The sequence below is a fragment of the Pseudorhodoplanes sp. genome (assembly GCF_059499825.1).
The window spans coordinates 55,984-112,593 of record NZ_JCABZI010000001.1; the positions used below are offsets into that span (position 1 = coordinate 55,984).

At 64.3% G+C, this 56,610-nt stretch carries 54 protein-coding genes, 2 tRNA genes and 1 pseudogene (2 of these 57 cut by a window edge); 24 read left to right on the plus strand and 33 right to left on the minus strand.

Annotated features, from left to right (window positions below):
• A protein-coding gene (locus AC5I5I_RS00275; protein WP_495969126.1) for a glucose 1-dehydrogenase crosses the window boundary here: on the minus strand, positions 1-656 show its 5' portion. Its footprint begins 391 nt before the window's first position; 656 of the gene's 1,047 nt are visible here — the first part of the coding sequence; the start codon lies at positions 654-656; the stop codon falls past the left edge of the window.
• Positions 657-954: 298 nt separating this feature from the next.
• Between AC5I5I_RS00275 and AC5I5I_RS00280 the strand changes: the two genes are divergently transcribed.
• Positions 955-1,113 (plus strand): DUF3309 family protein, encoded by a 159-nt coding sequence (locus AC5I5I_RS00280; protein ID WP_495969127.1) that lies wholly within the window; start codon positions 955-957, stop codon positions 1,111-1,113.
• A 105-nt stretch (positions 1,114-1,218) separates the two neighbouring features.
• Here the strand turns inward: AC5I5I_RS00280 and AC5I5I_RS00285 are convergent, their stop codons facing one another.
• From AC5I5I_RS00285 to AC5I5I_RS00295, 3 genes and pseudogenes are all read right to left on the minus strand, one after another.
• Complete coding sequence (locus AC5I5I_RS00285) at positions 1,219-1,641, minus strand: hypothetical protein (protein WP_495969128.1); 423 nt, start codon at positions 1,639-1,641, stop codon at positions 1,219-1,221.
• 83 nt (positions 1,642-1,724) lie between these two features.
• Positions 1,725-3,284: a sensor histidine kinase gene (locus AC5I5I_RS00290; protein ID WP_495969130.1), complete on the minus strand. Its 1,560-nt coding sequence runs from the start codon at positions 3,282-3,284 to the stop codon at positions 1,725-1,727.
• A 420-nt stretch (positions 3,285-3,704) separates the two neighbouring features.
• Positions 3,705-4,504 (minus strand): annotated as a pseudogene (locus AC5I5I_RS00295) (response regulator).
• Between the two features lie 170 nt (positions 4,505-4,674).
• Here AC5I5I_RS00295 and AC5I5I_RS00300 point away from each other — a divergent pair.
• The 3 genes from AC5I5I_RS00300 (at position 4,675) to AC5I5I_RS00310 (ending at position 6,036) form a co-directional block, all read left to right on the plus strand.
• Positions 4,675-4,854, plus strand: coding sequence for a NepR family anti-sigma factor (locus AC5I5I_RS00300; protein WP_495969805.1), 180 nt, complete (start codon positions 4,675-4,677; stop codon positions 4,852-4,854).
• Positions 4,851-5,399: a sigma-70 family RNA polymerase sigma factor gene (locus AC5I5I_RS00305; protein ID WP_495969132.1), complete on the plus strand. Its 549-nt coding sequence runs from the start codon at positions 4,851-4,853 to the stop codon at positions 5,397-5,399. Before AC5I5I_RS00300 ends, AC5I5I_RS00305 begins: the two co-directional genes overlap by 4 nt.
• Positions 5,400-5,514: 115 nt before the next feature.
• Positions 5,515-6,036, plus strand: coding sequence for a low affinity iron permease family protein (locus AC5I5I_RS00310; RefSeq protein WP_495969133.1), 522 nt, complete (start codon positions 5,515-5,517; stop codon positions 6,034-6,036).
• 21 nt (positions 6,037-6,057) lie between these two features.
• Here the strand turns inward: AC5I5I_RS00310 and mutM are convergent, their stop codons facing one another.
• Together mutM and AC5I5I_RS00320 are read right to left on the minus strand one after the other, a co-directional pair.
• Entirely contained in the window at positions 6,058-6,939 is an 882-nt protein-coding gene (gene mutM, locus AC5I5I_RS00315) for a bifunctional DNA-formamidopyrimidine glycosylase/DNA-(apurinic or apyrimidinic site) lyase (RefSeq protein WP_495969134.1), read from the minus strand.
• Between the two features lie 4 nt (positions 6,940-6,943).
• The gene (locus AC5I5I_RS00320; protein WP_495969135.1) at positions 6,944-7,324 is read right to left on the minus strand and encodes a glyoxalase superfamily protein; all 381 of its coding nucleotides are present in this window, start codon (positions 7,322-7,324) and stop codon (positions 6,944-6,946) included.
• 100 nt (positions 7,325-7,424) lie between these two features.
• Here AC5I5I_RS00320 and ubiE point away from each other — a divergent pair, with 100 nt between their 5' ends.
• The 11 genes from ubiE (at position 7,425) to trxA (ending at position 24,172) form a co-directional block, all read left to right on the plus strand.
• Positions 7,425-8,189, plus strand: coding sequence for a bifunctional demethylmenaquinone methyltransferase/2-methoxy-6-polyprenyl-1,4-benzoquinol methylase UbiE (gene ubiE, locus AC5I5I_RS00325; RefSeq protein ID WP_495969137.1), 765 nt, complete (start codon positions 7,425-7,427; stop codon positions 8,187-8,189).
• A 28-nt stretch (positions 8,190-8,217) separates the two neighbouring features.
• Positions 8,218-9,789, plus strand: a complete 1,572-nt coding sequence (gene ubiB / locus AC5I5I_RS00330; RefSeq protein WP_495969138.1) for a 2-polyprenylphenol 6-hydroxylase — start codon at positions 8,218-8,220, stop codon at positions 9,787-9,789.
• A 94-nt stretch (positions 9,790-9,883) separates the two neighbouring features.
• Positions 9,884-11,098 (plus strand): bifunctional phosphopantothenoylcysteine decarboxylase/phosphopantothenate--cysteine ligase CoaBC, encoded by a 1,215-nt coding sequence (gene coaBC / locus AC5I5I_RS00335; protein ID WP_495969139.1) that lies wholly within the window; start codon positions 9,884-9,886, stop codon positions 11,096-11,098.
• Positions 11,095-11,562, plus strand: coding sequence for a dUTP diphosphatase (gene dut, locus AC5I5I_RS00340; RefSeq protein ID WP_495969141.1), 468 nt, complete (start codon positions 11,095-11,097; stop codon positions 11,560-11,562). Before coaBC ends, dut begins: the two co-directional genes overlap by 4 nt.
• Positions 11,563-11,640: 78 nt before the next feature.
• Positions 11,641-12,054, plus strand: coding sequence for an RrF2 family transcriptional regulator (locus AC5I5I_RS00345; protein WP_495969142.1), 414 nt, complete (start codon positions 11,641-11,643; stop codon positions 12,052-12,054).
• A gap of 173 nt (positions 12,055-12,227) precedes the next feature.
• Complete coding sequence (locus AC5I5I_RS00350; protein WP_495969143.1) at positions 12,228-14,735, plus strand: ATP-binding protein; 2,508 nt, start codon at positions 12,228-12,230, stop codon at positions 14,733-14,735.
• Positions 14,736-14,768: 33 nt separating this feature from the next.
• Positions 14,769-16,283: a tRNA (adenosine(37)-N6)-threonylcarbamoyltransferase complex ATPase subunit type 1 TsaE gene (tsaE, locus tag AC5I5I_RS00355; protein ID WP_495969144.1), complete on the plus strand. Its 1,515-nt coding sequence runs from the start codon at positions 14,769-14,771 to the stop codon at positions 16,281-16,283.
• 42 nt (positions 16,284-16,325) lie between these two features.
• Positions 16,326-17,051, plus strand: a complete 726-nt coding sequence (locus AC5I5I_RS00360; RefSeq protein ID WP_495969145.1) for a nucleotidyltransferase family protein — start codon at positions 16,326-16,328, stop codon at positions 17,049-17,051.
• A gap of 56 nt (positions 17,052-17,107) precedes the next feature.
• Positions 17,108-20,212 carry a double-strand break repair protein AddB gene (gene addB / locus AC5I5I_RS00365; RefSeq protein WP_495969146.1) on the plus strand — a complete coding sequence of 1,035 codons (3,105 nt, stop codon included), beginning with the start codon at positions 17,108-17,110 and terminating at the stop codon, positions 20,210-20,212.
• On the plus strand, positions 20,209-23,658 hold the full coding sequence (gene addA / locus AC5I5I_RS00370) for a double-strand break repair helicase AddA (protein ID WP_495969147.1): 3,450 nt from the start codon (positions 20,209-20,211) through the stop codon (positions 23,656-23,658). The genes addB and addA overlap by 4 nt, the downstream gene beginning before the upstream one ends.
• A 193-nt stretch (positions 23,659-23,851) precedes the next feature.
• Entirely contained in the window at positions 23,852-24,172 is a 321-nt protein-coding gene (gene trxA, locus AC5I5I_RS00375; RefSeq protein WP_495969148.1) for a thioredoxin, read from the plus strand.
• A gap of 80 nt (positions 24,173-24,252) precedes the next feature.
• Here trxA and AC5I5I_RS00380 read toward each other — a convergent pair whose 3' ends face one another.
• From AC5I5I_RS00380 to aroA, 16 genes are all read right to left on the minus strand, one after another.
• On the minus strand, positions 24,253-25,221 hold the full coding sequence (locus AC5I5I_RS00380; RefSeq protein ID WP_495969150.1) for a Bug family tripartite tricarboxylate transporter substrate binding protein: 969 nt from the start codon (positions 25,219-25,221) through the stop codon (positions 24,253-24,255).
• Complete coding sequence (locus AC5I5I_RS00385; RefSeq protein ID WP_495969151.1) at positions 25,218-26,015, minus strand: alpha/beta fold hydrolase; 798 nt, start codon at positions 26,013-26,015, stop codon at positions 25,218-25,220. The genes AC5I5I_RS00380 and AC5I5I_RS00385 overlap by 4 nt, the downstream gene beginning before the upstream one ends.
• A 2-nt stretch (positions 26,016-26,017) precedes the next feature.
• The gene (gene rutC / locus AC5I5I_RS00390; RefSeq protein WP_495969152.1) at positions 26,018-26,404 is read right to left on the minus strand and encodes a pyrimidine utilization protein C; all 387 of its coding nucleotides are present in this window, start codon (positions 26,402-26,404) and stop codon (positions 26,018-26,020) included.
• Positions 26,405-26,474: 70 nt separating this feature from the next.
• Positions 26,475-27,791, minus strand: coding sequence for a bifunctional folylpolyglutamate synthase/dihydrofolate synthase (locus AC5I5I_RS00395; protein WP_495969154.1), 1,317 nt, complete (start codon positions 27,789-27,791; stop codon positions 26,475-26,477).
• Positions 27,792-27,874: 83 nt separating this feature from the next.
• Entirely contained in the window at positions 27,875-28,783 is a 909-nt protein-coding gene (gene accD / locus AC5I5I_RS00400; RefSeq protein WP_495969155.1) for an acetyl-CoA carboxylase, carboxyltransferase subunit beta, read from the minus strand.
• Positions 28,784-28,827: 44 nt separating this feature from the next.
• A complete protein-coding gene (locus AC5I5I_RS00405; RefSeq protein WP_495969156.1) occupies positions 28,828-29,814 on the minus strand; it encodes a tripartite tricarboxylate transporter substrate-binding protein in 987 nt (328 codons plus the stop codon).
• Between the two features lie 40 nt (positions 29,815-29,854).
• Complete coding sequence (trpA, locus tag AC5I5I_RS00410; protein WP_495969157.1) at positions 29,855-30,694, minus strand: tryptophan synthase subunit alpha; 840 nt, start codon at positions 30,692-30,694, stop codon at positions 29,855-29,857.
• On the minus strand, positions 30,691-31,911 hold the full coding sequence (gene trpB, locus AC5I5I_RS00415; RefSeq protein WP_495969158.1) for a tryptophan synthase subunit beta: 1,221 nt from the start codon (positions 31,909-31,911) through the stop codon (positions 30,691-30,693). Before trpB ends, trpA begins: the two co-directional genes overlap by 4 nt.
• On the minus strand, positions 31,908-32,582 hold the full coding sequence (locus tag AC5I5I_RS00420) for a phosphoribosylanthranilate isomerase (protein WP_495969159.1): 675 nt from the start codon (positions 32,580-32,582) through the stop codon (positions 31,908-31,910). The genes trpB and AC5I5I_RS00420 overlap by 4 nt, the downstream gene beginning before the upstream one ends.
• Before the next feature lie 42 nt (positions 32,583-32,624).
• Complete coding sequence (lhpI, locus tag AC5I5I_RS00425; protein WP_495969161.1) at positions 32,625-33,569, minus strand: bifunctional Delta(1)-pyrroline-2-carboxylate/Delta(1)-piperideine-2-carboxylate reductase; 945 nt, start codon at positions 33,567-33,569, stop codon at positions 32,625-32,627.
• Between the two features lie 12 nt (positions 33,570-33,581).
• Positions 33,582-33,965 carry a LapA family protein gene (locus AC5I5I_RS00430; RefSeq protein ID WP_495969163.1) on the minus strand — a complete coding sequence of 128 codons (384 nt, stop codon included), beginning with the start codon at positions 33,963-33,965 and terminating at the stop codon, positions 33,582-33,584.
• 155 nt (positions 33,966-34,120) lie between these two features.
• Complete coding sequence (locus AC5I5I_RS00435; RefSeq protein ID WP_495969807.1) at positions 34,121-34,441, minus strand: integration host factor subunit beta; 321 nt, start codon at positions 34,439-34,441, stop codon at positions 34,121-34,123.
• Between the two features lie 27 nt (positions 34,442-34,468).
• Positions 34,469-35,461 (minus strand): signal peptide peptidase SppA, encoded by a 993-nt coding sequence (gene sppA, locus AC5I5I_RS00440; RefSeq protein ID WP_495969164.1) that lies wholly within the window; start codon positions 35,459-35,461, stop codon positions 34,469-34,471.
• A 263-nt stretch (positions 35,462-35,724) separates the two neighbouring features.
• On the minus strand, positions 35,725-37,443 hold the full coding sequence (rpsA, locus tag AC5I5I_RS00445) for a 30S ribosomal protein S1 (RefSeq protein WP_495969165.1): 1,719 nt from the start codon (positions 37,441-37,443) through the stop codon (positions 35,725-35,727).
• Positions 37,444-37,653: 210 nt separating this feature from the next.
• A complete protein-coding gene (locus AC5I5I_RS00450; RefSeq protein ID WP_495969166.1) occupies positions 37,654-38,289 on the minus strand; it encodes a (d)CMP kinase in 636 nt (211 codons plus the stop codon).
• Positions 38,286-39,614, minus strand: a complete 1,329-nt coding sequence (gene aroA / locus AC5I5I_RS00455) for a 3-phosphoshikimate 1-carboxyvinyltransferase (protein ID WP_495969167.1) — start codon at positions 39,612-39,614, stop codon at positions 38,286-38,288. Before aroA ends, AC5I5I_RS00450 begins: the two co-directional genes overlap by 4 nt.
• 190 nt (positions 39,615-39,804) lie before the next feature.
• On the opposite strand from aroA, the gene AC5I5I_RS00460 reads away from it, so the two are divergent.
• From AC5I5I_RS00460 to AC5I5I_RS00480, 5 genes are all read left to right on the plus strand, one after another.
• Entirely contained in the window at positions 39,805-40,203 is a 399-nt protein-coding gene (locus tag AC5I5I_RS00460) for a TIGR02300 family protein (RefSeq protein WP_495969169.1), read from the plus strand.
• A 57-nt stretch (positions 40,204-40,260) separates the two neighbouring features.
• Positions 40,261-40,336: transfer RNA gene (locus tag AC5I5I_RS00465), tRNA-Ala, on the plus strand.
• 295 nt (positions 40,337-40,631) lie between these two features.
• Positions 40,632-41,057, plus strand: a complete 426-nt coding sequence (locus AC5I5I_RS00470; protein ID WP_495969171.1) for an Hsp20 family protein — start codon at positions 40,632-40,634, stop codon at positions 41,055-41,057.
• A gap of 90 nt (positions 41,058-41,147) precedes the next feature.
• Positions 41,148-41,408, plus strand: coding sequence for a BQ00720 family protein (locus AC5I5I_RS00475; RefSeq protein WP_495969172.1), 261 nt, complete (start codon positions 41,148-41,150; stop codon positions 41,406-41,408).
• Between the two features lie 120 nt (positions 41,409-41,528).
• Entirely contained in the window at positions 41,529-41,798 is a 270-nt protein-coding gene (locus AC5I5I_RS00480) for a DUF1150 family protein (protein ID WP_495969173.1), read from the plus strand.
• A gap of 71 nt (positions 41,799-41,869) precedes the next feature.
• On the opposite strand, the gene ptsN is transcribed toward AC5I5I_RS00480, so the two are convergent.
• The 8 genes from ptsN to AC5I5I_RS00520 form a co-directional block, all read right to left on the minus strand.
• Complete coding sequence (gene ptsN / locus AC5I5I_RS00485) at positions 41,870-42,331, minus strand: PTS IIA-like nitrogen regulatory protein PtsN (RefSeq protein ID WP_495969174.1); 462 nt, start codon at positions 42,329-42,331, stop codon at positions 41,870-41,872.
• 263 nt (positions 42,332-42,594) lie between these two features.
• Positions 42,595-44,133, minus strand: a complete 1,539-nt coding sequence (gene rpoN / locus AC5I5I_RS00490; RefSeq protein ID WP_495969175.1) for an RNA polymerase factor sigma-54 — start codon at positions 44,131-44,133, stop codon at positions 42,595-42,597.
• A 137-nt stretch (positions 44,134-44,270) separates the two neighbouring features.
• Positions 44,271-45,443, minus strand: a complete 1,173-nt coding sequence (lptB, locus tag AC5I5I_RS00495; protein WP_495969177.1) for an LPS export ABC transporter ATP-binding protein — start codon at positions 45,441-45,443, stop codon at positions 44,271-44,273.
• Positions 45,444-45,702: 259 nt separating this feature from the next.
• Positions 45,703-46,416 carry an LptA/OstA family protein gene (locus tag AC5I5I_RS00500; protein WP_495969178.1) on the minus strand — a complete coding sequence of 238 codons (714 nt, stop codon included), beginning with the start codon at positions 46,414-46,416 and terminating at the stop codon, positions 45,703-45,705.
• Positions 46,413-47,129: an LPS export ABC transporter periplasmic protein LptC gene (gene lptC / locus AC5I5I_RS00505; protein WP_495969180.1), complete on the minus strand. Its 717-nt coding sequence runs from the start codon at positions 47,127-47,129 to the stop codon at positions 46,413-46,415. Before lptC ends, AC5I5I_RS00500 begins: the two co-directional genes overlap by 4 nt.
• 102 nt (positions 47,130-47,231) lie before the next feature.
• Complete coding sequence (locus AC5I5I_RS00510; protein ID WP_495969181.1) at positions 47,232-47,846, minus strand: ribonuclease D; 615 nt, start codon at positions 47,844-47,846, stop codon at positions 47,232-47,234.
• 126 nt (positions 47,847-47,972) lie between these two features.
• A complete protein-coding gene (locus tag AC5I5I_RS00515) occupies positions 47,973-50,447 on the minus strand; it encodes a matrixin family metalloprotease (protein WP_495969182.1) in 2,475 nt (824 codons plus the stop codon).
• Positions 50,448-50,613: 166 nt separating this feature from the next.
• A tRNA-Leu gene (locus tag AC5I5I_RS00520) sits at positions 50,614-50,700 on the minus strand.
• A 131-nt stretch (positions 50,701-50,831) separates the two neighbouring features.
• On the opposite strand from AC5I5I_RS00520, the gene AC5I5I_RS00525 reads away from it, so the two are divergent.
• Positions 50,832-51,806 carry a complex I NDUFA9 subunit family protein gene (locus AC5I5I_RS00525; protein ID WP_495969183.1) on the plus strand — a complete coding sequence of 325 codons (975 nt, stop codon included), beginning with the start codon at positions 50,832-50,834 and terminating at the stop codon, positions 51,804-51,806.
• A 9-nt stretch (positions 51,807-51,815) separates the two neighbouring features.
• Here the strand turns inward: AC5I5I_RS00525 and AC5I5I_RS00530 are convergent, their stop codons facing one another.
• Entirely contained in the window at positions 51,816-52,619 is an 804-nt protein-coding gene (locus tag AC5I5I_RS00530) for an undecaprenyl-diphosphate phosphatase (protein ID WP_495969184.1), read from the minus strand.
• A 321-nt stretch (positions 52,620-52,940) separates the two neighbouring features.
• On the opposite strand from AC5I5I_RS00530, the gene AC5I5I_RS00535 reads away from it, so the two are divergent.
• Complete coding sequence (locus tag AC5I5I_RS00535) at positions 52,941-53,642, plus strand: glutathione S-transferase family protein (protein WP_495969185.1); 702 nt, start codon at positions 52,941-52,943, stop codon at positions 53,640-53,642.
• Positions 53,643-53,648: 6 nt separating this feature from the next.
• Here AC5I5I_RS00535 and AC5I5I_RS00540 read toward each other — a convergent pair whose 3' ends face one another.
• Positions 53,649-54,455, minus strand: a complete 807-nt coding sequence (locus AC5I5I_RS00540; RefSeq protein WP_495969186.1) for a helix-turn-helix domain-containing protein — start codon at positions 54,453-54,455, stop codon at positions 53,649-53,651.
• Between the two features lie 160 nt (positions 54,456-54,615).
• Between AC5I5I_RS00540 and AC5I5I_RS00545 the strand changes: the two genes are divergently transcribed.
• Together AC5I5I_RS00545 and AC5I5I_RS00550 are read left to right on the plus strand one after the other, a co-directional pair.
• Positions 54,616-55,608 carry a Bug family tripartite tricarboxylate transporter substrate binding protein gene (locus tag AC5I5I_RS00545; protein ID WP_495969187.1) on the plus strand — a complete coding sequence of 331 codons (993 nt, stop codon included), beginning with the start codon at positions 54,616-54,618 and terminating at the stop codon, positions 55,606-55,608.
• Positions 55,605-56,531 carry an MBL fold metallo-hydrolase gene (locus AC5I5I_RS00550; RefSeq protein WP_495969188.1) on the plus strand — a complete coding sequence of 309 codons (927 nt, stop codon included), beginning with the start codon at positions 55,605-55,607 and terminating at the stop codon, positions 56,529-56,531. Before AC5I5I_RS00545 ends, AC5I5I_RS00550 begins: the two co-directional genes overlap by 4 nt.
• A gap of 8 nt (positions 56,532-56,539) precedes the next feature.
• Here AC5I5I_RS00550 and AC5I5I_RS00555 read toward each other — a convergent pair whose 3' ends face one another.
• A protein-coding gene (locus tag AC5I5I_RS00555; protein WP_495969189.1) for a hypothetical protein crosses the window boundary here: on the minus strand, positions 56,540-56,610 show its 3' portion. 70 nt of this gene lie beyond the right edge of the window; only the last 71 of its 141 coding nucleotides appear in the window; its start codon lies off the right edge, out of view; it ends in the stop codon at positions 56,540-56,542.

Genomic DNA, 56,610 nt, shown 5'->3' on the forward strand with positions numbered 1-56,610 from the left:
AGATCGCGGATCAGCCCGGGCTTCGGACCATCCGTGTTGCGGTCGAGCACATGAACGTCGAGGTCGCGCTGCCGGCCCATCAGCGCCGCCAGCAAGCCGATCGGCCCCGCTCCGGTGACGAGGAGCGTACCGGCGGACCATGCCTGCGACCGGCGGCCCACCCGCTCGACATGGTCCCAGGCCTTGGCGACGATGCTCGCGGGCTCCATCAGCACGCCGGTCAGGCCGAGATCGCGGTCGACCGCGACGGCGAAATCGGGCTCGACGCGAAATCGCTCCGAGCCGAAGCCGTGCCGCTCCTTGATGCCACGTTCGGTAAAGCCGCCATTGCGGCACATGTCCCATTCGCCTGCCGCGCAGGACGGACATGGCAGCGGATCGGGGCGGCGCACGATCCCCACGATCGGATCGCCGACGGAGAACCCGCTACCGGGGGGCGCCTCCTGCACGATACCGAATGACTCATGACCGAGCACAAGCCGCTCCGCGCCCTCCGGCGCCGATCCGTAAAGGCCGTCCAGAATTTCATGATCGGTGCCGCATATTCCGAGCGCGCGTGAGCGAACCAGAATCGCGCCGTCCGAAAGCGGCGGCTCGGCAATGTCGTCCAGCCGGATAGACCCTTTGACTCCAGGCAGCACAGTTACCGCGCGCATGGACCATCGTTACTGGCTCGGGGTGATCTCTGACGTCGGTGAAGCACTCGCGAATATCCTGCAGAGTTTTATTGGCGGATCGTCGCAATACGTTTTCGCATCGCCAGTGGGAATGAACGTATCCCGGCAAATCCGGTTCCAACATAACGATGCGATGTGCCGCTTCGCGCCGGGAACCGAATGGAACCTGCGGCGTTTGATCGCTGATGTCTTACGCGCCTCGACAGCACCCCCGAGGCCGGCGCATCGACCGACGCGTGTTCGCGCGCACGCATGATATCAACAGCGGAGTCTGGCTATGACGCTTGGCACTATCCTCGTGATTATCCTCATCCTCATTCTGATCGGTGCGATTCCCAATTGGGGATATAGCCGCGGCTGGGGTTACGGTCCGTCCGGCATCGTTGGCGTGGTGCTTGTCGTGGTGCTGGTGCTGCTTTTGATGGGCCGGATTTAAGGCCGGCAAATCATCAATACGAAAAAGGGGCCGGTTTAGAACCGGCCCCTTTGTTTATGTCCGACGTGTCGAAAAGTTTCGATTGCTGCGTTTAGCCCGCCGCGATCAAGAATCGCAGCGAACGCCGATATGCGCGAAATCCGGATTGGTAACGGGACTGAAGGCCGGCTCGCAGCCCGTCGGAAGCTTTTCCTTCTTCACCTCGGGACCGTTCGGCAGTTCGCGCACCGGGTGCATAGGGATGGTGCGAACCGAGGTCGGCCGGGGCGCCTGAACAGCGCTCTCGACCGTCCGATCGGCAGGCACGCGCGTGACGATGGTCATGCTTTGCGACGACAGGTCGAACGACATCACCGTACTCTTGTCCGCAGGAGCCGCGACACTGAGACGGTCCGCCTTCTTGGACATATCTAGCCAGCGGAGATCGAGATTCGTGAGCGCCTCGGATTGGGCGGCCACCGATAGAGATAAAGCTGTCGCACAGGCGAGAGCGACACCAGCGACAGCGCAAGTTGTCTTGCGCAGCATGATCCATATTCTCCGATATGGGCTGAAGCCGCGTCAGGCTGCCTCGCCCCGGCTTACAACGTCTTACGGCCTGCCCCGTTCCGTTATCGGGCCGATGCCACGAGCTGATTTTGTGGAACCGCGACCCTGCAGGTCACGCCCTCCGTGGCAAAATCGAGGTCGACATCGGCATCGAGCGCCCGCGCGAGATTATGCTCGATGACCATGCTGCCAAACCCGCGTTGCTTGGGGGCGCTCACCTTTGGCCCCTGGGTCTCCCGCCAGACCAGCAGGATCCCCGCATCCCCGAGCGGCTGCCAGCTGATTTCGACGCGCCCTCCCTTTTGCGACAGGGCGCCGAATTTTGCAGCGTTGGAGGCGAGTTCATGCAGCGCGAGGCCAAGACTTTGCGCGGCTTCCGGTTTCAGGCGGATATCGGGGCCTTCGATCGAGACCTGATCGGGTTCGCGCTCGAGATAATATGCGAGTTGCGAGCGCGCAAGTTCCTTCAGCGATGCGCCATGCCAGCTCTCCTGGACGAGGATATCGTGCGAGCGCGCCAAAGCCTGCACCCGAGCGCTGAAACGCTCCAAAAACGTCTGCACGCTGCCGGTATGCTTGGCAGTCTGCCGCGCCATGGCCTGGATGACAGCGAGCAGGTTCTTGGAGCGATGCGTGAGCTCCCGCATCAGCAGCCGCAGATGCGCCTCGCCCTCTTTCCGCTCGGTAATATCGACGGCGGCGCCCGTGATGCCCATCACAACGCCAGATCCATCGCGGATCGGCTCGATATGAAAATCGTACCAGCGAGCGCCGGCAGCGCTCTCGATTCGCAACTCGGCATCGCATGGCGCGCCGGTTTGCAGAACCTCGCTCTTGAGCGCTGAAATCTCCGCGGCGCGCCCCCCGTCGAGCAACTCGATATCGGTCTGGTCCAGCATCGCATCCGGGTCGACGCCGAACAGCGACTTGCTGACCGCCCTGTAACGCAGGTCGAGGTCCTGGGTGAATACCGCCACGTTGGAGCCGCGTAAGGCAAATTCATAACGCTGCGCAGCGGCAGCCAGGTCCTCCATCAAGCGGCGCTGTTCGCTTTCCAGAGAGCGCATGCGGCTGATGTCGACAGCCGTGCATAAAATCCCCTCCACCTTTCCGTCAGCTGCCGACAGCGGATCGATATGGAGGGCATATTGCGCCCGGCGATCAGGCGCGATGCTGGAGACTTCGCAATCCTGGGGCTTTCCAGTTTCGATCACCTGCCGCTTGCGAGCGATAACGGATTGCTGTTCGAACGACATCCAGATTTCGTCGTCAGTTCGGCCAAGCATTCGGTCTGTAACGTCGTCGGCGCGCGGGCCGGCGATCCATGTGTATCTAAGCTCGCGATCCTGGATGAAGGCATGAATATTGGCGCCGCGGAAAGCCATCTCGAAGCGCGCGTTGATTTCGTCACATTCGTCCGACTTGCGCCGCGATTCTGTGCGGACCCGCTCCAGCTCCGCCCGGGTCTCCGCATGACGTTGGATTTCCTGCTGCAGCCGCACCTCCGCATCTGCGCTGTCGGCACGGGTGACTTGCTCGCGTTCAGGGGTGCCGGTTGGTGCGTTTTCTGAGAGCGCGTCCGGCGCCCCGCCCTCGCTCCCGCTCCCCCTTGTTTTTTTCACCACATTCTCACTCGCATTCGCGGTTTTCGACGGCCGCAACTTCAAATGGTTCCTTCCGGACCGGGGGGCCGTTGTGTGAGCATCCACCGATGATCTTGCTTGTTGGCTCTAACGCGCTGGAAGCGTCGCGTTTCCAATTGTTAGGGTCACGTCATCGTTTTTTTACATACAAAACGTCAACGGTGCCCATCCGGCATTTTCTGCGGAACGATTTGCTTTCCGGCGTATTTACGGAGGTGCCGGCCGTCATCCCCTCCCCCTCGTGCTCGGTCGGCTCTGTTAAGGCGTGGCTTGCATTAGCGGCCACGCCTTTTTTCTTTTCGGGCCTCGGTTAGGAAAGCACGCGGAGATACGTTGGCTCCAAAAAACTACGGCCGGGACAGGTCCCGGCCGTTGGTATTTGATTAGCCGGCCGACGGATCAGCTGGCCCGGCGCTCGCGTCGCCGCGCGTTACGCTCAAAGAACAGAGCCTGGCTGATAACGGCCGAAACCGTCGCCGGCTGGAACGGCTTGGCAATCAGGAATGCCGGCTCCGGCCGTTCGCCGGTCAGGAAGCGCTCCGGATAGGCGGTGATGAAAATCACCGGCACTTCAAACGTGCGCAGCAATTCATTGACTGCATCGAGGCCGGACGAGCCATCGGCGAGCTGGATGTCGGCGAGGATCAGCCCCGGCCGCTTCGCCTTGGCCAGCGTGACAGCCTCCGCATGGGTGCGCGCCACGCCGAGGACGCGGTGACCCAGACTTTCGACCAGCCCTCGAGGTCCATGGCGATGAACGGCTCGTCCTCGATGATCATGACATCGGTGGCGATCTCCGCTGCCAGCTCGCGGCCCGATTCCTCCACCAGCTGGCGCAGCGTCGGGATATCCACGTCAAGGATGGACGCTGCATCGGCTTCGGAAAATCCTTCCAGGGCCACCAGCAGGAACGCTTGGCGGGGGCGCGGCGTAATCTGGCTCAGACGCTGCTCGGCTGGCAGGGCACCCCCCTCAGGGGCCGCCTTGGAATTCACCACCACCGAATTCCAGATCTTGCTGAACAGCTGATACAGCGCAACGCGAGGAGATGAGGAATTGTCCAGAACCGAGGTGTCCTCGATCAGGGCCTCCAGAGCGGCGGCCACATAGGCGTCGCCGGAGGATTGGCTGCCGGTCAACGCGCGCGCATAGCGGCGCAAAAACGGCAGATAAGGTGCAATAGCTTGCGAAGCGGACACGTAAATCCCTCCCGTTGGGCCTGAAGACGTCGCGGCCCAACGTCTCTTAGCAAAAAAAGTTCCCGGCCGCGGAACCTTCTTGCCAATAAAGCATTCTGGTTGGACTGGGGCCGGCGGTCAGGCCGGGCGAGGACGAAATGAGTACACGAAAATCAGGCACATCACCTTCCATGCAGCCGGATGCCATGAACCAGAAAAACGCCTCCGGTCTCAACCGGGAAATCCAGTCCAAGATCGGACAGCAGTTGCGGGCGATCTACGACGACGTCGTCCAGGAGGGCGTGCCGGATCGGTTCGCCGACCTCCTCAAGCAACTCGACAAGACCCCGACGGAAGGGAAATCCGAATGAGTGTCGATCCGGCTCTCCGAGATCAGATCCTTGCGGCCATCCCGAGCCTGCGCGCGTTCGCCATTTCGCTTTCTGGCAACGTGGATCGAGCCGACGATCTCGTACAAGAGACAATCCTTCGGGCGCTGGCGAATATCCAGTCGTTCCAGCCTGGGACCAACATGCCAGCGTGGCTGTTCACGATCCTGCGCAACCTGTTCCGGTCGGAATACCGGAAGCGGCGTCGCGAGGTCGAGGATGCCGACGGCAGCCTGGCGGAAACCCTCAAATCGCATCCCGACCAGCTCGGACGGGTCGAGTTCAACGAGTTCCGTGTGGCGCTTGCACAACTGCCGGCAGAACAGCGCGAGGCCCTGATCCTGGTGGGCGCGTCGGGCTTTTCCTACGAGGAGGCTGCCGATATCTGCGAATGCGCCGTAGGCACGATCAAGAGCCGCGTGAACCGCGCCCGCAGCCGGCTCGCCAAGCTGCTCGAGGTGGAGAGCATCGATGAATTCGGTCCGGACCACGCGACCCGGGCGGTCCTGATGCGCCACGAAAACTGATCGGATCGATGGCGACCAAGATAAAAACGCCGCGCCAACGCGCGGCGTTTTTGCTTTTACGCATATGGCTGTGACCTCCAGGTCCGGCCCGGCGGCCCGGCCTCGGAAAGAGTTCGTGTATCCGGCGGTTGAACAGTCCCGTGCCGGTCTTTCAGGGAGTGGGATAATGCCGATACAAGCATCACACCCCGTGGCATCCAGCACCCCACGCAAAGTCGAAGCTCGAGCCGACGATCACCAAGGAGTTTTCGCGCGAGCGGCGGTCACGATCGCCCATCTCGCCGGCAAGCCGGTCACGTTTCTGACGGCCGCTGGGCTTGTCGTGGTCTGGGCCGTCAGCGGTCCTTTGTTCGGATTCAGCGACACCTGGCAATTGGTGATCAACACCTCGACCACCATTATCACCTTCCTGATGGTTTTCCTGATCCAGAACACGCAGAACCGAGACACCTCGGCGATCCAGATCAAACTGGCCGAACTGATCCTGCGGCTGGATGGCACCGACAGCAAGCTCGCGACGGCGGAAGACCTGTCGGACGAAGAACTTGAACGGCTGCATCGTCAATACAAGGAACGGGCCGAGACGATGCATGAATCGCTCCAACGTCGCCGCGGAGGCGGTCCGAAGGCCGCCTGACCGGGGATTCAGCCTCCCGTTTCACTTCTGGCAAAGCGGACAATAGAAGGTCGAGCGGCCGCTCTGAACGATGCGCCGTATCGTGCCCGGGCAGCCGCGCGTCGGACACGGCTCGCCTTCGCGGTCGTAAACCCTGAATGAATGCTGGAAATAGCCAAGCTCGCCGGAGGTCTGCCGGTGATCGCGCAACGACGAGCCCCCGGCCGCAATCGCGTCACCCAGCACCGCACGAATGGCGTCGACCAGATCGACCGCGCGCCCGTTAGGCTCGCCTTTGCGGCTGGCGATGGTGGAGGCCTTGCGTTTCGGAGAGAGATGCGACCGGTGCAGAGCCTCGCAGACATAAATGTTGCCGAGACCGGCCACCACGCGCTGGTCGAGCAGCGCGGCCTTGAGGCTGGTTTTCTTGCCGGCGCAGGCCTGGGCCAGCACGGAGGCATCGAAGACATTGCCGAGCGGCTCCGGCCCGAGCGCGCGCAGGAGCGGCTCCTGCTCCAGCGCCTCGCGCGCAACGAGCTTCATGCAACCGAAGCGCCGTGGGTCGTTGAAGGTGGCGACGCCGCCATTCGACATGTGGAACACGATGTGATCATGCGCTGCCGCTTTCGAGCGCTCATGGTGGAAATCGCCCGGCGTTTTTTCCGCGCCAGCCAGCGCCACCCGGAACGAGCCGGACATGCCGAGATGCATGAGCAGCACGTCGCCCGACGACAGATCTGCCAGAATGTATTTCGCGCGCCGGCCGAGCCCGGTGACGGTCTGCCCTTCCAGCCGCTTGACGAAATCCACCGGCAGCGGCCAGCGCAGATCGCCCCGCCGGGCCTCGACCCGCTCGAACCGGGCGCCCTCCATCACCGGCTGCAAGCCGCGGCGGACGGTCTCGACCTCGGGAAGTTCCGGCATAAGCTCAGTCTTTCGCGGCGGGCATCTCGCCGAACCGGATACGGTTGCCGAACGGGTCGGTCACGGTCATCTCGGCCTCGGTCCAGTCTCGGCTCTCGACCCCCGGGCGCAGGTAGCCATAATTCCTTGCGCTGATCTCTGCATGATAGTCCCGCACCCCACGCATGCGCACATAGGCCGTAGACCCCGGACAGGCATCGCCGTGATGCTCGCTCAGGTGCAACACCACCGGCCCGCGCGACACCTGCATGTAAAGCGGCATGTCCGGTTCGAACCGGTGCTCCCAGTCCAGCCCGAATCCGAGGAAGTCGAGGTAGAACTCGCGGGCCTTCTCGACCGAAAACATTCGGAAAACCGGTATTGGCGGGGTGAAAGTCGGGGTCACGGGGGCTTCCGCAGGTCTCGTTAACGAGGGCTGAGCCGTTATGTAGCGCGCCCCGGCAGGCTGGGCTATCGTCCCGCCGCCTCAAGACAGCACGGTAATGATGACCGAGAATTCCACGAAAGAGACCGATTTCGGCTACCGGCGCGTTCCGCTCGAGGAGAAGCAGGGCCTGGTGGACGACGTATTCCACTCGGTGGCCCGCCGCTACGACCTGATGAACGACCTGATGTCGGCCGGGCTGCATCGAGCCTGGAAGAGCGCGCTGGTCACCGCCGTGAACCCGCCTAGGACCGACCGCGACTTCCGCCTGCTCGACGTCGCCGGCGGCACCGGCGATATCGCCTTCCGCGTGATCGAGGCCGGCGGCGCCGGCACCCATGCCACCATCCTCGACATCAACGGCGAGATGCTGGCAGTCGGGCGCGAACGCGCGGAGAAGCGCGGTCTCGACCACTCCGTGACCTTCATCGAGGCGAATGCGGAGGCATTGCCGCTGCCGGATGGCACCTTCGACGCATACACGATCGCGTTCGGAATCCGCAACGTCCCGCGTATCGACGCGGCCTTGCGCGAAGCCCATCGGGTGTTGCGGCCGGGCGGCCACTTCCTGTGTCTGGAATTTTCGTCGGTCGATGTGCCGGCGCTGGAAACGCTCTACGACTTTTACTCCTTCAACGTGATCCCTGCGCTCGGCCGGGCAGTCGCAGGCGACGCGGAATCCTATCGCTACCTCGTGGAATCGATCCGCAAATTCCCGAAGCCGCAGGCTTTCGCTGCAATGATGCGTGACGCGGGCTTCGCGCGGGTGTCGTTCACGCCGATGACCGGCGGCGTGGTCGCTCTGCATTCGGGCTGGCGGCTGTGACACGGGCCTGGCGCACGCGAACGCAAGCATGATTTCCGCTCTCACCAATTCGCTGCGGCTCATGCGCGCCGGCTATGTGTTCGCGCGCGAGGGCGCGTTCCGCGATCTGGATCCGGCGCTGGTGCCGGTGCCGGCGCGGCTCGGGCTGCGCTTAGCCAAGCTGATCGAGCGCCGCGGCAAGGATGGTCAGACCGGCCGCCTCGCCGCCGCACTGACGCAACTCGGCCCGACCTACGTGAAGCTTGGGCAGTTCCTTGCGACCCGGCCGGATGTCGTCGGCCCTGCCATCGCGCTTGAACTCGAAAGCCTGCAGGACCGCATGCCACCCTTTCCGCACGCGGAAGCGGTTGCGATCGTCGAACATGCGTTCGGGAAACCGATCGACAAAGCCTATGCGACCTTCGGGCCGCCGGTCGCGGCTGCCTCTATCGCGCAGGTGCATCGCGCTAGGATTGACAGTGCTGACGGCCCGCGCGAGGCCGCGGTCAAGGTGTTGCGGCCGGGCATTGAAAGGCGCTTTGCCATCGATCAGGATGCATTCGCTTTCGCCGCGCGCAATGCAGAAGAATACTCCGCCGAAGCACGCAGGCTCCGGCTGGTCGAGACGGTGGCGACCCTGCGCCGCTCGATCGCATTGGAAATGGACCTTCGGCTCGAGGCGGCCGCGCTCTCCGAAATGGCGGAGAACACCAAAAACGATCCAGGATTTCGTGTGCCGGCGATCGACTGGGATCGCACCACCAAGGACGTCCTGACGCTCGAATGGATCGACGGCACGCATCTGTCGAACCATGCCGTGCTCGAGGCGAAGGGCATCGATCTGAAAAACCTGGCGCGCGTCGTAACCCAGAGCTTTCTGCGTCACGCACTGCGCGACGGCTTCTTTCATGCCGACATGCATCAGGGCAATCTGTTCGTGGACGATACAGGCTGCCTGGTTGCGGTTGATTTCGGCATCATGGGCCGGCTGGGCCCGAAGGAACGCCGCTTCCTGGCCGAGATCCTTTACGGCTTCATCACGCGCAATTATCGCCGCACCGCCGAGGTGCATTTTGAAGCGGGCTATGTCCCCTCTCATCACTCGGTGGAGGACTTTGCCCAGGCGATCCGCGCCATCGGCGAACCAATCCATAATCGCGCCGCCGACGAAATCTCGATGGCGAAGCTGCTGACGCTGCTGTTCGAGGTCACCAGCCTGTTCGACATGCGGACTCGCCCGGAATTGCTGCTGCTGCAGAAGACCATGGTGGTGGTCGAAGGCGTTTCGCGATCGCTCGATCCGAAGCTCGACATGTGGTCGACCGCAGAGCCTGTGGTGCGCGAATGGATCGAGCGCAATCTCGGGCCGGCAGGCCGCATCGACGATGCCGGAAAAAGTCTGGCCGAGATTGGCCGTTTCGCCGGCCAGGTTCCGGAATTGCTGTCGCGCGGCACGGCGCTGATCCAGCAGCTCGACGCCGCCACCCGCAACGGCATCGTGCTGGCGCCGGAAACGGTCGCCGATATCGGCCGCGCCGAAGCCAGGCGCGGCCGAGCCACCGCAATCGCTTTGTGGGTGATCGCGGCACTGCTCGCCTATGTCGTCTTCCTGCTGAAATGACGGCTGCTGTCGTTAACCACGGATCGGGCGGGCAATGGCTGCATCTGGGCGGACTGCGCCGATCTGTGTTAACGATCACGCTGGATTCATGAGCATGACCGGCAAGCGCATTCTCCTCGTGATCGGCGGCGGCATCGCCGCTTACAAGTCGCTCGACCTGATCCGGCGGCTGCGCGAACGCGGCGCCATCGTCCGCTGCATCCTGACAAAAGCCGGACACGAATTCATCACGCCGTTATCGGTCGGCGCGCTTGCGGGAGAGCGAGCCTTTACCGACCTGTTCGATGCGCAGAGCGAGTTCGACGTCGGACATATCCGGCTCGCGCGCGACACCGATCTCGTGATCGTCGCGCCCGCCACCGCCGATCTGATCGCAAAGATGGCCGGCGGGCATGCCGGCGACCTCGCCTCGGCGGTGCTGCTCGCTACCAACAAGCCGGTGCTGATTGCGCCCGCGATGAACCCGATGATGTGGCAACATCCGGCAACCCGCCGCAACGTCACGCAACTCGTCGCCGATGGCGTGCACCTCATCGGACCGAATGCAGGTGAGATGGCCGAAAGCGGCGAGGCCGGGACCGGACGGATGGCGGAGCCGCTGGAGATCGCCGAGGCCGCGGCCCGCGTGCTGAGCGGGTCATCGGACCGGCCGCTTGCCGGCAAACGTATCCTCATCACCTCGGGGCCCACCCACGAGCCGATCGATCCGATCCGCTACATCGCGAACCGCTCGTCGGGAAAACAGGGCCACGCGATAGCAGCGGCCGCGGCAGCCGCAGGCGCGGAGGTCGTGCTGATTTCCGGCCCGGTGCATGTGCCGGACCCACACGGCGTCACGCCGATCCGGGTTACTACTGCGCGCGAGATGCTCGAAGCGGTGACCGCAAGCCTCCCGGCCGATGTTGCGATCTTTGCCGCCGCCGTCGCCGACTGGGGTGTCGCGGCGCCCGAACAGCAGAAGATCAAGAAGACCGCATCCGGCGCGCCGTCTTTCGCCCTGACTGAAAATCCGGACATCCTGGCGACGGTGGCAAAACTGAAGGCAGGCCGGCCACCGCTTGTGGTCGGCTTCGCAGCCGAGACCGAAAAGGTCATCGACCACGCCAAGGCCAAGCTGAAACGCAAGGGCTGCGACTGGATCGTCGCCAACGACGTATCCCCGGCGTCCGGGGTCATGGGCGGCGACCGCAACACCGTCCATCTCGTCAGCGCGCAGGGTGTCGAATCCTGGCCGTCGCAGTCCAAGGATGAGGTCGCACGCCAGTTGGTCGCGCGCATCGCCACAACACTCGACAAACCTCACAAGTGACGCACGTGGACATACAGATCCTGCAGCTCCCGCACGGGGCTGGACTGCCTTTGCCCGCCTATCAGACCGCGGCGGCCGCCGGGCTCGACCTGATCGCAGCCGTCCCGGATGGACAACCCATGACGATCGCGCCGGGCGCCTACGCGATGATCCCCACCGGGATTGCGCTTGCCCTGCCGCCGGGCATTGAGGGACAGGTTCGCCCGCGATCGGGGCTCGCCGCCAAACATGGCGTGACCGTGCTCAATTCACCCGGAACCATCGATGCCGATTATCGGGGCGAAGTGAATGTTCTGCTCGTCAATCACGGCAAGGCGCCGTTCCTAGTTGAACGTGGAATGCGAATCGCCCAGCTTGTTATCGCTTCGGTTGCATTAGCGTCTGTGCATATAGTCGAAAAGCTGTCCGAAACGGACCGTGGAAGCGGCGGTTTCGGTTCGACGGGAACAAAAAGTGTCGATTAGCGATACAGAGGGCTAGACACATTCCCTTAATTTACTACCGTTATGTTTCATAACCACACAAACGGTGAGTATTTTGGAATGCCGTTGATGTCCCGAAAAGGCATCTTGGCCATAGCAGCGGTCATTGATGTTGCGATTAATTCGCAAATGCGTCCGGTCTCGGCCAAGGCTCTCGCATCGCGGCATGGACTGCCGCCACGCCACCTCGAACCAGTGCTTCAGGCTCTGGTCCACGAGGGAATCCTGCGTGGTGTGCGGGGCCCGCGCGGCGGATACGAACTGGGCCGCGATACCGAGCACATCACCGCGAACGAGATTTTGCGGGCCGCGCGGACGGTCGAAGATCCGGTGACGTCCCAACTCCCTGGATCCGACCTGGTCGGTGACGTGGTGCTGCCCGCTCTTGCCCAGGCCGAGCGTGCATTTGCGTCGGCGCTGTCGACCATTCAGCTGGATGAATTGGTCAAGCGGGCGGAAAAGTCCGTTTCATAACCGCCCGCCCTCCCGTTCACGGTCTGGACTCTTACCGCACGACTCACCTTGAGGGTAAAGTCGAATGATTCGGTTCGCAGCCGCGGACCGCTCGTTAGCGTCCATGGCAATACGGTTTCGCACCGGGCATGTGCCCGGGGCGCATCCGTATTGGGGGCAATGGGTATGCGCGAATGATTCGGTCGACTGGCGGCGGCCGCAGCGTCGATCCGCTGCGATGCGGATGCCTTACCGCGCTGGGCGCGCTGTGGCCGGCTTCTGCAAAGGCAGTTTCTCCGCTTCAGACCGGAACGCCCGTCGACGCCTATCTCAGCGCGTTTGCCAGTCTCGAGCGCCACGAACTCGCGGCGCTCGCGCTCACGCTCGGCGTTGTCTTGTTTGCGGTGGTCACCGCGATCATGCTCGTCAGGACGCGCCAGCGCGCTGCGGCGAACGAAACCGAGGCCCGGCGCGAGATCAATGCGCTGACCGCCGAGGTCGACCGGGTCAATGCGCTTCTGCTGTCGGAGCCGCAGATCGTGGTGGCCTGGGCCGCCGGCTGCGACAACCCGGACATCGTCGGCGACGTGACCATCGTCACGCAGGCCACCATGCCGCAGCGGGTTCTGGCCTTCGGCGCGTGGCTTCCCGCGGATCAGGCGCAAATGATCCAGGCATCGGTCGATACGCTGCGCGCCAATGGCGAAGCTTTCGCCATGACGCTGGCGACACTGGGCGGCAAGTCCATCGAAGCGGAAGGCCGCGCCATCGGCGGACGCGCCGTCATGCGGCTTCGCGACGTCAGCGGCATCAAGGGCGAACTGGTCGCCCTCGCCACGCGCCATGACCGGCTGGTCGGGGACATGATGGCGTTGCGCACGCTGATCGATGCGCTGCCATTCCCGGTCTGGGCCCGCGACCTGGAGGGGCGGCTGGATTTCGTGAACGCCGCTTATGCGAGCGCGGTCGAAGCCCGGGACCCGACGGAAGCGGTCGAACGCAATCTCGAATTGCTCGACAAGTCCGCCCGCGACGATGCCGCGCGCATGCGCGGGGACGGCACACCCTATCGCGGGCGGGTCCCGGCGGTGATCGCAGGTGCGCGGCGCATGTTCGACGTCATCGAGGTGCCGACGCCCGCCGGCAGCGCTGCAGCCGGCGTCGACGCGACCGAAGCCGAGAACATTCGCGCCGAGATGATGCGCATGGTCGACGCGCATCGCCGAACGCTGGACCAGCTTGCCACTGGCGTCGCGATCTTCGGTGCCGACCACACCCTTCGCTTCTACAACGAGGCCTATCGCGCGCTCTGGGACCTGGACGCGTCCTATCTGGATCACGGGCCGACCGATTCAGGGATCCTCGACCGGTTGCGGGCGGGCCGCAAACTGCCGGAGCAGCAGGATTTCCGTACCTGGAAGAACCAGTTGCACGAGGCCTACCGCAATCTGGAATCGCGCGAAGACCTCTGGCACCTGCCGGCCGGGCGCACGCTGCGCGTGGTGACGACGCCAAATACCGAAGGCGGCGTGACCTATCTGTTCGACGACGTGACCGAACGGCTGGACCTCGAACGCCGCTACGACGCTCTGATCCGGGTGCAGGGCGAAACGCTCGACAATCTCGCAGAGGCGGTCGCCGTGTTTGCCAGCGACGGAAGACTGCGGCTGCACAATCCGGCGTTCCAGCAATTGTGGAAACTGCCGGAAGAAGCGCTCGCCGAACGGCCGCATATCGAAGCGGTCATCGCCTGGTGCGCGCCGCTTCAGCCGGAGGATCAGACCCTGCGCGCGTTGCGCAGCGCCGTCACCGCAATCGGCCAGCGCGATCCGGTCAAGGGACGACTCGAGCGCCGCGACGGCAGCGTGGTCGACCTTGCCACCTTGCCGCTACCGGACGGCGCGACGCTGGTCACCTTCCAGGACGTGACCGACACGGTGAATGTCGAGCGCGCACTGCGCGAGCGAAATGAAGCATTGGAGACCGCAGACCAAATCAAGATCGATTTCCTGCACCACGTGTCCTACGAATTGCGCTCCCCGCTCACCAACATCATCGGCTTCGCGCATTTCCTCGGCGACCCGTCGACCGGGCCGCTCTCCGACCGCCAGTCGGAATATCTCGGCTACATCACGGTCTCGACCAACGCGCTGCTCGCTTTGATCAACGATATCCTGGACTTGGCGACCATTGACGCCGGCGCCATGACCCTCAATCTCGGGCCGGTGGATATCCGCAAGACCATGGAGGCCGCGGCCGAAGGCATCCGCGACCGCCTGGTCAAGGACAATATCGCGCTCAACATCGAAACCGAGCCCGCGACGATCGGTCTGTTTCCGGCCGACGAGCGCCGTGTTCGGCAGGTGCTCTTCAATCTTCTGTCCAATGCTGTGGGCTTCTCACCCAAGGGAAGCACCGTCACCCTGCGGGCCGAACGCCACGACGACTCGATCGCCTTCTCGGTCACCGACCAGGGCCCCGGCATTCCGCCCGAAATGACCCCGCGCGTGTTCGAGCGGTTCGAGAGCCATTCGCTGGGGTCGCAGCATCGCGGCGCCGGCCTCGGCCTGTCGATCGTCCGCTCCTTCGTGCAGCTGCATGGCGGCAGTGTGGACATCGCCTCCACCGTCGGGCAAGGAACCACCGTGACCTGCACCTTCCCGACCAAACCCGTGGCTCAGCCGCAGATCACGGCAGCCTGAGCCCACGCGCCTTAGCCCATGGCCTCCGGTCAGATGAGTTTCACGATCGCGCTGGAAGACGAGCAGGCGACCCGGCGCTTCGCCGTCGATATCGCGAACGCTCTGGAACCCGGCGATGTCATCACACTCTCGGGCGATCTCGGCGCCGGCAAGACCGCATTCGCGCGCGCACTGATCCGCTATCTTGCCAACGATCCGGGTATCGCGGTGCCGAGCCCGACCTTCACGCTGATGCAGGTCTATGAGCTGCCGCGTTTCACGCTGGCGCATGCCGATCTCTACCGGCTGACCAGCCCGGACGAATTGTCCGAGCTCGGCCTGGACGACATCGCGGCCACCGGCATCGTGCTGATGGAATGGCCCGATCGTGCCGGCGGCCGGCTGCCGCCCGACCGCATCGATGTCGCGCTCAGCCTCGCACCGGCGAAAGGCAACGACTACCGCGATGTCCACGTCACCGGTCACGGCAAGCTTGCGCAGCGGGTCGCCCGCATGGCGGCGTTGCGCAGCTTTCTGCACAAAAGCGGGTATGCCCTGGCCGAGCGGCAACGCATGCAGGGCGACGCCTCCAGCCGGGTCTACGAGCGCGTCATCCGCGACAGCACGCCGGCGATCCTGATGAATGCACCGCGCCGGCCGGATGGGCCGCCGGTGCGTGACGGCAAGCCTTACAGCGCGATCGCCCATCTCGCTGAGGACGTGCGTCCGTTCGTTGCGATGGCGGATGGGCTACGCGCGCTCGGCTTCTCCGCGCCGGAGATTTACGCCGCCGATCTCGACCATGGCTTTCTGCTGCTGGAGGATTTCGGCACCGAGCCATTCGTCGCCGGTTCACCGCTGGCGCCGATCGGGCCACGCTACGGCGAGGCTGTCGATCTGCTGGCCGCACTTCATGCGCGGCAGGTCGACGCCATGCTGCCGCTGCCGGACGGCACGATTTACGCCATTCCGGCCTATGACAAGGCCGCCTTCCTGATCGAGGCCGAACTCCTGCTCGACTGGTACATTCCGCATCGCGGACTTGCGGTCGATGAAGCCCGGCGAGAGCAGTTCCGCCAATTGTGGCTGGCCGCACTCAAGCCGGCGCTGGCCGGGCAACAGACATGGGTGTTGCGCGATTTCCATTCGCCGAACCTGATCTGGTTGCCGGACCGGGACGGATACCACCGCGTCGGCCTGCTCGATTTCCAGGATACCGTGATCGGACCGACCGGATACGACGTCGCCTCGCTGCTGCAGGATGCCCGCGTCGATGTCCCGGACCCGCTGGAGCGCGACCTGTTCGACCGCTATGCCCGCAGGCGGGCCGAAACCGATACCAGTTTCGATCGTGAGGAATTCGCGGCGCTCTATGCCGTCATGGCGGCTCAGCGCGCGACCAAGATCCTGGGTATCTTCGCCAGGCTGGATCGCCGGGACGGCAAGCCGCAATATCTCCGTCATATGCCCCGCGTATGGCGCAGCCTGCAGCGGTCGCTCGCCCACCCGGCGCTCGCCGAACTCTCTGCATGGTACAAGGACAACGTGCCCGCCTTCGATGGGCTGTGATAGACGAGCCGCCTCGACAGCGGCGCAAGAGGATTGATTCGCATGGCGCAAGGCGTTCCGCAGACGGCGATGGTGCTCGCGGCCGGATTCGGGGAGCGGATGCGCCCGCTGACCAATACGCTGCCGAAGCCGCTGGTGCAGGTGTCGGGCCGAGCACTACTGGACCATGTGCTGGACAAGCTGGCGCAGGCTGGCGTCGGCAAGGCCGTGATCAACGTCCATTACCTCGCCGACAAGATCGAGAGCCATGTGGCCGGCCGCAAGTCGCCCCATATCGTGATTTCGGACGAGCGCGAGAAGCTGCTCGATACCGGCGGCGGAGTGGTCAAGGCCTTGCCGCTGCTCGGCAGCGAGCCGTTCCTGCTGATCAATTCCGACAGCATCTGGCTGGACGGTACGCGCGGCAACCTGCAGCGGCTCGCCGCCGCTTTCGATCCGGCGAAGATGGACGCGCTGCTGCTGCTCGCGCCTTCGGCCACCAGCATCGGTTATGCAGGGCGTGGCGATTTCTCGATGGCCCCGGATGGACGGCTGCAGCCCCGGGCGGAGCGCGAGGTGACGCCGTTCGTCTATGCCGGCGCCGCGATCTTCTCGCCTGCCCTGTTCGATGACGCGCCGCAGGGTCCGTTTTCGCTGAACCGGCTGTTCGTCAAGGCGGCGGAAGCGGAGCGGCTGTTCGGGCTGCGCCTCGACGGCATCTGGATGCATGTCGGTACGCCGGACGCGATCAAAGAGGCCGAGCGCGCGATCCTGCAAAGCGCGGCGTAGCCGCAGCAATTTGGCGCCGCGCATACCGGCCCATTTTGCGCTATGACTTTGCCGGCATGTCGACCCGCACGCCCCGCCTGTTCACGATTCCTGCATCGGTACCGTTCCTGCCGGCGCTGATTGACGCCCTGCTCGCCGGACGGCTGGTGCACGGCTTTCCCGCGTCGCGCGATCCGATGGAACTGGCGCAGGCCACGCTCTATCTGCCGACGCGGCGCGCCTGCCGGCTGGCGCAGTCGGTGTTCCTGGCCGCACTCGGCGGCGATGCGGCGATCCTGCCGCGGCTGGTGCCGGTCGGAGATATCGACGAGGACGAGATCGTCTTTGCGGAATTCGCGGGCGGGCCGCTGGCGGCGGAACGCCTGTCGCTGAAGCGCGCGATGGAGCCGTTCGAGCGCAAGGCGGCGCTGACGCAATTGATCCTGGCCTGGGCCGCGCAACAAAAGCGCACCGGCGAGGTGTCGCTGATCGCCAATTCTCCGGCATCCGCCTTCGCCATGGCCGGCGAACTGGCGCGGCTGCAGGACGACATGATCACGCGCGGCATCGACTGGTCGGCACTCGATACGCTGGTGCCGGAGGACATGGATCAGCATTTCCGGGCCACGCTCGAATTCCTCAAGATCGTGCGCGACCATTGGCCGGCGCTGCTTGACGAACAGCAATTGATGGATGCCGCGACGCGGCGTGATGCGCTGATCGAAGCAGAGACCGCGCGGCTCAAGCGCAACGGCACCGGCCCGGTGATCGCAGCGGGTTCGACCGCGTCAATGCCCTCGACCGCAAAGCTGCTCGCGGCCATCGCCAGCCTGCCGAACGGTGCCGTGGTGCTCCCGGGCCTCGACACCGACCTCGACGACGAGGCCTGGGAGTCGATCGGCGGCGTTGCGGGCACCAACCCCTCGCCCGGTCATCCGCAATTCGCGATGCAAGGCTTCCTGCGCGGACTTGGCGCGAAGCGCGATCAGGTCGAGATCCTCCAATCCCCAGCCGGCCATGGCCGCGAGCGGTTCGCGTCGGAGGCGATGCGGCCGGCCGAGGCGACCGACCGCTGGCGCGACACCCTGAAAGACGAGGCGTTCGCATCCTTGAAGGAATCCAGCCTTGCCAATCTGTCGCTGATCGAAGCTGCCACCACCGAAGACGAGGCAGTTGCGGTGGCGCTGGTTCTGCGGGAAGCCGTGACAGACGACGCAGACGGCACCGCTGCGCTGATCACGCCTGATCGCGCATTGGCGCGCCGCGTGGTCGCGGCGCTGGAACGCTGGCGAGTTCCAGTCGACGATTCCGGCGGCGATCCGTTGTCCGAGACGGCGGCCGGAGTCTTCGCGCGGCTGGCAGCAGAGACCGCGCTCGATGGCTGCGAGCCGGTGACCCTGCTTGCGCTGCTCAAGCATCCGCTCTGCCGCCTCGGCGGATCCGAATCCGCCCATCGCCAGGCGATCGCGCTGCTCGAACGCGCGATCCTGCGCGGGCCGCGCCCTCGCGCCGGCACCGATGGGCTCGAACACGCGTTGCAGAGCCTGCGCGCGGAACGCGAGAGCTTGCACGGCAGCGATCCACGGCGCTGGCTCACCGATGGCGAGCTCGATCGCGCGGCCGAGCTGGTCGCGAAACTCAAGCCGGCGCTCGCGCCGCTGGCCGAAGCAAAGGCGGCTCCGTTGCGCGAGTTGGCGATCTGCCATCATCGCGTGATCGCAATGCTATCGCTCGACCACCAGAACGAGTCGGCCGCGTTCGCGGGCCGCGAGGGTGCAGCCCTGCGCGATAGCTTCCAGGCCATCGCCGACAGCGGACAGGCCGCCGCCTTTGCCGTGGCACCGCACGACTATGCCGACCTGTTTCATGCCATCGCCTCCGAGCGGGTGGTGCGCAGACCCGGCGCGCCCGCCGCCCGCGTTCGCATCTATGGTCCGCTGGAAGCGCGATTGCAGCAGGCGGATCGCGTCGTTCTTGCGGGACTGGTCGAAGGCGTGTGGCCGCCGGAGCCGCGCAACGATCCGTGGCTCAACCGGCCGATGCGCCAGCAACTCGGGCTCGATCTGCCGGAGCGGCGGATCGGCCTGTCGGCGCATGACTTCGTGCAGGCCTTCGGCGCACCCGACGTGATCCTGTCGCATGCGTCAAAGCGCGAAGGCTCGCCGACCGTGGTGTCGCGCTTCGTGCAGCGGCTGGCCGCGGTTGCCGGCGTCGAGGCATGGGCAGAGGTGAAGGAGCGCGGCCGCCATTATCTCGATTGGGCGCGCGCGCTCGACCGCCCGGCCGAGGTGAAGGCGGCGCAACGGCCGGAGCCGAGACCGCCGGTCGCGATGCGGCCGAAGCGATTGCCGGTCACCGATATCGAGCATTGGCTGCGCGATCCCTACACCATCTACGCCAAGCATATTCTGAAGCTGCGGGCGCTCGATCCGGTCGACACCCCGCCCGGCGCGCGCGACCGCGGCACCGTCATTCACGAGGCGATCGGCGACTTCACCGCGAAATTCGCCGATGGTTTGCCCGCCGACCCGCTGGGCGAATTAATGGCGCTGGGTCGCGAAGCGTTCGAGCCGCTCAATGATTATCCGGAGGCGAAAGCGTTCTGGTGGCCGCGCTTCGACCGGATTGCCCGCTGGTTCATCGACTGGGAGCGCGAACGGCGGCTCAATGTGAAGGCGGTTTACGCCGAGGTGCAGGGTAAATTGCAGGTGACGGCGGATTTCATGCTCACCGCGCGCGCCGACCGGATCGAACAGCGCAGCGACGGCAGCTTTGCCGTGCTGGACTACAAGACCGGCCGGCCGCCGTCGAAAAAGGAAGTGCAGGTGGGATTCGCGCCGCAGCTGACGCTGCAGGCGACCATTCTGCGTCATGGCGAATTTGAAAACGTGCCGAAAGGCGGCTCGGTGTCCGAGCTGATGTATCTGCGTCTCAATGGCGGCGATCCCGGCGGCGAGAAAGCGCCGCGTGATTTCGAGAGTCTCAGCATCGACGGCGCCGCCGATCGCGCTCGGGAAAAGCTTCACGAGCTGGTGGTGAAATTTGCGTCCGAGAGCGAGCCCTATGTCTCGTTCTGGCGGCCGATGTGGGTCGGGCGCACCTATGGCGATTACGATCATCTCGCACGCGTACGCGAATGGTCGGCGACCGGCGGCGAAGTCGATCCGGATATTCCGGCATGAGTCCAGGTACCACCAGCAGACGCGAGCTCCCCGAGCGCGTGCTGAAGCCGCAATACCAGGCCTCCGACCCGATGGTGTCGGCCTGGGCGTCGGCCAATGCCGGCTCCGGCAAGACCCATGTGCTGACCCAGCGCGTGATCAAGCTGCTGCTGCGCGGCGAGGATCCGGCGAAGATTCTTTGCATCACCTTCACCAAGGCCGCGGCCGCGACCATGGCGACGCGCGTGTTCAATACGCTCTCGGCATGGACCGCGCTCGACGATGCCGATCTCGACCAGGCGATCCGCGACATCGGCATTGCGCCTGACGAAAAGTTGCGGACGCGCGCGCGGCGGCTGTTCGCACTGGCGCTGGAGACGCCGGGCGGGCTTAAGGTCCAGACCATCCACGCCTTCTGCACCAGCCTGCTGCATCAGTTTCCGTTCGAGGCCGATGCCGGCGCGGGCTTCGAGGTGCTGGACGACGCCACCCAGTCGCAGATGCTGGAGACGCTCACGCTCGACGTGATGCTCGAAGGCGCGGCGCAGCCCGGTTCGGCGATCGGGCGCGCTCTGGCCGACGCAATCAAGGCGGCGGCCGACCAGACCTTTCGTGAACTGATCACCGAGGCGGTCGGCCAGCGAGATACCATCGAGGCATGGATCGCGCGCACCGAGACGGTGGATGCAGCGATTGCAGAATTGTCGGCGGCGCTGGGTGTTGGCGCCGAGGAGAGTGCGGAGGCGATCGAGAACCTCGTACTGGCGGAGGCGGCATTCGCCACCGATTGTTGGCGCGAACTATCCACGACCCTGACGGCCGGCGGGAAAAGCTATGTCGAACGCGCCAGCGCACTTGCCTCGGCCTTGAACGCATCGCGAGCAGCACAGATTGACGCCTATGTGCAGATCTTCTGCACCGGCAAGCTAGAACCGCGCAAAAACCTCGTAAGCAAGGCGTTGCGCAGCCACGATCCGGTATGCGCAGCGCAGCTCGAGCGCGAGCAGGAACGAATCTATACCCTTCTCAATACCCTGCGCAGCGTCGAATGCCGCGACCGCACCCGCGCGCTGGTCACCGTCGCGCATGAGGTGATCGTGCGTTACCGGCGGGAAAAGGCGCGGCGCGGCCTGCTCGACTATGACGACCTGATCGACCGCACGCTGGCGCTGTTCGAGCGCACGTCCGCGGCCTGGGTGCTGTACAAGCTCGATCTCGGCATCAACCATCTGCTGCTCGACGAGGCGCAGGACACCAGCCCGAAGCAATGGGCGATCGTCCGCAAGCTGGTATCGGAATTCACCGCCGGCGCCGGCGCGCGCAGCACCAGGCGCACGATGTTTGCGGTCGGCGACGACAAGCAATCGATCTTTTCGTTTCAGGGCGCCGCGCCAGAAAAATTCGGCGAGATGCGCAAGGCCTTCCAGCAGGATTTCGAGGCCGCACAACTCGAATGGCGCAACGTCAAGCTTTTGACCTCGTTTCGCTCCGGCGAGATCGTGCTGCAGGCGGTGGATATCGTATTCTCCCGACAGGAGGCCCATAAGGGCCTGTCCTCTGACAATGCCGGCACCGCCCACGAATCCTTGCCGAGCAAGCTGCCCGGCCATGTCGACATCTGGCCGCTGGTCCTGCCCAATGAAAAGGCCGACATCGAAGGCTGGGATGCGCCATTCGACCAGACCAGCGAGCAGAGCCAGCAAGTCCGGCTGGCGAAAAAAATCGCCGCGCATGTTGCGCTCTGGCAGGGCAAGGGCACCAGGCCGGGCGATGTGCTCATCCTGGTGCGGCAGCGCGGGCCGCTGTTCGAGGCGATCATCCGCCAGCTCAAGGCCGCCGGCATCCAGGTCGCCGGCGCCGACCGCATGGTGCTGCTCGACCACATCGCGGTGATGGATTTGATCGCGCTCGCCGATGCGCTGCTGCTTCCCGAGGACGACCTCGCGCTGGCCTCGGTGCTGAAGAGCCCGCTGTTCGGACTGAGCGAGGACGACCTGTTCACGATCGCGCATGATCGCGGCCGGAAATCGCTGCGCGCTGCCTTGCTCCGCAAGGCGAATGATTTTCCCGACGCCGCCGCGCGGCTGACTCACCTCACCGATGCGGCCTTGCGCGACAGTCCGTTTACGTTCTATGCGCGCCTGCTTGGTGCGGGTGGCGCACGAAAGCGCATCCTCGCCCGGCTCGGTCCGGAAGCGAATGACGCGCTCGATGAGTTTCTCAATCTTGCGCTGGCCTATGAGCGGCGCGAGACGCCATCGCTGCAGGGCTTCGTTGCATGGCTGCGTGCGGCCAATGCCGAAGTGAAGCGCGACATGGAAATCTCCCGCAACGAGGTGCGGGTGATGACCGTGCACGGTGCGAAGGGACTGGAAGCGCACACCGTGATCCTCGCCGATACGACGACGCGGCCGGAGGGTTACCGGCCGCCCAGGCTCCTCGACGTCACGCTCGCAAGCGGCAAGGGTCTGGTCTGGGCGAAGTCCCAGGACACCGATCCGCCGATCGTTGCGATCGCGCGAGAGGCGGCAAAGGAAGCAAGCATCGCGGAATACAAGCGCCTCCTCTACGTCGCGATGACGCGTGCCGAACAGCGGCTGGTGATCTGTGGAACGGCATCGACTGTGAAGAAGGACGGGACGCCGGGCGTTCCCGACCAATGCTGGTACCGGCTCATCGAAGGCGCACTCGTGCAGGCCGAGGATGCACGCACGATCGAAATGCCATCGGAAGACGGCGAGGGACCGATCTGGCGGTTGCGCAAGGACGTGTTCGACTTCCCGGCACCTGCCGAGGCGTCGGCCCCGCCGCGGGCGGAACATCCCCTGCCCGGCTGGATCGACAAGCCGGTTCCGGCAGAATCTCCGCGCGCCATCGCACGGGCCCCCTCCGACGCGGACGAGGCCGAATGGACGCGCGGGACGAGCGAGCTCGATCGCGCCCAGGCGCTGGAGCGCGGATCGCTGCTGCATAGGCTGATCCAGTCGCTGCCCGACCTGCCGCCTGCGCAGCGCGCAGCGGCGGCGGGTGACTATCTTCGCCGCAACAAAGTCCGGCTGTCTGAGGACGATTGCGCGCTGATCGCGCAACAGGCGCTGGCCATTCTTGACGACCCGGGCTTCGCCGCACTGTTCGCTCCCGGCAGCCGCGCCGAGGTTCCTGTCGTTGGCATGCTGCCACGGGATGGACGTCCGCCCTATTCCGTCACCGGCCAGATCGACCGGCTTGTGGTGACGGACGGCGAAGTGCTGATCGCCGATTACAAGACCAACCGGCCGGCGCCGATTGCACTCGCCGACGTCCCGCGCGCCTATCGCCAGCAGCTCGCGCTCTACCGGGCGCTGCTGCAGCGGATTTATCCAGGCCGGGCCGTGCGTGCGGCACTGGTCTGGACCGACAACGCCACCCTGATGGAGCTTCCCCAGGAGGCGCTGGATGCGGAAATGGCGGACCTGACGGGGGCCTGACCAACACTGGGACGATGCCGTATGCAAGGCTTCCGCGCGCGACGCCGGCCAGACCTGGCAACCTCCGCTGGCGCAATACCGGGTCCCGTTTTTGCCGGATCACGCTCGCCTGAGGCGGGGTTGACCCCGGCTGGGGCGGTTCTTAGGTTCGAAGGCGAAGTTCAAGCCATCCCACGATTCGAAAGGTTATGACATGGCCGTTGGAAAGGTATCGGACGCGGATTTCGAGACCGAAGTCTTGAAGGCCAGCGGCCCTGTGGTGGTCGATTTCTGGGCCGAATGGTGCGGCCCCTGCCGCATGATCGCGCCCGCGCTCGACGAGATCCAGACCGCGCTCGGCGAGAAGGTCAAGATCGTGAAGCTCAATGTCGACGAGAATCCGGGCGTGGCGTCGAAATACGGCATCATGTCGATCCCTACCCTGATGATTTTCAAGAACGGCGAACTCGCCTCGCGCCAGGTCGGCGCGGCGCCCAAGGCGAAACTCGAACAGTGGATCAACGCCGCGGTCTGATCGGGAAAATCGTTTGTCTCTTTCGAACGGCCGGCCGCGAGGCCGGCCGTTCGCGTTTCATGATCGCCAAATTTGCCGGTTCACTGCGGCTTGATGCCGAGCGTCTTGATGATGTCGCCCCACCGCTTGGTTTCGGCGTCCGTGAACGCTGCGAGTTCCTGCGGCGTCGATGTCTTCACGACAAAGCCCAGCGCCTCGAACTTGTCTTTGAACGCCGGTGAGTTGACGATCTTGACCAGTTCGCTGCTGAGCCGGTCGATCACCGGCTGTGGCGTCCCGGCCTTGGTGTAGAGGGCGCTCCAGATTGAGCTGTTGAGCCCCGGATAGCCGAGTTCCGCTGCGGTCGGCACGTCCGGAATCTGCTTCAAACGCGTCTCGTTGAGCACGGCCACTGCACGCAATTTGCCGGCCTGCAGAAAGCTCAGCACGTCGGAGATCGACGGAAACATCACGTCGAGCTGACCGGCCAGCATGTCGTTCAGCGCCGGTCCCTGCCCGCGATAGGGCACATGCACCATCTGCGTACCGGTGGCGTTCTTGAACAATTCGCCGCCCAGATGCGTCGGCGAGCCGGTGCCGGACGATCCGAAATTGGCCTTGTCCCCTGCCGCCTTGAGCTGCGCGACGACGTCCTTGAACGGCGCATCCTTCATCTTCAGGCCGGGCACCACGACCTGCGGATAGATCGTGACCAGGGTCAGTGGCGCGAAGTCCTTCACAGGGTCGTACGGCAGCTTGTCGTAAAGCGAGACGTTGCTCGCATGCGTGCCCGTCGTTGCCATGAACAGGGTATAGCCGTCCGGCTGCGAGCGCGCAGCTTCCGACGCACCGATATTGCCGCCGGCACCCGGCTTGTTCTCGATCACGACCGGCTGTCCGAGGGCCTTCGACAATTCGTCGGCAATCACACGCGTCTGCGTATCGGCACTCCCGCCGGCCGGGAACGGCACGACGACGCGAAGCGGCCGTGTCGGCCAGTCCTGTGCCAGTGCAATGGTGGAGGACGCGGCCAGGAGCACGGCGGCAAGACAGGTCTGGACAACTCTCATGACTTTGCAACTCCGTTGAAAAACTCGATGGCGATGGCGTTGAACTGATCCGGCTCGGTGCGCGAGAAAGCGTGCCCGCCGCGCTTCACGAACAGCGTCCGCGCGTGCGGCATATGCCGCGCAAACTCCTCGGAAAAATAGCGCGGCGTCAGGATGTCGTCGTCCGCGCACAGGATCATGGTTGGAATGATGATGCGTCCCAGCTCCGCGCGCCGGTCGAAGGCCAGGATCGCGTTGAGCCGGCTCGTCTGTATCGCGGGCTCGCCGAGCTGGGCCGCGGCCTGGGCCTCCGCCTGTCGCAACGCCTCGTCATTGGCGTTGATCCAGTAAGACGGATACAGCAGCAGCGAGGTGTATTTCCCGTACGCTTCCGCACCCAGTCCGGCATGAATGATACTGCGCAAGCCCAGAATGCGATGGCGGTACGGATCGCCGTGCGTGGTGCTGGCATAGATCATCAACGAGCGCAGCCGGCCCGGATAATCGAGCGCGGTGGCGACCCCGATCGCACCGCCGGTCGAATGACCGAGGAAATGTGCCGATTCAAGCCCCGCGGCATCCATGACGGCGATGACGTCGGCCGACAATTGCTCGATCGACGCGACCTCGATGCGGGACGACTTCCCGGTGCCGCGCTGGTCGAACAGATAGAGCGTGAAATGACGCTCAAGCGCGGCGCGGTTCGCCTGCCAATAGCCGAGCACGCCACCAAGACCCGAGGCGAGGATCAGCGGCGGACCGTCTCCTGATTTTTCCCAGTACAGATCTGCGCCGTCACGCTGCGCGAACGGCATTCTCAGCGTCCGACATGCGCGATCGACGAAATCTCGACCAGAAAATCCGGCCGGACCAGATCGGCGCGGATGCAATAGCGCGCCGGCGGCTCGCTTGGAAAGTACTCGCGGTAGACTTCGTTCATTGCCGCATAGTCGGCGAGATCCTTCAGGAAGATCGAGTTAAAGGTGATATCCGACATCGTGCCGCCGGCGGTCTCGACCACGGACTTGATCGCGTCCAGGACGGCCCGGGTCTGCGCCTTCACGTCGCCGATGCCAACGGTCTTGCCGTCCTTGTCCATGGCCAGCATGCCGGACACATAGACGATGCCGTCAGCCTTGGTGCCAGGCGAATAAGGCGCCAGAGGCGGTGGGGAGCCCGCCGGCACGATGGTTTCTTTGGGCATTGCAATCTCCTGGATACGCACGTCGCATTCATTGCGGACGAGTTAGCAAAATCGATGCCGCGACAAGACCCTAGATCGGAGGGGTGCCATTCCGTCGAAGCACGTCGCCCGCGAGATAGAGCGATCCGCCGATGAGAATGCGCGGCGGCGTATCGAAGGACAAAAGCGCGATCGCCGACAGCGCCGCTTCGACACCGTCTGCGCTCTCGGAGGGAATTCCGATCCTGTTCGCCGTCTCCGCGATCAGGTCCGGCGGCAGACTGCGTTGCGCATCCGGCACCGGCACCGCGTAGAGCCTCAGCGCCAGACCGGTGAAACAGCGCAGATAGCCTTCGAAATCCTTGGTGCCAAGCATGCCGACGATCATCACCAGCGGCTTCGGCGCGCGCTCCTCGATATCGGCAAGCGCGACCGCAACCGCACGGCCGCCGTCCGGATTGTGCCCGCCATCCAGCCAGACTTCGCTGCCCGGCGGCGCCAGCCTCACCAGATTGCCGTGGGTGAGGCGCTGCATACGCGCCGGCCAGTCCGCTTTCACGACGCCGGCCTCATAAGCCTCGCCCGGGATTTTCAGGCCGGACGCGCGCAGGGCCGCGACCGCGACACCGGCATTCATGAATTGGTGGCGGCCGATCAGCTTAGGCCCCGGAAGATCGAGAAGCCCGTCATCGTCCTGATAGACCAGCCGCCGGTGCTCCTCGCTCATATTCCAGTGCTCGCCCGCCACGCGAAGCGGCGCACGCACGCGCTCCGCCGCGCGTTCGATCACCGCAAGCCCCTCCGGCATCTGCGGCCCGATGACCGCGCGCACGTTGCGCTTGAGAATGCCGGCCTTCTCGGCGGCAACACTCTGGATCGTGTCGCCGAGATAATCGGCATGATCGAGGGATACCGGCGTGATCACGCTCAGCAGCGGCGCCTCCACCACATTGGTGGCATCGAGCCGGCCGCCGAGACCGACTTCGAGCAGCAGCACGTCGGCCGGATGCCGTGAGAACAGCAGCAGGCCGGCCGCGGTGGTGATCTCGAACACCGTGATCGGTTCGCCGGCGTTGACGCGCTCGCACTCCTCGACCGTGGCGCGCAATTCGTCGTCGTCGACGAACCTGCCGCCGCCTTCCGATGCAAGCCGGAAGCGCTCGTTGAACCGCACCAGATGCGGCGAGGTGTAGACGTGAACGTGATGGCCGGCGCTTTCCAGGATCGCGCGCATGAATGCGATGGTCGAGCCCTTGCCGTTGGTGCCGGCGACATGGATGACCGGCGGCAGCCGGCGTTCGGGATGTTCGAGCCGTTCCAGCAGCCGCCACATCCGATCGAGCGACAGGTCGATCAGCTTCGGATGCAGGGCCAAGAGGCGCGTCAGCGTATCGTCGAGTGCGGACATGACACAATGGCTAGCATATTCCGTCCGCTCCGGCGAAACCCTGACCCGCGAGGACGGGAGCAGGGAAAGAAAGCCAGGGCAGATCAGGCTGGCGCGGTTGCCTCAACGGCGGCCGCCTGCGCCGTGCTGCGCGGCGCGTTCGGCGATGCCTTGGTCAGCAGCCGGCAGATGCGCCCGAGCGTGGCGCGCATCTCGTGCCGGTGTACCACCATGTCGACCATGCCGTGTTCCTTGAGATATTCGGAGCGCTGGAAACCGGGCGGCAATTTCTCGCGGATGGTCTGCTCGATCACGCGGGGGCCGGCAAAGCCGATCAGTGCGCCGGGCTCGGCAATCTGCACGTCGCCCAGCATGGCGTAGGATGCGGTGACACCGCCGGTGGTCGGGTTGGTCAGCACCACGATATAGGGCTTCTTCGCCTCGCGCAGCATCTCGACCGCGACCGTGGTCCGCGGCATCTGCATCAGCGACAGGATGCCCTCCTGCATGCGCGCGCCGCCCGAGGCGGCGAACATGATGAAGGGCGTGCCGCGATCGATCGCGGTTTCGAGACCCTTGACGATCGCCTCGCCCGCGGCCATGCCGAGCGAACCGCCCATGAAGTCGAAGTCCTGCACGCCGATCACCACCGGGATGCCTTCGAGCCGGCCGAAGCCGAGCTTGATGGCGTCATTCATGCCGGTCTTGGTGCGCGCATCCTTCAGGCGCTCGGCATAGCGGCGCTGGTCACGGAATTTCAGCGGATCGGTCGGCACTTCCGGCACACCGACATCGAGCCAGGTCTCGCCGTCGAACATCGACTTCAGGCGCGCGTTTGCACCCATACGCATGTGATAGTTCGAGCCGGGAATGACGAACTGGTTCGCCTCCACGTCCTTGAAGAAGACGAGCTGCCCGGTTTCCGGACATTTGATCCAGAGATTCTCGGGAGTCTCGCGCCGGTTGAGCAGCCCGCGGATTTTCGGCCGGACGACGTTGGAAATCCAGTTCATGCTGCGTCGCTACCCATGTCCAGTTGACTGAGGTCCAGTGGCCGTCAATCCGCGACGAAGCCGGAGGCTTTCACCACCGGTCCCCAGCGCGCGATATCCGCTTGCACGATTGCGGCAAATTCGGCCGGTGTCTTGTAGTCGGGTTCGTTGCCGATCGCCTCGAGCTTCTGCTTCACATCGGGAGCGGCAAAGGCATCCCTGATCGCAAGATTGAGCTTGGAGACGACATCGGCGGGCGTCTTCGATGGCACCAGCGTTCCGAGCCAGGCTTCGATCACCACATCGTAGCCGGCTTCTTTCATGGTCGGCACATCCGGCAGGAAGGTCGAGCGCTTGTCGCTGGTCACCGCCAGCGTGCGGACCTTGCCGGACTTGACGAACGGCAGCGCCTCGCTGACCGGATTGACGCTCGACGAGACATGGCCGCCGATCAGGTCCTGCAGGGCCGGCGCACCGCCCTTGTAATGGACCGACGTCATGTCGACCTTCGAAGCCTGCGACAACATCAAACCGGCGAAGTGCGGGGTTCCGCCCGCAGCGGTTGTCGCGTAGGTCGCGGTCTTCGGATTCGCCTTGCACCATTGCACGAAGTCGCCAAGCGTCTTGATGTCCGCCGGAACAGCGGGCCCGACATTGATGCACAGCGCCGATTTTGCGACGGTGGCCACCGGCGTGAAATCGCGGACGGGATCGTAGTTCAGCGACCGGAAACTGTGCGGATAGACCGTCATCAGGAAGTCCGGCGTGAACAGCATGACGCTGCCGTCGGTCTCGGCATTCTTGACGTATTCGACTGCGAGACGTCCGGCAGCGCCGACCCGGTTCTCGACGATGGTGGCCGGCGCATACTCGCCTTTCAGCTTGTCAGCCATGATGCGCGCGAGCGCATCGGTGCTGCCACCGGCCGGGAACGGCACGACAACCTTCGCGGTCTGGGAAATAACTTGCGCGTCAGCGAAAGAGACAAACGACGACCGGCTCGCGACCAAGCCGGCTGCGGCCCCGCACATCAATGTTCGGCGTGTGATCATGCGAGGGTGTCTTCCCTGAAATTACGGCTTTTTTGATAAGCTATTCAGCGGCCACCCGGCGAACCGAGCGCACGCCATCGGCAAGTTCCGACACCAGCGACGTCACCGCCTCGACCGTGCCGCTAGTCGCGCGCCCTTCGGCATCGAGGCTGTCGCGCAAGCGGTCGATCAGCGCCGACCCGACCACCACCGCATCCGCACCCTGTGCGATCTCGCGCGCGTTTTCCGCCGTTCTGACGCCGAAGCCGACGGCAACCGGAAGCCGGGTATGGCGCTTGATGCGAGCGACGGCGTCGGAGACCCGCGACGCATTCGGTGTCGCCGATCCGGTGATGCCCGTAATCGAAACGTAATAGACGAAGCCCGATGTATTGGTGAGCACGACCGGCAGGCGCTTGTCGTCGGTCGTCGGCGTCGCCAGCCGGATGAAGTTCAGTCCAGCCTTCAACGCCGGGATGCAGAGCTCGGAGTCTTCCTCGGGAGGCAGATCGACCACGATAAGCCCGTCGACACCCGCCGCAATCGCGTCGGCGAGGAAGCCTTCGACGCCATAGATATAGATCGGGTTGTAATAGCCCATGAGGACGATGGGTGTGTCGCCGTCGGTCTTGCGGAAGTCGCGCACAAGCTGCAGCGTTTTCTTCATCGTCTGTCCGGCCTTGAGCGCGCGCAGGCCCGCGGCCTGGATCGCCGGACCATCGGCCATCGGATCGGTGAACGGCATGCCGATCTCAATCACATCGGCGCCCGCCTTCGGCAGCGCGGAGAGGATGGCGAGCGCGGTGTCGTAATCGGGGTCGCCCGCCATCACGAAGGTGACGAGGCCGGCGCGGCCCTCGCGCGCGAGGTCGGCAAATCTGCGGTCGATGCGCGTGGTCATCCGATCGACGTCCCCAGATATCGCGCCACGCTGTCGAGATCCTTGTCGCCGCGGCCGGACATGTTGACCACCATCAGGTGATCCTTGGGCAAGGTCGGCGCGAGGTCGAACACGCGGGCAAGCGCATGCGCCGGTTCGAGCGCCGGAATGATGCCCTCCAGCTGGCTGCACAATTGAAACGCCGCCACGGCCTCCTCGTCGGTCGCGGACAGGAATTTCACCCGGCCCATGTCGTTGAGCCAGGCGTGCTCGGGGCCGATACCGGGATAATCGAGACCGGCGGAAATCGAATGCGCTTCGGTGATCTGGCCGTCGGCATCCATCAGCAGATACGTGCGATTGCCGTGCAGCACGCCGGGACGTCCGCCGCTGACAGAGGCTGCATGCTGACCCGAAGGGATGCCATGGCCCGCTGCTTCGACGCCGTAGATATCCACGCTGCGGTCGTCGAGGAACGGATGAAAGAGGCCCATCGCGTTTGAGCCGCCGCCGATGCAGGCGACCAGCGAATCCGGCAGGCGGCCTTCTGCCTGCTGCATCTGTTCGCGGGTTTCGTTGCCGATGATGCACTGGAAGTCGCGCACCATGGCTGGGTACGGATGCGGCCCTGCGACCGTGCCGATGCAATAGAAGGTGTCGGCGACATTGGTGACCCAGTCGCGCAACGCTTCGTTCATCGCATCCTTCAGCGTCGAAGAGCCAGACGTCACCGGACGAACTTCGGCGCCGAGCATCCTCATGCGCAACACGTTGGGCTGCTGGCGTTCGACGTCGACCGCGCCCATGTAAACAATGCAAGGCAGGCCGAACTTGGCGCACAACGTCGCCGTGGCGACGCCATGCATGCCGGCGCCGGTTTCGGCGATGATGCGTTTCTTGCCCATGCGCATGGCCAGCATGATCTGGCCGGTGACGTTATTCACCTTGTGCGCACCGGTGTGGTTGAGGTCCTCGCGCTTGAAATAGATCTTCGCGCCGCCAAATTTTTCGGTGAGGCGCTCGGCAAAATACAAAGGCGATGGCCGGCCGACGAAATGCGCGAGATGGTGGTCCATCTCTTTTTGATAGGCCGGGTCCGCCTTGGCGGCATTATAGGCGGCCTCCAGCTCGAGAATGTTCGGCATCAAGGTCTCGGCGACGAAGCGTCCGCCATAGATGCCGAAATGGCCACGCTCGTCGGGACCGGTGCGGAAAGAATTCGGCTGCTGAATCGTCATCTGCTGCTCGCAACTGTCGTCCGTGCCGCATCCGCCGCGCGCACCGCGCGGATGAAAGCCATGACTTTCGTGGGATCCTTGACGCCCGGCGTCAACTCGACCCCGGACGACACATCGACCGCGGGCGCACTGGTTACCTCCAGCGCCTGGCCGACATTGCCCGGATCGAGCCCTCCGGAAAGCATGAAGGGGAGCCCCTGATCAAGGCCTTTCAGCAGGGTCCAGTCGAAGGGCCGTCCCAGGCCTCCGGGACGGGTCGCATCCTTGGGTGGGCGGGCATCGAACAGGAGCCAGTCCGCGGCGGCGGCATAGGCCGGGATGGCATCGAGATCGGCCGCCGTCTCGACCGGCAAGGCCTTCATCACCGGCAGCCCGAACCGCGATTTCAGCGCCCTGATCCGCTCCGGGCTTTCGTGGCCATGGAGCTGGAGCATGTCCGGCGTCAGTGCCTCCACAATCGCGGCATGGAGGGCATCGTCGGCGTCGACGGTAAGCGCCACCTTGCGCGCGCGGTCCTGCACCTGCGCGCTTAGGTCGCGCGCAAGGTCGAGCGGCACATTGCGCGGCGACGGCGGAAAAAATACGAAGCCCAGCAAGTCCGCGCGCTCGGCGAGCGCGGCATCGACAGCATCGGCGGTGGTCAGGCCGCAGATTTTGATGAGGGTTGTCATGGCCGGCGCGGTTCTACCGCGACAAGCGGCCCTTGTCTGCCCTCAGGCCGACAGGCTTCGCCAAACCAGTGTCGCCGCAGCGAGATCCTCGATCGCGGTTCCGACCGACTTGAACAGCGTGATCTGCGAGGCCGAGGTGCGGCCCTTGACCTTGCCGCGGCACAGGTCGAACAGGTCGCCCTTGATCGCCCTCGCGTCGATGATTTTTTTCTTCATGGGAACGACGATATCGCCCGCCTCCTTGGCGGCGCCGGCGCGGGTATCGACAAAGATGCGCGCTCGCTTGACCGCTTGATCGTCGGCCTCACGCATTTTCGGCGTGAAGCCGCCGACCAGATCGAGATGCGCGCCCTTCTTCAGCCAGGCGCCCTGGATCAGGGGCTGCGCCGACAGCGTTGCACACGAGACGATATCGGCTTCGCTCACCGCTTCCTCCAAAGTCTCGGCGATGTCGACCTCGATGCCTGCAACCGCGATGCCGAACCCTAGCGACACCGCACGCGCGCGAGTGCGATTCCAAAGCGTCACACGCTTGATCGGACGCACGCTGATATGCGCGCGAATGAGATGCGGCGCCAGCGCGCCCGCGCCCACCATGACCAGATGCGAGGCATCCTCTCGCGCAAGATAGCGAGCGGCCAGCGCGGAGGCGCAGGCCGTCCGCCACGCGGTCAGCGCGCGGCCCTCCAGCAGCGCCAACGGCACTCCAGTCTCGCCCGAGAGCAAGAGATATTGTCCATAAACCGATGGGCGCTGCGCCTTGGCATTGTCCGGGAACACGGTGACGATCTTGCAGCCGATATAGCGCTCCGTATCCTCCTTCCAGGCAGGCATCAGGAGCAGCGTCGCATCGGCGCCTGCGGTCGGAATGGTGTGATGATGGCGCACCGGCACCACGATATCGGAGCGGAAGGCGTCGTCGAGAGCGTCGATCAGCCCCCGGTAGGTCAGCGCGTTCTGGATATCGTCGGCAGAAACAATGCGCATGGCAGAAGCGGGTTACCCGCTTGCCGAAGAACGATAGACGAGCCGCGCGGACTTGTTCGGAACCGGCGCGTCGAAACGGTCGTCGAGCCGCTCACTGAGCGTGGAATTCAGCGTCTCGATCTCGCGGCGAAGCGCCGACACCTCGGCATCGCGCTGCCGCGCCGCACGGCGATAGCCTGACTGACGAAGCCACGCCGCAACGCCCCCGACAATGACACCGAGGATCACAAGAACGAAGATCAGCACAAAAAGCGGAACGCTGACCGACGCTGCCGGCGCGGTTGCATTGAAGGGATCGAAGGACACGGTCACGATCTCGCGGTTGGCGACCGCGAACATCAGAATGATGATCGCGAGCGGCACGAGTACGAGCCAGAAGACGAGCTTGCTGAGCATTGGACCTTCCGTTTGCCGCCATTTGCGAAACCCGCCGGGAGCGTGGACCCGCAATCCATAACATGCGGTGAGTTTAGGAAATCCGGGCGCGGCCGCCTACATCTTGCTTCAAGGGACGAGCGGCCTGGCGAGGCGCAACCGACCGGCAAACCGGCTCAGGCGATCTCGCCGCGGTTCAGCCGCTCGCGCATTTCCTTGCCGGTCTTGAAGAACGGAACCGATTTCTTGTCGACCGAAACATGTTCGCCGGTCCGCGGATTGCGCCCGGTGCGTGCGGGCCGGTGCTTCACCGAAAACGCCCCGAAACCGCGCAATTCGACCCGATCGCCGCGCGCGAGCGCCGCCGTGATCTCGTTCAGGATCGCGTTGACGATATTTTCCACGTCCCGCTGGTAAAGATGCGGGTTCTGTCCCGCGATCTTCGTAACCAAATCCGACTTGATCATCCGCGCCGCCCGGTATGTACGTCGGTGAATCCGGCCATGCCTCAGGCCGTCCGCCGCTTAATTGACGGGTGAAGGGTGCCAAAGCGCCAGCAGACCGTCAAGATTAAGCCGCTCCGCCGCCGCAAATGCGCCGGACTGCTCGAGGCCGCGGGCAAAGCCATCAAGGCCGGCCGCATTGAGCAGCGAAACCGCCGTCAGGTGGATGAACGAGAACTCCGAGAACCGCGGGCGCAGGCTATAGTTCCGGACCGGCGTCTTGGGGTCGATCCCCTTCTCCTTGGCGAGCCACGCGATCGCGGCCTGCTCGTCGCCGAGTTCATCGATCAGCTTGAGCTTGAGCGCCTGCCGGCCGGTGAACACGCGGCCGTCCACGACGGTGGCAAGCGCCTCGCCTTCGAGGCTGCGGCGCTTGGCGACGAGGTCCTTGAACCAGTCATAGGAGTCCATGACGATCGACGCCAGCGCGGCGCGCGCCTCCGGCGAGGTCGGCTCGAAGCCGTTCGGTGCGGCCTTGAGCGGTGAGGACTTCACGTCCTCAACCTTGATGCCAACCGTCTTGAGCAGGTCGACGAAGTTCGGATACTGGATCAGCACGCCGATCGAGCCGACCAGCGAAGCGCTCTGCGCAATGATATGATCGGATGCCAGCGCCGCGATATAGCCGCCCGAGGCGCAAAGCCCGTCGACAACGACCACCATCGGCTTCTTGGCCTTCAGGCGCACCAGCGAGTCATAGAGCTGCTCCGAGCCCGCCGTGGTGCCGCCGGGGCTGTCGATGTGGACGATCACGGCCTTGGCGCTGGAATTGGCCAGTTTCTCGATCGCCTCGACCCGCGCCTGATTGCCGCGGATCAGTCCGGAAATCGTAACCCGCGCGATCGAGCCCGACGTCGACCCGCTCAAACCGTCTTGCCGCGACATTGCGGCAACCGCGCCGATGGCTGCGATGACGACGAGCACCGCCAGCACCCGCCAGAAGGTCAGTTTGCGCCGCAGCCGGCGGCGATCCACGATCTGGTCCGCATCGAGCGGCCGAGAATCGAGCGACATGGCTTCGCTCCCATTTGATTCGAATGACGCGAGAGTCTAGCGCCGCGATGCGCGTTTGACCCGACAATCCTTTGCGATTGGCAAAGCAGAGGTAATCACAGGCTTTGGCGAAAAGGAGGCTCAAGCGAAAAGAAGGTTTAAGCGAAAGGGCGGCTTGAGCCGAAAGAAGGCCTTGCGTTGGAACCGCAAGGCTGAAGCGAAAATGAAAAACCCCCGGCGCGTCCGGCACCGGGGGTTTACGTCTCAAATCGAGAGAGCGGAATTTACTCCGCCTTCTCCTTGTCACCGCGCTGCTTGAGCGCTGTGCCGAGAATGTCGCCAAGAGTCGCGCCGGAATCGGACGAGCCGTAGGCCGCGATGGCCTCCTTCTCTTCCTGCACTTCCAGCGCCTTGATCGACACCTGGACCTTGCGGGTCTTGCGATCGAACTGCGTCACCCGGGCATCGACCTTCTGGCCGGCCTGGAACCGCTCCGAACGCTGGTCGCCGCGGTCGCGGGCCAGGTCGGCACGGCGGATGAAGGTCTCCAGATCGGTCCCGATGATCTTCACATCGAGGCCGCCTTCCTTCACGTCGATCACCTCGCAGGTCACGACATCGCCCTTCTTGAGGTCGCCGGCCGCGCCCTCTTCCATCGGATCGCTGGCCAGCTGCTTGACGCCGAGCGAGATGCGCTCCTTCTCGACATCGACGTCGAGAACGGTCGCCTTGACCATGTCGCCCTTCTTGTAGTCGTCGATGACCTGTTCGCCGGGGCGCTTCCAGTCGAGGTCGGACAGATGCACCATGCCGTCGACATCGCCGTCGAGACCCAGAAACAGCCCGAACTCGGTCTTGTTCTTGACTTCGCCTTCGACGATCGATCCGGGCGGATGCTTCTCGACGAAGACCTCCCACGGATTGCGCATGGTCTGCTTGAGACCGAGCGAAATGCGGCGCTTGACCGGATCGACTTCGAGGATCTGCACTTCGACTTCCTGCGAGGTCGAGACGATCTTGCCCGGGTGGACGTTCTTCTTCGTCCAGGACATTTCGGACACGTGGATCAGGCCTTCGATGCCCGGCTCCAGTTCCACGAACGCACCGTAATCGGTGATGTTGGTGACGCGTCCGGAGAAGCGGCCGTTGAGCGGGTACTTGGCCTCGATGCCCTGCCACGGATCGTCCAGCAGTTGCTTCATGCCGAGCGAGATGCGGTGGGTGTCGTGATTGATCTTGATGATCTTCACCTTCACCGACTGGCCGATATTGAGCACTTCGGTCGGGTGATTGACACGCCGCCACGCAATGTCGGTGACATGCAGCAGGCCGTCGATGCCGCCCAGATCGACGAAGGCGCCGTAATCGGTGATGTTCTTCACCACGCCGTCGATTACCTGACCTTCTTCGAGATTCTGCACCAGTTCCTGACGCTGTTCCGCGCGGGTCTCTTCCAGCACGGTACGGCGCGACACGACGATGTTGCCGCGGCGGCGGTCCATCTTCAGGATCTGGAATTGCTGCGGGTTGTTCATCAGCGGGGTGACGTCGCGGATCGGACGGATATCGACCTGCGAACGCGGCAGGAAGGCCACTGCGCCGTCGAGATCGACGGTGAAGCCACCCTTGACCTGATTGAAGATGACGCCCTGAACCTTCTCCTGGTTCTTGAACGCGCCTTCGAGCTTGCCCCAGCTCTCTTCGCGGCGTGCCTTGTCTCGGGAGAGGACAGCTTCACCGAGCGCGTTCTCGACGCGCTCCAGGTAGACCTCGACTTCGTCGCCGACCTTGATCTCGTTGCCGCGGCCGGGTCCGGTGAATTCGCGCAGCTGCACGCGGCCTTCGGTCTTCAGTCCGACGTCGATGATGGCGACGTCCTTTTCGATGCCGACGACGATTCCCTTGATCACCGAGCCTTCATGCAGGTTTCCTGACGTGAAGGACTCTTCAAGCATCGCGGCGAAATCTTCGCGCGACGGTGTGGCGGTGGCTGTTTGGGCCATGAACTCTCCTGTTAGCGAGCGCCGATTGGAATTAGGATGTTCCGAACGCACGGGCCAAAGGCCCCGCAAGACCAGTGGCTCCGCCGCATGAGCGACGGGTCGGCGCGTTAAGCCGTTCGACCGGAACGATGATTGCTTGTCCTAAAAGGACGTGTCCAAGGCCTCCGGACGAGGCGGCGAAGCGGGCGTTCCTCCAACGACGAAGGGCGGTTAAGCCGGCCTCCGGCCCGCTCGGACGGCCTCGACAATGTCGATGGCGGCCCGGACGGCTGGGGATATAGCCAAAAGTGTCGTATCCAGCAAGACCGCATCCTCGGCCTGCCTGAGCGGGGCTACCGAGCGGTTCATGTCGCGCTCGTCCCGGGCCTTGATGTCGGCGAGCACGGCGGCGTCATCGACCGCCTCGCCGCGGCCCCTCAGTTCCATGACCCGACGCCGCGCGCGCTCCTCGGGTGTCGCGGTTACGAAAATCTTAACCTCCGCCTGCGGCGCGATGACGGTCCCGATGTCGCGCCCGTCGATGACCGCGCCCGGCTTCGAGCGCGCAAACTCATGCTGCAGTGCGATCAAGGCCGTCCTGACCTCAGGGATGGCTGCGACGATGGATGCGGCTTTCGCCACCTCGTCGGATTTCAGGTCGTCCTCCGGAAATCGCGAGGGATCGTAGCTGCGCGCGGCCGCCACCGCAGCAGCCGGGTCATCGAGCTTGCCTGCCTGCAGCACGGCTAGCCCGACACCGCGGTACAAAAGGCCGCTGTCGAGATGCGGGTAGCCGTAGTGAATCGCGAGGCGCTTGGCGATGGTGCCCTTGCCGGAGGCCGCCGGCCCGTCGATGGCGATGATCACGACAAATCCGCGCCCAAACCGCGCATCAATTCGACAAAGCCGGGGAAACTGGTCGCGATAAATGCCGCGTCGTCGACGCCGACCGGCTTGTCGCTCGCGAGCCCCATGACCAGCGCCGACATCGCAAGGCGATGATCCATATGCGTCGCCACCACGCCGCCGCCAAGGGCGCGACCTTGCGCCCGGCCATGTCCATGCACGATCAGGTCGTCGCCCTCGATCTCGACCGCCACACCATTGACGCGCAGCATGTCGGTGGTCGCGGCCAGCCGGTCGGATTCCTTCACCCGCAATTCGCTCAGGCCCCGCATCCGTGTGGTGCCCTCGGCAAAGGACGCGAGCACGGCAAGGATCGGGTATTCGTCGATCATCGATGGCGCACGCGGCGCCGGAACGTCGACGCCACGCAGGCTCGAGGCCCGTACGCGCAGATCGGCGACCTCTTCGCCGCCATCGTTCTGCGTCGACAACGTCTCGATATCGGCGCCCATGTCACGGAGCGTGAGAAACAGCCCGGTTCGCAGCGGATTCATCATCACGCCTTCCAGCACGATGTCCGAGCCCGGAACGATCAGCGCCGCCGCCAGCGGAAAGGCCGCAGACGAGGGATCGGCCGGCACCTGCAACGGCGCCGGCGAAAGCTCAGGCCGCCCGGTCAGCGTGATCCGGCGGCCGTGCTCGCCGATGGTCTCGACGCGGATGTCGGCGCCGAAATGCGTCAGCATTTTCTCGGTGTGATCGCGGGTCGCTTCCTTCTCGATCACGATGGTCTCGCCAGGCGCCGCGAGACCGGCCAGCAGCACCGCAGACTTCAATTGCGCGGACGCGACCGGCGGCGCGTATTCGATCGGAAGCGGATCGCGCGCGCCCTGCAGGGTCAGCGGCAGCCGCCCGCCTTCGGCGGCATCAACCACGCGCGCGCCGATCCGGCTGAGCGGGTCCAGCACGCGTTGCATCGGGCGCTTGCGCAACGAGGCATCGCCGTCGAACAACGCCGTGACCGGGCAACCGGCGACTGCACCCATGACGAGGCGGCAGCCGGTGCCGGAATTTCCGAAATCGAGCGGTCCCGACGGCTGCGCGAAACCGCCGACGCCGACGCCGCGCACCGACCATGCGCCCTCCCCGGTTCGCTCCACCGTGGCGCCGAGGGCGCGCATCACCTTGGCGGTGTTGATCACGTCCTCGCCTTCGAGCAGGCCGGAAATGCGGGTCTCACCCACGGTCATCGCCGCCAGGATCAGGGCACGATGCGAAATCGACTTGTCGCCGGGCACGCGCAGACGGCCCTTCAGCGCAGGCGAGCGGCGCGCGGTTAACGGCATGGCGGGCAGCGAATGGCTCAAGACGGCGTTTCCGGCGCTAAAGTGGGCGCCGTCCTAGCACCGGGCGTTTCCCACGTCATCCGATCCCGGGCCGAAAGCCGCAAATCGCCCATAAACGGTATTGACACCGGTCGCTCAAGCCGCCAATTCAGCCGCTCATTTCTAAAAGCCCTTCAAGGAACCTCCGAACGTGGCAAAGCCAGAGCTCGGTACCAAGCGCGTCTGTCCCGTGACGGGCCGCAAGTTTTACGACCTGAACAAGAATCCGGTGATCTCGCCCTATACTGGCGAGGTCGTGCCGATCGCTCCGATCGCCTCCCGCGGCCGTCCGGAAGCGAAAGCTTCGCCCGCCGCCGAGCCCGAACTCGAGACGGCCGAGGCCGAAGGTGCCGTCTTCGTATCGCTGGAGGACGCCGACGCCGAAGCGACCGGCAAGAAGGCTGACCTGCCGGATGCGGTCGATGACGATATCGAGGTCGAGGACGACGGTGGCGACGACGATTCCACCTTCATCGAGGAAGATGAAGAAGGCGACGACGACGTGACCGATATCATCGGTGACGGCCTCGAAAAGGACGAGGAGACTTGATCGTCCGGTCGAGTTAAGCTATCCGCCCGCAACCCGTGAGGGCGGAAGTCTGGTGACGGGGCCATAGCTCAGCTGGGAGAGCGCTTGCATGGCATGCAAGAGGTCGGCGGTTCGATCCCGCCTGGCTCCACCAACCCGAAGCCACGACCGGCTTTGATCATAGCCCAGCCCTGATCTTGCGGCCGCCTCCGAGCGGCCTTTGATTTTTTCGGTGCGGTGAGTCGCGCCGTGAGCCGTCGAACAGCGGGGAGCGATCGGGCGAAAGGACGCGATGCGTGCCCGCCCCTGAGGCTCTCGCCCCGGTTCCAGCCCCGCTTGCAGCGCCCGGATTCCTGCCCATATAAAGGTCAACTCCCGGCGGGTCCGCCGGGAAAATCAGGGGGTGCCTCTTTGGGCCCCGTGTCAAAGTCGCTGGAAAGGACTTTGAGATGTCCCGAATGCCTTCGTTGTCCAGCCCGTTCCTGTTGGGTTTCGACGAGATCGAGCGCGTGCTCGACCGTGTCACCAAGGCGGCGGACGGATATCCCCCCTACAATATCGAGCGGCTATCGCGCGACGACCGAGACCCGGAGCGTCTGCGCATCACGCTTGCAGTTGCCGGCTTTACCCTCGATCAGCTCGAAGTGAGCGTCGAGGAGAACCAGCTCGTCATCCGCGGTCGCCAGACCGACGACAAGACGCGCAAGTTCATCCACCGCGGCATCGCCGCCCGCCAGTTCCAGCGCACTTTCGTGCTGGCCGACGGGATGGAGGTTCTGCGTGCGGATCTGAAGAACGGTCTGCTGTCGATCGATCTGGCGCGACCGGAACCGGCACGAGTCGTGCGCGCCATCTCGATTACGCCGCACGAATAACCATATCGAGGGACGAGAGACCCAAGGCGGCGAACACAGGGAACCGACCGACCACAGGAATAGTTGAGTTGACGAAGGAGAGCAGCTGACATGACCCACGAACAAACTGAAAAGCCGATCATGTCGCCTCAAGCTTTCGCCGTTCTGGGCGGAGGCAAGATCGCGTATGTGAAACAGATCAGATCCGAGAATGTGCACGAGCTTTACCCGCAGGCGCCGGAAATGCAGCCCGGGATGCAGCTCTTCGCACTTCACGCAGCGGACGGCACGCCGATCCTGGTAACCGACACGCGCGAAGCCGCGGTCGCCAATGCCTGGAATAACGAGCTCGAGGCCGTCAGCGTCCACTGACGCGGCGAAGTCCAAATCGATGCGGGCCACGGCCGGGACACACCCGGCCGTGGCCTTTTTCATGGGCCGGCTTGAACCCGGGGCGTGCTCGGTTCGTCAAAAGAACAAAGGAGCCGCGTCATGTCCGCATCGTCCAGCCGTTCGCCAGCCGTCGTTTCCATGTCCGCGCGCGACCTTGCGACGCTCGCGTGGCGCCAGTTTGCCTATATCCGCGTGGCGCGCTCGGAGGATGTGGGGTTCTTTTGCCCCGAGGCCCCGCTGCTCGCACCCGGCCGCGACGTGTTCGTGCTTTACGCTGCCGACGGCACGCCGATCCTCGTCACCGATACGCACGAAGCCGCCGTCGCCAATGCGTCGGAGGAAAAACTCGAGGCCCTGAGCCTGCACTAGAATTTTGGGTATGCACGAGCCGTTGCCGGGAGCGTCACGGCACGGCGAACGTCACTCCGATCCGAAAGGACTCACGCGGCCTGCGACGGCGTCATCGTCAGAACCGCATAAAGCGCGTCAGCGTCGTTCGATTCCCGCAACTTGTTGGCGGTGTCGGGATCGCGCAGCAAACGCGCAACACGCGCCAGCGCCTTCAAGTGATCCGCGCCGGCGCCCTCCGGCGCCAGCAGAAGAAAAATCAGATCCACCGGCTGGCCATCGAGCGATTCGAAATCGATTGGACGATCGAGTCGTGCGAACAATCCAAACAGCCGGTCGAGTTTCGGCAATTTGCCATGTGGGATCGCGATGCCGTGTCCGATGCCTGTGGAACCGAGCTTCTCGCGCTGCAGCAAGGTTTCAAAAATCGTGCGCTCGCCGAGACCGCTGAGTTCGGCCGCGCGCGCAGCGATTTCCTGAATCGCCTGTTTCTTGCCATTGACCTTGAGCGCCGGGATCACGGCATTCACGGCCACAATATCGCTAAGCGCCATTGGAAACGGTCCGCGTATCCGCCGGTAAAATGGGTCGAACTGGGGCTGTTGGGGATGAAGAGCGGCGGACCATAAGGATGCCCCCCGCCAACGTCAATGGCTTACGGCCGGGCATGTCGGATACTGCATTCACGCCAGTTCCAGTCTGAAAGACGCGGTGTTTCAAAGCCATGGCCCTCAAACCCGGCGCGATCCGTCGCGTTCGTATCGCCGACCGGCCGTGCCTCACGCTCGCGCGATTCTATAACACTGAAATCACAGCGCTAGCGGCCGATCGACGCCCCTTGCTTCTCGCGACGCCGTTGAACCGAGGACGCGATGCGCATGCCCTCGCGATATTTTGCGACTGTGCGGCGCGCAATGTCGATGCCGGACTCGCGCAGCTTGTCGACGATCGTGTCGTCGGAGAGAATGTCATTGGCCGTCTCCGTATCGATCAAATGCTTGATGCGATGACGCACCGCCTCGGCCGAATGCGCTTCCCCGCCATTGGAGGCGGCGATTGCGGAGGTGAAGAAATATTTCAGTTCGAAGATGCCGCGCGCGGTCGCCATGTATTTGTTGGCGGTGACTCTCGACACGGTGGATTCGTGCATCGAAATCGCATCCGCGATCGTCTTCAGATTGAGCGGACGCAGATGCTGGACGCCGTGCGCAAAGAAGGCATCCTGCTGCTTCACGATTTCCGCCGAGACTTTCAGGATCGTGCGCGCGCGCTGGTCGAGCGCGCGAATGAGCCAGGTCGCCGATTGCAGCTTCTCGGCAAGGTAAGTCTTGTCTGTCGCTGCGGCGGCCGTCTTGGAGACCCGCGCATGATAGGTCTGGTTCAGCAGGATTTTCGGCAACGTCTCTGAATTCAGCTCGACCGTGAACGAGCCGTCCGGCGCGGCGCGCACGAACACGTCAGGCACGATCGGCTGCACATTCGTCGAACCGAAGGCAAGCCCCGGCTTGGGATTGAGGCGCTTGATCTCCGCGATCATGTCCATGAGATCGTCGTCGCCAACGCCGCACAGCTTGCGCAAGCTCGCAAAATCACGTTTCGCCAGAAGATCGAGACGCCCGAGCAGCGCCGCGATGGCGGGATCGTAGCGGTTCTGCTCCTTGAGCTGGATGGCCAGGCACTCGGTGAGATTTCGCGCACAGACGCCCGCGGGATCGAAAGTCTGCAGGACAGCGAGTACCGCCTCGACATCGGCCATGTCGGCACCGAGCTTTTCGGCAACCGCCTCCAGATCGCCGGACAGATAGCCGGCCTCATCGACCATATCGACCAGGTGCTGACCGATCATGCGCTTGACCGGATCGGTTACCGACAAGGAGAGTTGTTCGGACAGATGATCCGCCAGCGTTCGCTCGGCCGACACGAAGGCTTCGAGATTGTATTCGCCGTCCTCGCGGCCGCCCGATCCGACACTCGCCCATTCGGAATGCGCCGCAGTGGCGTCTTCGGCGCGGGCCGAAGCAACGGCCGATCCACCGTCTTCCGGGAACACGTTATCCAGACGGGTACCGAGATCCTCCTCGATGGCGTTGCGGCTGGTGGCGAGGTCGTCCCCCATCCATTCCTGGGCCCCCTCGCCCTCGAAGCCGCCGTCTGCGGGCTCGGCCAGTTCGGCCGCCGCTGGCGGCCCGTCGTCGTCGCCAGCCCGTTCGAGCAGGGGATTTTTTTCAAGTTCCTCCTCGACATAGGCCATGAGATCGAGGTTCGAGAGTTGCAGCAGCTTGATGGCTTGCATCAGCTGCGGCGTCATCACGAGCGCCTGGCTCTGGCGGAATTCGAGGCGGGTGGTCAGTGCCATGGGGGATTCCTATCCCAGCGGCACAGTTCGTGCATGTGGAAAAAAGGCGCACGCCCTTTAGGCGGATTCGGGCGGATACGCGCACGCCTTGGTAAAAGCGCCTCAAAATCAGGCAGAAATCGAGGCGAACTGCCCGATTACAGGCGGAACTCTTCACCCAGATAGAGCCGCCGGACATCCGCGTTATTCACAATATCCTCGGCCCGGCCCTCCATCAGGACCTCGCCGGAATAGATGATGTAGGCGCGGTCGGTGAGGCCGAGCGTCTCGCGGACATTGTGGTCGGTGATCAGTACCCCGATGCCGCGATAGGTCAGGTGCTTCACCAGTTGCTGGATGTCGCCGACCGCAATCGGGTCGATGCCGGCAAACGGCTCGTCGAGGAGCATGTAGCTGGGGCGGCTGGCCAGTGCGCGAGCGATTTCCACGCGCCGCCGCTCGCCGCCGGAGAGGGCGATCGATGGCGACTTGCGCAAGCGGGTGATGTTGAATTCCTCCAGCAGCGCGTCCAGGTCACGCTGCCGCCGCTTGGCGTCCGGCTCGACAACCTCGAGCACCGAACGGATGTTCTCCTCGACATTCAGGCCGCGGAAGATCGAGGCTTCCTGCGGCAGGTAGCCGATGCCGAGGCGCGCACGCTGATACATCGGCAGCGGCGTGACGTCGTTGCCGTCCAGCTCGATCTTGCCGGCATCGGCTTTGATCAGCCCGGTGATCATGTAGAAAATCGTGGTCTTGCCGGCGCCGTTCGGTCCCAGCAGACCGACCGCCTCGCCTCGCCGCACGAACAGGCTGGCACCCCGCACCACCTTGCGAGGCCCGAAGCTCTTTTCCACGCTGTGCGCGGCCAGATAACCCTGGGTGACCTGCTGACGCGGTTCGACCGGCTCTTGGCGTCTTGGCCGCGGCGGCACGAAACGCGGCTCTGCGGCGCGCGGCGGGGCCTCGGCGCGCGCCATCGTCGGCGCAGGCGCGGCATGGCCGGCATTCCGGCCCGGCCTGGGCGGTTCGGGCCGGAAGTGATCCGGCTGAAACGTCTCGGGATGGAGCGGATGCTCCCACTGCAGGTTCCGGCGCGCCGAATCGCCGACCAGAAACTCGTCCTGCAACGGCTCGATCCGCAGGGCGCCGGGGACGGGCGGCGGCGCCGCTTGTGACGCGAGGGCGGTGCGCTGCGACGCAGGCTTGCCCACGAGGCCGCCAATCTTTTCCAGTTCGACGCGCCACGTGCCGGACGACTTGCCCGACGATTTGCGCTTTCGCGGTTTCCCCGGCTTTTTGCGGCGGAATATCGAGAGGAAATCGAACACGCTAGTGTTCCGAATCCGACATCCGCTGCAACGTGCGGCTTGCTCGCGGGCTGGTTTCGGACTCCAAGGACACTGGCAAACCTTCGATTTCAGGGCAGTTCCGGTTCAAAAATCCGCACGGGCAAGGGGTACGGGCAAGGGTGCGCCGGCAAAGAGCAGATCCCGAAACCAGCACACCAACGTCCTGCAGTCTCTGCGGCCGCCTGCTACCGACATAATCTGACGGAATCCCGGTTGCAACGGAGGACCGGAGCCACAGTCAGTTGGTAACGGCGGGCAAAGCCGTCGGCTTCTTCCGGACCGACGGCTTCTGATCCTGTCCCGACTTGTCGTCCTTTCCGGTCGACTTGTCGTCCTTGCCGGCCGGCTTGTCGTCCTTGCTGGTCGAAAACAGGCCCTGCACCCGGCCGCCCTCGACCTTGGCGAAATTCGTGGTCAGATCCACGACCAGCCGATCGCCCTTGAGCACATTGGCCCCCTGGGTGATGACCACCCCGCCGGAAAGAGTGACGGTATTGGTCTTCATCTCGAAGATGCCGGTTGCACCGGTCGCGGTCTGGTCCTTGGTGGTCACGATGACGCCGCCGCGTGCTTCCAGACGGCGGATCGACTGCCGCCCCCCAGGGCCCGGCTTCGCCGCTTTCATGGTGCTGGCTTTGGCGCCGCCCTTCGGATCGTCCTGATCGTAGAAGACGCGCAGCTCCTTGCATTTCATGACCGTGTCGCCCTGCGTGACCACGACATTGCCAATGAATACGGCCATCTTGTCCTTGTCGCGCACTTCAAGCGAAGCAGCCTCGATCTGGATCGGCTGATCCTTGTTGGTGCCGAAGCCCTGCAACGCATTCGGGACGCCGGTTCCCTGCGGCTGCGACTGCGTCTTTGATTGAGAGTGCGCGGGCGCAACGCCAGCCAGCAAAACGGCAAAGGCCGCTGCCAGAAGCAGTCCTCTCGAAACGCGAGATTGCATCATTCCGCGTTCGCCTGACTTGCCGCTTGCGATTGCGCGCCGCGATTCACCGCTTCCGGCGTCAACACCAGGACGACGCCACCGTCGAACCGGATCACCCCGCCGGTTTCGGTCACTTCCAGGCTATTGGCGTCGAGCGTGCCCTGCGGCATCTTCATCTGTACCGGCTTTTCGGAAACGATGCGGCCTTTCTTGATCTCGACCTGCGCTTCGGTCAGGCGACCCTGATAGCCCGCGGTCGATGTGATCAGGATCTCCTGATTGAGTTTCAACAGATCCGCCTTGGTGTCGTAGACGCCCTCGACAGCGGTGAGAGTCACCCGGCTCTTGTCCTCCATGTCGATCCGGCCGCTGATTTCCTTCATCTCCACGATGGTCGGGTTTTTCGTATCCTGCGAGGCGGAGGTGGCGCTGACCGCGTATTCGCGCTGATCCTTGGTGAAGCCCGCAAGACGCGGCGCCTCCATGGTGATCTTCGATCCTGAAATCACAAGCGTGCCGAACTCGGTCGGCACCCTGAGCCAGCGCGCCGGATTGAGATAATTCGCGAGCACGAGACCGGTCAGGGTTAGCACCAGCACGGCAGGAACCGCGATGCGCAGCGCCCGCACGCGACGGCTGTGCCGGCGAGCGCCCACAATGACGGTCTGCGGCCGGCCCGCGGTCGGCTGGCCCGGCTGGCCCCAGTCCTCCGGTCCGGCAAGCATGCGGTTCATGAAGAGGTTCGTCCTGCCCGGAATCGATGGTCACCCGTTGCCATCCTAGCCCCGGACGGGTGGAAAATCGCGCCCGAATATGGCCCAGGCACGGCGGCAGCCTCAGGAATGGGAGAAAATATCCTCCTCGGGCCACCCCTGCAGGTCGAGAGCCGCCCGGTGCGGCAGAAACCGGAAGCAGGCCTCTGCCAGGTCGGTCCGGCCCTCCCGTGCCAGCATGACGTCGAGTTTCTCCTTCGCCGCGTGCAGGTAGAGCACGTCGGAGGCCGCGTAGGCGACCTGGGGCTCGCTCAGCACCTCGGCGCCCCAATCCGACGATTGCTGCTGTTTCGACAGATCGACGCCCACAAGCTCGCGCACGAGGTCCTTCAGGCCGTGCCGGTCGGTATAGGTGCGAGCCAGCCGCGATGCGATCTTGGTGCAATAAAGCGGCATCGGCCACACGCCGAAGGCGTTCGACAGCGCCGCGATATCGAAGCGCGCATAATGGAAGATCTTGAGAATGTCCGGGTCCGCCAGCAGCCGCTTCAGGTTCGGCGCATCCGCGCCGCCGGCCGGAATCTGCACGACATCGGCCGACCCGTCGCCTGGCGACAATTGCACGACGCAAAGCCGGTCGCGATGCGGGTTGAGACCGAGCGTCTCGGTGTCGATCGCGACCGATCCGGTGTAACGGGACAGGTCCGGCAGATCGCCGCGGTGCAGGCGGATGGTCATGCGGATTCCGTGGCCATTGTCATGGCCCGCATATCAACCGATGCGCTCCCTCAGTCAATCCGCAATCGCCAAGGCTCTCCGAGGGCAGACGGCGCCGGCCGCGATACGGCCGCCGACTCGTCTCTCTCAACTCAGGTCGAAATGATACGCCGTCAGGTTGATGTCGGTCGTAAATTGGGCAACGACCACCGCCGCTTTCCTGCCCGCGCCGTCCTGGTCCCAAAGCAACTGATCGGTCGCGGTGTTGAAAACGAACTGCCCGTGGCCGACCGCGTTCGCAGTCCCTGTGGTGTTGCTGACAAAATACTCGCTTGCGAAATCGAAGACGCCGCCCGCGCCGAGATCGACACGCGCGTCGATCTTGAAGCCTTTCCTGACGATCCCGATCAGGTCATCACCGGTCGTGAAATCGGTGATGATGTCGCCGGCTTCCTTGATACTGGCAAACCGGAACGTATCGCGTCCCGCGCCGCCGGTCAGGGTGTCGATCCTGGCGCCACCATCGATGATGTCGTCTCCGCCACCGCCCATGACCGCCTCGACGCCCTTGCCGCCGGTCAGGACATCCTCGAATTGCGAGCCAAACAGCCGCTCGATCGACTTGTAGGTATCGCCCAACGCATCGCCTGCGTTGAGCTTCGCATTCGTCAGATTGGCGGTTACGCCTGCGCTGGCATTCAGATAGCTCGCGGTATCGAAGCCCGCGCCGCCATCGAGCGTGTCCGCACCCTGGCCGCCGTCGAGGATATTGTCGCCCGCGTTGCCGGTCAGGCGATCGTTCCGTGACGTGCCGATCAGGTTCTCGATCGAATCGTAGGTGTCGCCCGCGGCAAAGCCGGTATTGGACTTCGGCTTGAGCAGACTGACGGTCACGCCGAGCGAGCCCGGCTGGTCGGCATAGCTCACCGTATCGGCGCCGCCGAACCCTATGAAGGTTTCCCGCGCCGCGGTGGCGATGAAGATATTGTCGCTGCCGTCGCCGTTCAGGATCGGATCGGTGATTCCGACAGAGAGACGATAGGTTCCGCTGGCGGCGTCGTTATAGGTCGCGGCGCCGAGATAATACGTACCGGATTCGGTTGCGGAATAAGTAATCTGCGAGTCGTAGGACGAGCCGCCGTCGTCGTCGAAGGTGATGAGATTTCCGGCGCTGTTGTAAAGATAGAGATAAGGGTTTGACAGAGTGCCGCTGTTGCTTGGCGCGCCTCTGAGGTCGAACACGTACGTGACCCCCGCCGTCAGCGTGACCCGGAACCAGTCGCGGTCGCCGGCACTTTCGAGATGTCCGGTCGACGAGCCGCCGACGGCGACCTGGCCATACGGCGCGGTCGTGTCGTTGAACTGATCCGCATAATCGTCGCTCGGGACCGGCGCTCCCGACGCTGCACCATAGATGGCGCGCGCGCCTTCAATATCGTCGGCCGTCGGGGCCGTGATCGACGGATTGTAATAGGGCGCCATGAGGGCGCTGCTGATGCTGGAGTGACCGAGCCCGATCGCATGACCGATCTCATGGGTCGCGACTGCAAGCAGACTGCTCGCCGTCCAGAAGCTGGATTCGCCGCTGTCGAACACCATGTCGCCGGAATAGGCGTAGTTTTGCGGATTGCCCGCAGTCGCCGGATAGAAGGCGCGCGCCAGCACGTTGTAATTGCCGTCGATATGGCCGGTGCCGATGCGGATATAGGCGCTGTTGCCGACGCCGAAATTTCCGCCGCCATCGGCCACCTGGACGAAGTCGATATTCGCCACCGAGGACCAGGCTTCGAACGCCTGGGTGAACACCGACACATAATCGAAATTGAACACGTTCGAGAGCGAGACGGTGGAGCCGCTGAAGAAACCCACGCCGGTCTGGTTCGTGAAACCTGCGCCCACGAAGCTCCAGGTGACGGTGCCGCCCCACGAGCCCGACGCGCCGGACGATCCCCACTTGGTGCCGGACAGATTGTAGTCGTCGGTCTGCGGACCGGACGGACCGCTCCCGTAGGTGAAGGCGCAACAGGAACAGGCCACCGGCGCAGCCGTGGCATCGACGGCCGCCGCTTCGAAGCCGTTGCCCTCACTGCCACCACCGCCAGCGGCGCAATCGAGCGCATGGATGCCGGACGCCACCGGCTCGACCTGCATCGCGAACGCGGCGCCATAGTGCAGCGGCAGATCGTCAAGCGGTTGCGACGGCGCGGTCCCCGCCGACCATCCGGCAAACGAAAAATAATCGTCGGACCTCGATGCGCTGCCGGCATCGGGAATTTGCGTGCGCAGATCGACGGTGGCCGCGCCGAACTCATCGGTCAGGGTCGGAGCGCCGGTATCGATCGCAGCACGGTCGAGCATTCCGGCGCCAGAATTGTCGGAGTCGCCCGCAAGGATCTGTGCCGGCGCATATGCCGTCACGGTCTCTTCGAAGAATACGAAGGCGCCGGCGAAACCGTCGAATTCCGCGATCGGATGGCCCCCGTCCGCGACCGGCTCGGCGGTTTCGAAAACCGCGACCGCTCCGGCGGCGTCACCCGGATCCGCCGAATCGCTGGTGACGACCCACCCGAGCGGATGGATGTCCTGTGAGGGCGCAGAGCGGAAAGGTCGTAACCGAGGCATGGTCCCACCGGCAATGCTTGCCTGACGCATCGCCTGCGTCCGGCTCACGATCCGCAGATACGCGGCACAAGCAGCGCTACCGGATGGATTTTAGGGAAGCTTCAATGCGCGGGCGCAGCCTCGACCAAATCCGGCTACGCAACCTTTACCATTCGTCGTTCGAGAGTGGTGCCCAGGAAAGGACTCGAACCTTCACAGCCGTTAAGCTACTGGCACCTGAAGCCAGCGCGTCTACCAATTCCGCCACCTGGGCAAGGGGCAGACACATAGTTTGCCAGGTCGGCCATTGTCAACGATGGGACACCTGTACAGGCGGAAATCCTTGCGGTATCCCGCACGGATCGCGCAGGCGCGCATTTCGAGGCAGCTTCCGAGGCGGCTTTCATGGCCCTCCAGACCAATTCCGACACCCTGATCACTGTCTTCGGCGGCTCCGGCTTTCTCGGCCGCCATGTGGTGCGGGCGCTCGCGAAACGTCGCTATCGCATCCGCGTCGCGGTGCGGCGGCCGGAACTGGCCGGGTTCCTGCAACCGCTCGGCACCGTCGGCCAGATCCATGCGGTCCAGGCCAATCTGCGCTACCCGGCCTCGGTCGAGGCGGCGGTGCGCGAGGCCTCGGTGGCGATCAATCTGGTCGGGATTCTGTTCGAGCGCGGACGCCAGGGCTTCGAGGCCGTCCAGCATTTCGGCGCCGAACAGGTCGCGCTCGCGGCCAACGCGCATGGCGCGCGCGTGATCCACGTCTCGGCGATCGGCGCCGATGAGAACTCACCGTCGCTTTATGCGCAGGCCAAGGCGCGCGGCGAGCAGGCGGTGCGCGCGGCTTCGCCCGACGCCGTAATCGTACGGCCGTCGGTGGTGTTCGGGCCGGAGGACGATTTCTTCAACCGCTTCGCCGCCTTGGCGCGCGTTCTGCCTGCGCTGCCGCTGGTCGGCGGCGGGCATACCCGCCTGCAGCCGGTCTATGCGGCCGATGTCGGCGAAGCGATCGCTACTCTCGTCGAAACCGGCATCGGCGCCGGCAAGACTTACGAATTCGGCGGGCCGGAAGTGCGCACCATGCGCGAGATCATGGAATACGTGCTCAAGGTGACGGAGCGTTCGCGGATGCTGGTCCCGCTGCCGTTCGGGCTGGCCAGGATGAAGGCCTCGGTCCTGCAATTCCTGCCAAAGCCGCCGCTGACTCCCGATCAGGTCGAATTGCTGCGTGCCGACAATGTGGTGTCGGAGGCGGCGATCCGCGATCATCGCACCCTGCAGGGCCTTGGCATCACGCCCGCCGCCTACGAGGCGATCGTGCCCGATTATCTCTGGAGCTTCCGCAAGACCGGACAGTTCCGCGCCGGCCGCTTCGCCTGATCCCGCCGGTCAGAAGCCGATCGCCAGCAGCAGAAGGCCGATCGAGCCGACGGTCACGCGCCACCACGCGAACAGCCCGAAGCCGTGCCGCGAGACGTAGTCAAGGAACGTCTTGACCACGATGTAGCCCGCCACGAACGAACACGCGAAGCCGATCCCCACCAGGATCACATTGTTCGACGTCATCTGATCGTGATTCTTGATCAGATCGAGCGTGAACGCGCCGGCCATGGTCGGCATCGCGAGAAAGAACGAGAATTCCGCCGCCGACCGCTTGTCGGCGCCGAGCAGCATCGCCGACACGATGGTGGCGCCGGATCGCGACACGCCCGGGATCATTGCGAAGCACTGGCAAAAGCCGATGATCAGGCACATCGGCAGCGAGAATTGCATGACGTCGCGATATCGGGGTTTGAACTCGAGCTGATCCACCCACAGCAGCACCGCGCCGCCGGCGATCAGCGTGAAACAGACCACCCACGCATTGAAGAGATAGTCCTTGATGATCGAATGCAAGGCGGCGCCGATCAGCGCGGCGGGCAGGAAGGCGACAAGCACCCCGATGACGAAGCGCCGCGCCGCCGGATCGGAGAACATCCCCGTGGCAAGGCCCCACAGCTTGTGGAAATAGATCGACAGGATCGCGAGGATGGCGCCGAGCTGGATCAGGACCACGAATGTCTTGCCGAAATCCTCGTCGCCGAAGCCAAGAAAGCGCTGCAGCAGCAGCAGATGGCCGGTCGACGACACGGGCAGGAATTCGGTTAGCCCCTCGACAACTCCGAGGAGGGCCGCCTTGATCAGGTCACTCATGCTGAAAAGCCCCAACGCACGGCCCGACTGTCTGGAATCGAGCCGGAACCTTTGTCGCGCGAAATCCGCTCGCCGGGCAACGAAATTTCCGATAGCCCAACACTTTGCCGCTTTTTACATCATGATCCGCGGCATCACCCCCTGATTCGCAAGGCTAGTGGAGCGGATTTGACATTCGCTACCCACCCAGCCGCAGGCCCGCGAAGCGAATGTCAAATCCAAGCTCCACTAGAATCAAATATTTTCTAGTGGTCCTATGATTCTAACATTCGCAAAAGAGTCTGCCGAGCAGGGATGCGAATGTTAGAATTGGACCACTAGATGCTGACCCTGTTCCATCACCCCTTCTGCCCCCATTCACGCTTCGCGCGGCTGACGCTGGCGGAATTCGACCTCGACGCGGAGCTAGTGGAGGAACGGGTCTGGGAGCGGCGTGAGGACTTCCTCATCCTCAACCCTGCCGGGCAGACTCCGGTGCTGATTGCCGAAGGCCTTCCGGCGGTCCCGGGGGCGAACGTGATCGCCGAATTCCTGTCCGAGATGCACGCCTCGCTCGGCGACGGCGTCGCCGACCGCAATCTCATCGGCGTCAATCCGCAGCAGCGGGTGGAAGTCCGGCGCCTGATGTCCTGGTTCGCCGAAAAGTTCTCCGCCGAGGTCTCCGCCCCGCTTGTCAATGAGCGCTTGCACAAGCGCTTCATGACGCCGGAACAGGGCGGCGGGTCACCCGATACCGACGTCATGCGCGCCGCGCGCCGCAACATCCGCTACCACCTGGCGTATATCGACTGGCTGGCCGGCCAGCGCGACTGGCTGGCGGGCGACCGTCTCACCTTCGCCGACCTCGCCGCAGCCGCGCATCTTTCGGTCGTGGATTATCTGGGCGACGTGCCCTGGGGTGAGAGCCAGCATGCCAAGCACTGGTATGCGCGCATGAAGTCGCGACCGTCCTTTCGTCCGATCCTGGCCGATGTCTCCGGCGCGCTGCCGCCGGCTGCGCATTACGCGGACCTCGACTTTTGAGGCTGCCTACCGGTCGCGGACGCGGAGCGATGCGACGATCTCGATTGCGGCGGCCTGAAGGTCGCCGAGATGACCGCGCACCATGTCCTCGACCGAGCGCGCGGCTTTGACCCAGATGATGTTGATGACGCCGTGCACGCGGTTGCGGCCCAGCAGCGGCACGGCAATGCCGGCCAGGCCGTCCGGGAACGGGCGCCCGTAATAGCCGCCATCGAAGGAGGGGTCGCGGGTCGCGTATCCGTTGCTCCGCGTCTCGGCGAGGATTGCCTCGAACTGCCTCGCATCGCGCGCCAGCCGGTTCTCGGGCAATTCGGACCGGCGCAAGCGTGCGAGGATGTTCTCGCGCTCCTTGTCGGGACAGAACGCGAGATAGGCCCGGCCGACGGCGGTCAGCACCCAGTTCACCGGCGTGCCCATGCGATGGTTTAGGAAGTAGATCGAGAACGGCGTGCGTACACGGCTCGATTCGCGCACCTCCATGTGGTCGCCCGCGGGCACCATGAGATCGGAAGGCCACGATACCTTCTGGCACAGCCGGTCCAGCGCCGGTGCCGCGGCCTCCGCCACCGCTTCATGCCGGTCGCGCTTGCGGGTGAGAGTGCTGAGGTTCGAACTGATCCGGTAATGCCCGTCGGCGAGGCGGCGGGCGACGAAGCCTGAGGCTTCGAGCGTCTGCAAAATCCGCAGCAAGGCCGGTTTCGAAATGCCGGTCGCTTCGTAAAGCCCGTGCAGCGACAGGATCGGACTATCGTGCAGGACCTGCAGCACCTTCAGGCCCCGTTCAAGGCTGCGGATCGTGCCCGACGCGCTCACAATAGCGGTCCCCGTCCCAATTCATGCGCCGCAGGTAGCATTACGTCGTCGGTATAACATTCCGCGCTGCGGAACGCAGTGCGTTTTTGATGTCGGTCGCGACCGGGCACACGGACAATGCGCCGACAAGAAAACAATTTTGAAAACAGGGAGAAAAGCGATGCCGATGCGATTGCGCACGTCTGCGCTCATGCAGGCAGGACTGGTGGTCGGCGCCCTTGCGGGATGCTCCATCTCGCAAGCTGCCGCGCAGCCCTATCCGTCCCAGGTCATCCGGATTGTGGTGCCAAGCGCGCCGAGCACGCCGCCCGACATCATCAGCCGCGTGATTGCGAACGAACTCCAGGCTGCCAATGGATGGCGCGTCATCGTCGAGAACAAGCCGGGCGCGGTGCAGACCATCGCCGGTGCTGACGTGGTCAAGCAGCCGGCGGACGGTTATTCGATCTTCGCGATGAGCGTCCCGATCGCGGCGGCGCCGGCTTTCCTCGCCAGGATGCCATTCGACGTCGCCAAGGACCTGATGCCGGTGGCAAAAGTGTCGACGTCCTACAACGTGCTCGTGGTGCATCCGGATGTCGCCGCGAAATCGGTGTCCGAACTGGTGGCGCTGCTCAAGGCCAATCCTGACAAGATGAACTTCTCCTCCGGCGGGTTCGGCACGCCGGCGCATCTGGTCGGCGAAATGTTCAAGGTCGAAACCGGCGTCAAGGCGACGCATGTGCCCTATCAGCAGTTCCCGCAGGCCATCGCCGATCTCCTGAACGGCACCAACCAATACATGTTCATCACCACGCTGCCGGTGACCGGTCTCGTCGCCACCGGCAAGCTCCGTGCGCTGGCCGTGACCGGGCCAAAGCGTCTCGATGCGATGAAAGACGTACCGACCATCGTTGAAGCCGGCTTCCCCAATCTCGTCGTCGAGGACTGGGTCGGCTTCGCGGTGAAGTCCGGCACACCGAAGGAGATTGTCGACACCCTGAACCAGGCGATCAACAAGGCGCTGGCGAAGCCCGAGGTTCGCGCGGCGCTCGCCAAAGTCGGCGCCGAGCCCGCCGGCGGCTCTCCGGAGGATTACGGTGCGTTGCTCACGGCGCAGCTCGCGCATTGGGGCAAGGTGGTCAAGGACGCCGGGATCAAGCTGCAACAATGAACGCGGAACATTCCGATCGCGCGGATTTTCGCGTCACGCTGCTTGGCACCGGCAATCCCTACCCGTCACCGGAGCGCTTCGGGCCGAGCGCGCTGGTGGAGGCCGGCGGCCAGCGGCTGCTGGTCGATGCCGGCCGCGGCGCCACCATCCGGTTGTGGCAGCTCAAGATCCCGGTCAGCGCCATCGACCGGCTGCTGCTCACCCACTACCACTCCGACCATACCAGCGGCGTGCCCGATCTCTGGCTTACCGGCTGGCTGCCGCCGGTCTGGGCCGGCGCGCGCAAGACCGCCTTCCGCGTGACCGGGCCGACCGGCGCGAAGCGGCTGATGGCCGGACTGGAACAGGCCTATGCGGCCGATATCGACATCCGCGTGGTCGACGAAAAAGTCCCGCGCTCAGGCATCGCCGTCGAGGTCGAGGAATTCGACCGCGATGGCGTGATCTACGAACGCGACGGGCTGAAGGTCACCGCTTTCGAGGTCGACCACGGCGACGCGATCAAGCCGTGCTTTGGCTACCGGTTCGATTATCGCGGCCGTTCTGCGGTGCTTTCGAGCGACACCCGCTACAACGAGAATGTCATCCGCTACGGCAAGGGTGCCGACCTGCTGGTGCATGAGGTGATGGCGGTCCAGTCGGCCTTGCTGGAGGAACCGGGCATCGCGCACATCATGGCGCACCATACCAGTCCGCAGGATGCCGGCCGCGTCTTTGCGCAGACCCGGCCCAGGCTCGCCGCCTATACGCATTTCGTGCTGCTGGGGAGCCCGCGCGTGCCGGCGATGACAGTGGCGGACGTTCTGACCGCGACGCGGGAAACCTATGACGGCCCGCTGGTTGCGGGCGAGGACCTGATGTCGTTCGACATCGGGGATACGGTCACGATCCGCCGCTTCGGCGCGGCCGAGATCGCCGTGTGAGGGTCGCGTCAGCCGTGTTGCTGGCTGCTCGCCATGGCGCGCGCCTTCGGGCCGGGCCCGCGCATGTAATGGCGCTCGG

Bases quoted from the DNA above. Each gene is read 5' to 3' on its own strand.
- AC5I5I_RS00280 (WP_495969127.1), top strand. From the start codon at position 955: ATGACGCTTGGCACTATCCTCGTGATTATCCTCATCCTCATTCTGATC.
- AC5I5I_RS00285 (WP_495969128.1), bottom strand. From the start codon at position 1,641: ATGCTGCGCAAGACAACTTGCGCTGTCGCTGGTGTCGCTCTCGCCTGT.
- AC5I5I_RS00300 (WP_495969805.1), top strand. From the start codon at position 4,675: ATGCAGCCGGATGCCATGAACCAGAAAAACGCCTCCGGTCTCAACCGG.
- AC5I5I_RS00305 (WP_495969132.1), top strand. From the start codon at position 4,851: ATGAGTGTCGATCCGGCTCTCCGAGATCAGATCCTTGCGGCCATCCCG.
- mutM (WP_495969134.1), bottom strand. From the start codon at position 6,939: ATGCCGGAACTTCCCGAGGTCGAGACCGTCCGCCGCGGCTTGCAGCCG.
- ubiE (WP_495969137.1), top strand. From the start codon at position 7,425: ATGACCGAGAATTCCACGAAAGAGACCGATTTCGGCTACCGGCGCGTT.
- ubiB (WP_495969138.1), top strand. From the start codon at position 8,218: ATGATTTCCGCTCTCACCAATTCGCTGCGGCTCATGCGCGCCGGCTAT.
- coaBC (WP_495969139.1), top strand. From the start codon at position 9,884: ATGACCGGCAAGCGCATTCTCCTCGTGATCGGCGGCGGCATCGCCGCT.
- AC5I5I_RS00345 (WP_495969142.1), top strand. From the start codon at position 11,641: ATGCCGTTGATGTCCCGAAAAGGCATCTTGGCCATAGCAGCGGTCATT.
- AC5I5I_RS00350 (WP_495969143.1), top strand. From the start codon at position 12,228: ATGATTCGGTCGACTGGCGGCGGCCGCAGCGTCGATCCGCTGCGATGC.
- tsaE (WP_495969144.1), top strand. From the start codon at position 14,769: ATGAGTTTCACGATCGCGCTGGAAGACGAGCAGGCGACCCGGCGCTTC.
- AC5I5I_RS00360 (WP_495969145.1), top strand. From the start codon at position 16,326: ATGGCGCAAGGCGTTCCGCAGACGGCGATGGTGCTCGCGGCCGGATTC.
- addB (WP_495969146.1), top strand. From the start codon at position 17,108: ATGTCGACCCGCACGCCCCGCCTGTTCACGATTCCTGCATCGGTACCG.
- addA (WP_495969147.1), top strand. From the start codon at position 20,209: ATGAGTCCAGGTACCACCAGCAGACGCGAGCTCCCCGAGCGCGTGCTG.
- trxA (WP_495969148.1), top strand. From the start codon at position 23,852: ATGGCCGTTGGAAAGGTATCGGACGCGGATTTCGAGACCGAAGTCTTG.
- AC5I5I_RS00380 (WP_495969150.1), bottom strand. From the start codon at position 25,221: ATGAGAGTTGTCCAGACCTGTCTTGCCGCCGTGCTCCTGGCCGCGTCC.
- AC5I5I_RS00385 (WP_495969151.1), bottom strand. From the start codon at position 26,015: ATGCCGTTCGCGCAGCGTGACGGCGCAGATCTGTACTGGGAAAAATCA.
- rutC (WP_495969152.1), bottom strand. From the start codon at position 26,404: ATGCCCAAAGAAACCATCGTGCCGGCGGGCTCCCCACCGCCTCTGGCG.
- AC5I5I_RS00395 (WP_495969154.1), bottom strand. From the start codon at position 27,791: ATGTCCGCACTCGACGATACGCTGACGCGCCTCTTGGCCCTGCATCCG.
- accD (WP_495969155.1), bottom strand. From the start codon at position 28,783: ATGAACTGGATTTCCAACGTCGTCCGGCCGAAAATCCGCGGGCTGCTC.
- AC5I5I_RS00405 (WP_495969156.1), bottom strand. From the start codon at position 29,814: ATGATCACACGCCGAACATTGATGTGCGGGGCCGCAGCCGGCTTGGTC.
- trpA (WP_495969157.1), bottom strand. From the start codon at position 30,694: ATGACCACGCGCATCGACCGCAGATTTGCCGACCTCGCGCGCGAGGGC.
- trpB (WP_495969158.1), bottom strand. From the start codon at position 31,911: ATGACGATTCAGCAGCCGAATTCTTTCCGCACCGGTCCCGACGAGCGT.
- AC5I5I_RS00420 (WP_495969159.1), bottom strand. From the start codon at position 32,582: ATGACAACCCTCATCAAAATCTGCGGCCTGACCACCGCCGATGCTGTC.
- lhpI (WP_495969161.1), bottom strand. From the start codon at position 33,569: ATGCGCATTGTTTCTGCCGACGATATCCAGAACGCGCTGACCTACCGG.
- AC5I5I_RS00430 (WP_495969163.1), bottom strand. From the start codon at position 33,965: ATGCTCAGCAAGCTCGTCTTCTGGCTCGTACTCGTGCCGCTCGCGATC.
- sppA (WP_495969164.1), bottom strand. From the start codon at position 35,461: ATGTCGCTCGATTCTCGGCCGCTCGATGCGGACCAGATCGTGGATCGC.
- rpsA (WP_495969165.1), bottom strand. From the start codon at position 37,443: ATGGCCCAAACAGCCACCGCCACACCGTCGCGCGAAGATTTCGCCGCG.
- aroA (WP_495969167.1), bottom strand. From the start codon at position 39,614: ATGCCGTTAACCGCGCGCCGCTCGCCTGCGCTGAAGGGCCGTCTGCGC.
- AC5I5I_RS00470 (WP_495969171.1), top strand. From the start codon at position 40,632: ATGTCCCGAATGCCTTCGTTGTCCAGCCCGTTCCTGTTGGGTTTCGAC.
- AC5I5I_RS00475 (WP_495969172.1), top strand. From the start codon at position 41,148: ATGACCCACGAACAAACTGAAAAGCCGATCATGTCGCCTCAAGCTTTC.
- AC5I5I_RS00480 (WP_495969173.1), top strand. From the start codon at position 41,529: ATGTCCGCATCGTCCAGCCGTTCGCCAGCCGTCGTTTCCATGTCCGCG.
- ptsN (WP_495969174.1), bottom strand. From the start codon at position 42,331: ATGGCGCTTAGCGATATTGTGGCCGTGAATGCCGTGATCCCGGCGCTC.
- rpoN (WP_495969175.1), bottom strand. From the start codon at position 44,133: ATGGCACTGACCACCCGCCTCGAATTCCGCCAGAGCCAGGCGCTCGTG.
- AC5I5I_RS00500 (WP_495969178.1), bottom strand. From the start codon at position 46,416: ATGATGCAATCTCGCGTTTCGAGAGGACTGCTTCTGGCAGCGGCCTTT.
- lptC (WP_495969180.1), bottom strand. From the start codon at position 47,129: ATGAACCGCATGCTTGCCGGACCGGAGGACTGGGGCCAGCCGGGCCAG.
- AC5I5I_RS00510 (WP_495969181.1), bottom strand. From the start codon at position 47,846: ATGACCATCCGCCTGCACCGCGGCGATCTGCCGGACCTGTCCCGTTAC.
- AC5I5I_RS00515 (WP_495969182.1), bottom strand. From the start codon at position 50,447: ATGCCTCGGTTACGACCTTTCCGCTCTGCGCCCTCACAGGACATCCAT.
- AC5I5I_RS00525 (WP_495969183.1), top strand. From the start codon at position 50,832: ATGGCCCTCCAGACCAATTCCGACACCCTGATCACTGTCTTCGGCGGC.
- AC5I5I_RS00530 (WP_495969184.1), bottom strand. From the start codon at position 52,619: ATGAGTGACCTGATCAAGGCGGCCCTCCTCGGAGTTGTCGAGGGGCTA.
- AC5I5I_RS00535 (WP_495969185.1), top strand. From the start codon at position 52,941: ATGCTGACCCTGTTCCATCACCCCTTCTGCCCCCATTCACGCTTCGCG.
- AC5I5I_RS00545 (WP_495969187.1), top strand. From the start codon at position 54,616: ATGCCGATGCGATTGCGCACGTCTGCGCTCATGCAGGCAGGACTGGTG.
- AC5I5I_RS00550 (WP_495969188.1), top strand. From the start codon at position 55,605: ATGAACGCGGAACATTCCGATCGCGCGGATTTTCGCGTCACGCTGCTT.